A 53,842-nucleotide genomic window follows, 5' to 3' on the forward strand; every position below is an offset into this window, starting at 1 on the left:
CGTCAGATCGCGCAACTCGCTCAGGTGCCCCTGCAGTCGCTCGTGAACCACGACGTCTCGAAGACCGACTGGCAACGGATCGCGATGGTCCGGCGCGGCATCCAAGACACGCCGCTGCACGTGTCCACATCCGATGAAGTGTCGACGATCACGCAGGTGCGCGCGTTCGCCCGATCGGTGGCGCGCCGGGCGCCGAAGGGTCAGCGCCTCGCCGGGGTAGTCGTCGACTACCTGCAGCTCATGACCTCGGGGGAGCGGGTCGAGTCCCGTCAGGTCGAGGTCGCCGGGTTCTCACGGTCGCTGAAGCTGCTCGCTCAGTCACTCGGCGTCCCGGTCATTGCGCTGTCCCAGCTGAACCGAGGAGCGACGGCGCGCCGCTCACCTCGACCGACGCTCGCCGACCTGCGCGAGTCCGGAGCAATCGAGCAAGACGCCGACGCGGTGCTCCTGCTGCACCGGGACGAGAAGAACGCACCGAACCGGCTGGAGATCGACATCGCGAAGAACCGGCAGGGGACGAACGGTCGAATCACGCTCACGTGGGAGGGGACGTTCGCGCGCGTGATTCAGCGGGCGTGGACGCCGACGAGCCTGCTCGACGGAGACAGCACGACCAACAACGGAGGGATGAACTGATGGCAGTCAAGACGGTAGTGGGGCGGCTCGGAGCGGTTCCGGAGCTGCAGGCGGCGGGGCAGAAGCACGTCGCAAAGTTCTCGGTCGCGGAGACGAAGCGGAAGTTCGACCGGGATCGGAACGAGTGGGTCGACGAGTTCACGATCTGGCACGACGTCGAGGCGTGGACGGCGCCGGAGCAGATCGCGCAACTCGCGAAGGGCACGTGGGTGATCGTCGAGGGCGAGGAGCGGGACGCGTCGTACCAGTCCCGCGACACCGGGCAGACGGTGCGTCGCATGGTGATCCGGGCTCGCACGGTCGGCACGGTGATCCGCGACGCCCCGCAGCAGCGGCAACAGCCCGGCGCAGGCTGGGCATCGGCCTCGACGCAGGGCACGGATGAGGTGTTCTGATGGCCAGGTCTGAGTCAGCAGAGGAACGCCTCCTGCGAGCGATCTTCGGCGAACGTACCCGCGACCTCACCCCGTGCGTGCGCGGGTGCACGCGGCCCGTCGACGGTGAGGAGCAGCCCCGGCCGGCTCGATACGGGATGCTCTGCGGCTCCTGCTACTGGCGCATTCTGTACCGACTTGCCGAGGCACCGAAGATCCTCGTCGCGCTGCGGTCGGCAATGATCCCGCTCGGAGCCGGTGCGCTCGAGGGGCGCGTCGACGGGACGAAGGAACCGCCGCTCCCGTTCCGGGACGACGCGATGGACACCGCCGACGAGTTCTGGAACGCGATCATCCGGTGGGCGGCTGAGCAGGCCGCAGCGCTCACGATCGCGGGGTACACGCTCCTCGACATTCCGGTGCCGGTATCGCGTCTCGCGGGGAAGTGGTGGGAGACGGGCGAGGAGGGTGAGCCCGTGCGGATGACTCCGCCGCGCTCGCTCGACGCCGCGGCCGCGCAGATCGCTGAGGTGTGCCTGTGGTTGCGGACGCATGGCGAGGAGGTCGCGCACCTCGACACGGTCGCCGACTACCACGACAGTATCGTCCGGACGATCGGGCGATACCGGTCCCGCGCGGGGCTCGTGCCGCCCCGTGGGCGCGCGAAGTCGCACCCGTGCCCGGTGTGCGGCGCAACGTCGGTCGACGTCTCCTCGCCTGACGTCGGCCCGCTCGTCGTGCGATGCAGGAAGTGTCACCAGGTGTTCCCGGATGCGTCCGGAGTGCTCATCGAAATGGAGGTAGCAGCATGACGTTCCTGGCGAAGTACTCCGGCGTCTGTCCGGGCGCTGGGTGTGACGAACCGATAGACATCGGTGACATCGTCGAGTGGATCGAGGGGCAGGTGGTGCACGAGGGATGCCTGCCTCCGGCGGGGGTGAAGCCGCGCCCGGTGTGCGGGGAGTGCTTCATGGAGATCGCGCTGAACGGCGCGTGCGGGTGCGGGGTGCTGACATGATCCGCCGCCGGCCCTCGCTGAAGTGGGCGATCGCCTGGATGCTGTGGCTTGCGGCGTTCTTCGCGATCGAGATCCCGGGCCTTCGTACCGAGGGCGCGCACGGAACGCTCTCCTACCAGATCGCGGCGCTCTACCAGACGCGGACTCGGCGTGGGAAGTTCGTGTTCGCGACAACGGCCGCAGCCGGGTTCGGTGCGCTGATCGCGCACATCCTCACCGACATGAGCGTGGTCGCAGCGGCCGCGACAGACGACGCGACGGGAGACACGAAATGAGCGAGCCGAAGCGTATCCAGATGAGCCGTCAGCGTCCTTGGCGGGCGGAGAATCCGGACGCGGTGATCGTGTCGCGGCCGTCGAGGTACGGCAACCCGTTCAGTCTCACAGCCGAGGAGTGCGAAGAGGGCGAGAACGGAAACTGCTACGTGGTCCGGCGCGAAGGTCGCCGGGTATCGGTCGGTCACCTTGCCACCGTGGAGGAAGCGCGAGCTGCGGCCGCGCGCGAGTACCGCGAGCACCTGACATCGGTCGGTGATCTCGGGTACACGGTCGACGATGTGCGCCGGGAACTCGGTGGCCGTGACCTGGCCTGCTGGTGCCCGCTCGATCAGCCATGCCACGCCGATGTGCTGCTCGAGCTCGCGAACGCGGCCGGACAGCAGGCGAAGAAGGGACAGGAGTGATGGCCGAGGACGGAACCCGCCCGGCTGACGACGATCCGACGGTGCAGGTCGATCACGACGCGCTGCTCCTGTCGGCCGTGAGTCGAGAGCACGTCTGGACACCGACCGGCGCCTGCTACTACTGCGGCGGGTTCCGTACCGCGGTGAAGTCGAAGTACTGCGCCGACGTCGAAGGGGGCGATGGATGAGACCTGGTACACGTTGAGGCAAGCCGCCCGGCGGGTGGAGCGATCACATCGCACCATCCAGAAGTGGGTGGCTAACGGGATGCCCACCCGCCTCCGAGATGGGCCCTATGGCCGGTACCACGAGGTTCGCGAAGACGTGCTGTACGCGTGGATGCGGGAACGCCTCATGGCCTGGCCGACACAGCGATACCGAGTGCGGAAAGCACGGCGCGAACTCGGTCTAGACGAAGGCCCGCGCGACACGCTGACACCTAGTGATAGCTGCTAAGTGGCAAAGCAGTACGTTCGTACCCCAATATCTAGATTACGGACTTCTGTCCACGAGGCCCCGCCCCGGTCACTGATCGGGAGACGGGGCCTCAGGCATGTTCGAGCCCCCTTGTGCCGGGGGTTCGCGTGCTCATCGGCCTAGAAGCGGCCGATTACGGGCCGGGTGCGCTGAGGATCGCACCCGGCCCGCCTTCATGCTCCCGGCGCAGCGGCTACGTGTCGCACGGTCGGTCGAGGAAAGACCGCGACACCGGCAGTCGCGGTGACCGGAGGGGCGGCGCTCTCCTGGACGACCTCGCCGCCCCTCCGGTCGTCCCCGTCGGAAGGGTGGCCGTGAAGATCCGCATCGCCCTCACGCTCACCTTCGAGCGCACGAAGCCCGACACCCCCGAAGCGCCCGTCGTGATCGAGTCACAGGGCTCGCTCATCGAAACCGCACCCCAGCCGAGATACATCGGCTTCACTCCCGAGGAGTGACATGGACATCGAGCACCTCGTCGCCTTCCAGGCAGACCCGAAGCCGTTCGAGTGCCTGCGCTGTGGACGCGACCACACGACCTTGCTCGACGCCGAGCTCTGCTGTCACCCGAGCGTGCAACCCGGGATTGATTGACGTGAAGGTGTGCGCCGAACCCGGATGCCCGACTCTCGTCCGCGCCGGCCGATGCACCGTGCACGCTCGAGCGGTCGAGCAGCGCCGAGGATCACGGCAGGCCCGAGGGTACGACGCCGACCACGACCGGCGCCGAGCCGAGTGGGCACCACGCGTCGCGACCGGCACGGTGAAGTGCTGGCGCTGCGGACGCCTGATCCCCGCAGGAAGCCCCTGGGACCTCGGACACGACGACAAGGACCGTCGACGCTACCGAGGCCCTGAGCACGTCACGTGCAACCGCTCAGCAGGCGGTAAGGCCGCGCACACGTAAGCACATTGCGACGGCGAGCCCCTGTCGGCTGGGCATCAGTGAGTCATCCCCACGGGCGGGAATCAGGGCCGCTGAGCAATGTGCGCAGAATCACCCGAAACCCCGGGCCCAACCGCGTCCGGGAAAGAACCAGAGAAGGGCCACATCCTCATGGCACGCATCCAGGTCGTTCCTCTCCCGACACAGCGCATCGGCGATGTCGAGGAGACCCCGTTCATCCTGATCCTCGACCAGGTCGACGCCCTGATGTCGTTCACTGCCGAGGAGTGCGTGCAGATCGAGCAGACCACGGGCGCACGCGCAGTGTGGTGCACGACCTCAGTCCTCGACGCAGCGCAGGCCGTGACCCTCACCGATGAGCAGCGTGAGCAACTCCTCGCACGAGTCACCCCCGCTGACGCCTGACCGCGTCCGGGAGAACAAGAAGGGATCACCCCCTCATGCAACTCGACGCACAGTCCCACGCTCTCGCACTCACCACCCTGCACACAGCAGGCATCGAAGGCAGTGACGCAGACACCACACTCCACACGCTGTGTGCGCTCGCCACAGAGGACAGCCTGCACGCCTGGTACACACGACACCACGACGACACCGCAACCGCCCTGTTCGACGCGTACGGTCACGACGCAGGGCGCGCAGCAGTGACTCTCGCACGGCACCTCCCGAACCCAGGTGTCAGTGTCCCCGACCCCCGGGGGGATACCCCCTAAGCCCCCAACCCCTCCGTACCGCCGGGGAGGTGGCTGACCAACTTTCCGGAATCAAAGAGTTGCCCTGAGGGGGTGTGCGATGCGTGCTCAGCGGACGTTCCTGCCGGGGCTCGCGGCGGATGCTGTGCGAGTCGGGGATCGCGTCGCGTATTCGTTCGGGCGCTGTGACTTCGAGGTCGGCGACCCGTATCACGTGCATCGGATCGAGTGCCTGTTCGTGTGGCACGACTGCGATGAGGTGCTCGGTGAGGGGACGGTCGCGCCGGGTTGCCGGTGGGGCTGGCGTCCGACCGGTGTCGGTGCGCACACGCTCGTGAGCCTCCTGCCGCTGACGTTGACGGCGTCGCTGTTCTGGCCGGACTGCTGTGGCCTGCACGGCTTCATCACGAACGGGGTGTGGACGGATGCCTAGGGGTGGTGCTCGCACGGGGGCCGGCCGTCCGCCGGACCCGACGTCGCTCGCGGAGGCGTTGCGGATCGAGTCCGGCGCGATCCGGACTCTGCCGAAGTCTCGGACCGGGGCCGCTCCGGCCTGGCCGCTGTCTAAGGCGACGGCGCGCGAGATGGTCGTCTGGCGGCAGATGTGGAAGCGCCCGCAGGCGATCGTCTGGGAGGAGCAGATGTCGCACCGGCAGGTCGCGATGCATGTGCGCACGTCTGTCGAGGCAGAGGAGCACGGCGCGACGGCCGCGATTCGAGGGCTCCTGCTACGGCAGGAGAACGACCTGCTGCTCACGCACGCCTCGCTGCTGAAGGCGGGCTACCGGATCTCGGTGAACCCGACGCCGCAGCCGACGGTCGCGGCATCTACGCCGGCGGCGGCGAAGCGGAATGTGCCGTCGGCTCGAGGAAGGCTGAGGGCGTTGCCGAATGTCGGAGCAGACACTCCCTGAGTTTGATATCGCCTGGCCGACGCTCGGCTACCTGCAAGCGGACTGGATGGCGTGGCATCTGCCGATCCCGGACGGCTTCCGGAAGGGGCAGCCGTTCGTGCTGTCCGATTGGCAACTGTGGTGCACGGCGAATCACGGGCGGGTGCGGCCGAATACGCCGTGGCGCCCTGAGGACCCGATCAAGAATCAGGCGTTCGAGTACCGGCGCTCGCTAGTCGTCGGCCCGCAGAAGTACGGCAAGTCGCCGTGGGGTGCCGGGATGACGTCGCTCATGGCGCTCGGCCCGGACTTGTTCGCAGGGTGGGCGGAGGAGCCCGGCGAGGTGTACGACTGCGCCCGGTACGGGTGCTCGTGCGGGTTCGTCTACGAGTACGAGGTCGGCGAGCCAATGGGCATGCCGTGGCCCACGCCGCTGATCCAGCTGATGGCGACTTCCGAGGATCAGGTGAACAACACCTGGCGACCGCTTCAGCGGATGATCCTCCGGGGTCCGCTGTCGGAGCGGGTGCGGGTTGGTGAGAAGTTCATGCGCATCGGCGACGAGGGCGTGATCGAAAAGGTCACGTCGGCCGAGTCGTCGCGACTCGGTAACCCGACCACCGGCTTCCTGCAGGACGAGACCGGCGTCTACACGAAGACGAACGGCCTGATCGCCACAGCGCAGACGATGCGTCGAGGCACCTCGGGCATGGGTGGCCGCGGGGTCGAGCTCACGAACACGTGGGACCCGGCCGAGGAGTCGACGGCCCGCGCGACGTACGAGTCACGCGCGAAGGACATCTTCCGGTTCTACCGCGAGCCGCCGAAGAACCTGTCGTACCGGAACAAGCGCGACCGCCGGAAGATCCACGCGTACGTGTACTTCGGTGCCGCGCACGTCGACCTCGACTCGATCGAGGCTGAGGCTTTCGAGTTGCTCGAGCAGGACCCGGCGCAGGCCGAGCGGTTCTACGGGAACAAGCTGGTGCGCGGCATGGGCACCTGGCTCCCGGACGGGCTGTGGGAGGGCGCGTATGCAAAGCCTGCGGCCCTGGTTGCCTAACCCTCCGGACGGCACCGCGATCTGCCTCGGCTTCGACGGCTCAGTGAACAACGACTGGACCGCGATCCGTGCGCAGACGATGACGGGGTTCTCGTTCACGCCCCGGTGGGGTCCTGACCGTGAGACGCCGACGTTCTGGAACCCGCGTGAGCACGAGCCCGCGCGCATCCCTCACAGCGAGGTCGATGCGGCGGTCGACGAGTTGTTCGACCGGTTCCTCGTCGTCCGCATGTACGCCGACCCGGAGGACTGGGGCACGGACCTCGACAACTGGGCGCTCCGGCACGGCGAGGAGCACGTGATCGAGTGGCCGACGAACTCGGTGTCTCGGATGTACGAGGAGATTCGCCGGTTCGAGGCTGACCTCCGCGAGGGCCGGATCACGCACGACGGGTGCCCGTACACCGAGGCGCACATGGGCAACGCGAAGAAGGTCGCGAAGCCCGGTCAGAAGTACATCCTCGGCAAGCCGAACGAGACCCAGAAGATCGACCTCTCGATGTGCTCGATCCTCGCGAACGCTGCGGTGCGCGACGCTCTCGCCGCCGGGTGGTCACCCCCGAAACCGCGAACGAAGGTGCGCGTATGGCGCAACAGTTAGGAGGCCGGCCGTGACCGAACTCGACGAGGCGCTCCGGCTGTCGCGGGCGATCGCCCGACAGAAGCGTCAGCTGGAGAAGAACGACGCCTACTTCGAGGGCGAGCAGCCGCTGAAGTTCGTCGCCCCCATCCTCGAGCAGGAGATGGGCTACCGGGTGTCGCCGGTCGTGCTGAACCTGTGCCTGTTCGCAGTCGACGTGTATGAGCACCGGCTCGACGTCGAGGGCTTCCGGCTCGGGCGCGGCGCCGAGGCCGATGACGACCTCTGGGACGTGTGGCAGGAGAACGAGGGGCCGTTCATCTCGCAGCAGTCGCACCGCGAGACGCTCGCCCTCGGTCGCACGTACGCGACGGTCGGTCCCGGCGAGGACGAGGGCGACGCGCCGGCGATCACGATCGAGTCGGCGTTCGACGCGATCCACGAGGACGACCCGCGCACGAAGCGGGTGCGTCACGGCGTCAAGAAGTGGACCGATCCCGACAAGACGAAGTGGATGACCTATCACCACCAGGACGGCTGGGTGACCTGGAGGTACGCCGAACGCGAGTGGGTCGAGGACGACCGCGACGATCACGACTTCAAGCTCTGCGCGATCGTGCCGCTCATGAACGACCCGCGGGTGCTCGGCCGCAACCGGCCCGGCAAGTTCGATCAGCGCCTCGGCCGCTCGGTGTTCCACTCGATCCTGTCGCCGCTCGACGCCCTCAACAAGATGGCCTCGGACATGATGGTGTCCGGCGAGTTCCATGCCCTCCCGCGCCGCTGGGCGACCGGCCTCAACGAGGACGACTTTGTCGACGAGGTTACGGGGAAGGCGCTGAACACCTTCTCGATGATCGCCGGCCGCATGTGGGGCACGGAGTCGGAGAAGGCGAAGTTCGGTCAGTTCTCGGAGGCCGACCTCGCGAACTTCCACAACACAATCAAGCTGCTCATGCAGATCGTCGCGATGGAACTCGGCCTCCCGTCGCACTACTTGCTGTTCCAGGGCGACAACCCGCCGTCAGCGGACGCGATCCGCTCGGCTGAGGCCCAGCTGGTGAAGCGCGCCGAGCGGAAGCAGCAGGTGCTCTCGACGCGGTGGGAGCAGGTGCAGCGGCTCGTGCTGCTGAACCTCGGCCGCGAGGAGGACGCCCGCCCGAAGATGATCGAGACCATCTGGCGCGACCCGTCGACCCCGACGATCGCGCAGAAGGCCGACGCGATCGTGAAGCTGGTGCAGGCGAAGGACTCGAGCGGACGTTCGGTCCTGCCCGTCGAGCAGGCACGTGCCGACCTCGGGTACACCACCATCGAGCAGGGCCGCATGCGCGACTGGGACGACGCCGCGCGCAGATCCCCGCAGCTCACGGACGCGATGAGGGCACTCGATGACGCTTCCGCTGTCGGCTCGTGAGCAGTACAGGCTTCAGCAGGGCATCTCGTCGACGACGACCGCAGCGGTCGCGCAGGCGTGGCGGGGGATGGGTGACGAGTTCGACGCCTCATGGGAGCGCGTCGGCCCGACGCTGGTCAACGTCGTCGAGCTCGGCCGGCGCGCGGCCGTCGCGAACGCCGTCGGCTACACGTCGAAGGTGCTCGCCGAGACGGGCCAGATCGACGACGCGGTCGGGGCGCTGAACCCGGCGGTGTTCCTGTCGACTGCTCCTGACGGTCGCCCGGTGGATACGCTCCTCGGCGAGGCCGTCGTCGGCGCGAAGGTGTCCGTGGGTCGCGGGCTGAGCGCAGAGGACGCTCTCGCGCAGTCGGGCCGCTGGCTGGAGATGACGACGCTCACTCTCCTCGCCGACACCCGGCGGGAGGTGTACGGCGCCGACATCATCCAGCGTCCCGCCCTCGCGGGCTACGCGCGGATGCTGAACCCGCCCTCGTGCAGCCGCTGCATTGTCCTCGCCGGTAAGTGGTTCCGGTGGAACGCGGGGTTCGAGCGACACCCGCGGTGCGACTGCCAGCACGTGCCGGCGTCGGAGGCGATCGCCGGGGACATGACGGTCGACCCGTACGCGATGTTCCGGTCGATGACACCCGAGGCGCAGGAGAAGGCATTCGGCCGCATCGAGGCTCGAGCGATCCGGGACGGCGCGGACATCTACCGCGTCGTGAACATCAATCAGCGCGGACTCGCGACCGCCCGGGGCGCGCGCCTCTACGGCACGCCGAGCCGCCTGACGGTCGATGACATCTACCGGCAGGCCGGGACCCGCACGAACGCGATCCGCATGATGCGTGAGAACGGGTACATCACGGGCGAGCAGGTCGCCGGCGGGAACATCCGCGGGAACGGACCTGCCGCAGCGGGCTTCGGTCAGTTGGGACGCGGCGGTACCCGCCGGGCGGCATCGAACGCTGTGCTCGACGCGGCCTCGACGGGCGAGCGGAACCCGCTCAACCGGTACACGATGACCGCGGCGGAGCGCCGCCTGTACGACGCGAACTACCGCCTGCAGTACGCGCGCCGCACCGGCCGCGTGCCGCGCTCGATCGGTGCGAGCAGCGCCGACACGAGCGCGAACCCGATCATCGCGACCCCGGCTCGCCTCGCCGAGCTCGAACGGGCCCTCGCGCGACAGATCGCGATCCTGAACCGGCCGGGCACCCCGGACTCGGTTCGGCGCGTTGCTCGCGCTCTCGGCCTCCTCTGATGGGCGGCGTCCGCCGGCATCTTTCCCCGGCCTACGGGCGCCGCCCCCTCACACTCCCCACCGATCCCGGTGGCAGCGCTACGCGAGCGACATCGCGGGATAGCCGACGGGCTGTAAACGGTCACGGCCGACGGGCCTAAAGCGGAAAGGAAACACACCGATGAAGCGCAACGCATTCGGGCAGCTCATCCCGACGAGCCCTTACCTCCGTTTCTTCGTCCCGCAGGACGATGCGAACGGCGGCGGTGGGTCCGGCGGTGGTGACGGCAAGGAGTTCAAGGCTCCGGCGTCGCAGGAGGAACTCGATCGCATCGTCACCGAGCGTGTCAGCCGTGCAGAGCGGAAGGCGCGCGAGGAGGAGCGGACGAAGTTCGCCGACTACGACTCGCTGAAGAGCGACGCGGAGAAGTTCCGCGCCGCCAACAGCGGGAAGCCGTCGGGCGATGGCGGGGACGACGGCAAGCGCTCGGGCGTGTCCGAGCAGGACGTCGACAAGCGGATCAACGATGCGCTGGCGGCGGAGCGACTCGAACTCGCACTCGAACGCGTGAACGACCGACTCGACAAGGCGCTCGAGGGCCGCACCTATGCGGCCTCGACGCTGTTCGCTCTCGACCGGAAGCAGTTCGTGAAGGACGACGGGAAGTCCGTCGACGCCGACGCGATCAAGACCTGGGTCGAGGCGAACTCGAAGGCGGTCGAGCAGGCCGACACGAAGCGGCGCCGCATCCCCGGGCAGGGGGACCGGGACGCGAACGCGACGGGCGGCAGCGTGCAGTCGGGGCGTGACCTCTACGACGAAACCCACAAGAAGAAGTCTGGAAAGGACTGATCATGCCCAAGCTCCGACAGGAGACTTTCGGCAGTGGCGACATGTCCTGGCTCGGATCGAGCCATGGCATCCGCAACGCGCGGACCGGGATCATCGACATCTCGGCGTTCACTGCCAACACGCACTACCCCGACGGGTACATCCCCTCGGGCACCCCGGTCGCCCTCGTCGGCGGACTCTACGTCCCCTACGACAAGACCGAGGGAACGACCACGAACGCCGGCGTCCTCGCCGGGTTCATCCTGACCGACCAGCCGGTCGTCGGCACGGCGGACTTCGGTGCGCCGATCCTCGACCACGGTCGCATCAACGTCGCGAAGGTGCCCTACTCGGGCGGTTTTGCGGCGCCCGTCGCAGCCGCCAAGCGCGCGAACATCACGTGCGTGTTCGTCTGAGAGGAGAGGTAACAGATCATGGCCCTTTGGACTGATGTGATCGACCCGGCAACACTGACCGGGTACGCACGAGCCTCCCTCGAGGAGTACGAGCAGCGCCGAGGCACCCTCGCGCGCTGGCTCCCGAACCGACAGGTCGCCGACATCGTCGTGCGATTCGTCGCCGGACAGGCCGGACTCGTCGACGAGGCGCGCTACCGCGCCTACGACGCCGAGATCGAGCTCGCGAAGGGTGAGCCCAAGAAGCGCACCGTTCTCGAACTCCCTCCGGTGGGTCAGGACATCCCCGTCACCGAGTACGAGCAGCTCCGAAACCGCAACGCGCCCGAGGACGCGGTCGAGAAGTCGATTCTCGCCACCACGCGCCGGGTCGTCGCGGCCGTCGCTGACCGTGTCGAGCGTCTGCGCGGCATCGTCATCGGCACGGGCGTAGCGACGATCCCGGAGATCGGCGCGGCTGACTCGTTCGGCCGCTCGGTGTCGCACGACGTCACGGCGGGCACGCTGTGGGCGGCGAGCAACGTCGACCGCCTGGCGTACCTGGAGACGCTGCGGCAGCAGTACATCACCACGAACGGCGAGGAGCCGGGCGTGATCCTGCTGTCCTCGAAGGTGTTCACGGCACTCGCCGCCGGCGACCAGTTCCGTACCCAGCTGGTCAACGGCGCTTCGCGTCCCGCGACCGAGGCGGACGTGCGGGGCATCGTCGAGGGCGCGGGCCTGCCGCCGATCGTGAAGTACGACCGCCGCACGAAGTCGGGCAAGGTGCTCGACGACACGAAGCTCTTCCTCCTTCCTGCGCCGGTCGAGACCGACGCGTGGGAGGACACGGAGCTCGGCGCGACGTTCTGGGGTCAGACCCTCACGTCGACCGACGAGCGGTACGACATCGAGGAGTCGGAGCAGCCCGGCATCGTCGCGGGCGTGTACCGCGGCGAGAAGCCTCCGCTTATCGCCGAGGTGATCGCCGACGCGATCGCGATGCCCGTCCTCGCCAACGCCGACCTGAGCCTCGCGGCGAAGGTCCTGGCTTGATCCATCGAGCACCGAGAGGGCTCAGCGGCTTAGTCGCTGGGCCCTCTCCTGCTCCCGTGAAACGGAGAACATCATGGCGAAGATCCGCAAGGACCTGTTCGGGTCCGTGCTCGTCGACAACCCCACGGGCGGCGACCCGCTGGTCCTGGTGGCCGGCGACGAGGTGCCCGAAGGTGTCGCGCTCGGCGACCACGTGCTCGCGAAGGAGAAGTCGGGCGACTCCGACGACGACTCCGGCAAGGCGGCGAAGGCTGCAGCCAAGGCCGAGAAGAAGGCCGCGAAGTCGGCGAGCCCCGCGGCACCGTCCACGGGCTCGGAGACCGGCGATGTGGTCGTGCCCCCGCAGACGGGCCGAGGCTCGGGCGACGCCGCGTGGCGTGACTACGCGAAGGCCGCAACCGCGAAGGCCGGCCTGAGCATCGAGCTCGCCGACGACGCGAAGAAGGCCGACATCATCGAGGCCCTGAAGGCCGCAGACATCCCGGTGGTGTGACGATGGCGTGGCCGACTGTTGTCCCGTCCGATGTCGCGAACCTCTGGCGTCCGCTGACGACGGCCGAGGTGACGGTCGCGACCGCGCGCATCGCTCTCGTAGAGGCGGAACTCCGATCCGAGCTCCGCCTCTACGGGATCACCGGCACCCTGCTCGCCTCCGACTTCGTCCGCCTCGGGTTCACGTCGGAGGAGGCCGAGGCGGCGGCAGCCGAGTGGCCGACCCTGTACAAGGGGATCGTCGCCGACGTCGTCCGGCAGTCGCTGATCAACCCGGAGGGGTGGCTCGAGGAGCGGGAGTCGATCGACGACTTCGAGCGCACTCGGCGCCGGGATCAGGCGACGTCGACGGGCCTCGCGTTCCTCGACGCGGATGATGTCGCGAAACTCATCCCGCGCCGCAGACGCAAGCGTGGGGCGTTCTCGATCCACCTGGGGCAGACATGACTGGGATGGCAGACGACGTGCTCAGCGCGGGCCGTGCACTCGCTCAGGCCCTCATGGAGGCGACTGTCCGCATCCGCCGGGTGACGGGCACGCAGCGCAACCAGGAGACGGGTCAGGTCGACGACGTCTGGACGACCGTGTACGAGGGGCCGGCGCGCGTCCGGTTCCCAGGGGGTCAGCCTCGCGACGTCGACGCCGGGGGACAGCGTTTTGCGGAGTCCTCGCCGACGGTGAGCCTGCCGGTCGACGCCGATGAGCGGATCACGGTCGGCTCGTCGGCGGATGTCAAGTTCGACGACGAGGGGGAAGTCCTCACGAACCCGCACGACCCGGCGCGGGTCGGCAACACGTTCCGCGTCGCGGGACCTCACGATCAGACGCACTCGACGGCGCGTCGACTTCCGGTGGAGGTGTTCACGCATGGCTGACGTCGATGCATCCGAGCTCAATCGCCTAGCCGCCGACATGCGGCAGGTGCCTCGCTCGTCGGCGCCGTACCTGCACGCCGCGGCTGAGACGACCGCGCGAGGTGTGCGCGACACGGCCCGGACGAACGCGATGGGAATGGCGCACGCGCCTGCGTTCCCGTTCTCGATTACGTACGACCAGGTCGGGAGCAACCACGGCGGCGGTGCGGTCGGCGCATTCGTCGGAGGGTCCGGCGAGTACGACATCGCGTTCGAGGTCGGTCCTGACAAGGATCGCCCGCAGGGTGCGCTCGGCAACCTGATCGAGTTCGGGTCGGTGAACAACCCGCCGCAGGGCATCATGCACGGTGCTCTGCAGGCGAACCAGGCCGACTTCGAGCGCGGCATCGACAAGGCCGTCGAGGACGGGCTGAGAGCGGCGGGGCTGTGAACGAGGCGGCGTACCGCGACCTCATCGAACGGCACGTCGAGGCGGTGCTCGCCCTGATCCGCGGAGACGCGCAGATTGCGAACGTCGTCTTCGAGGGCGACGTCACGGGCGACCCCGGGATGTACGTCAACGTCTGGCACGACACGGGCTTCTACAGCGCGCACGACGCCTCAGACACACCGGTGGACGTCGAGGTCACATTCACGGTCCACAGCGTCGGACGTGACCGCTGGCAGGCCGTCTGGGCCTCGGGCCGGGTGACCGCCCGGGTGCTCGGGGTCGTGCCTCAGATCGAGGGGCGTCGCTGCTGGCGTATCGCTCCCGCCGGCAGCGTCCCTGTCGCGAGGGACGACGATGCTTCCCCGCTGCGGTTCATCGCCCGCGATCGCTTCACTCTCCGTTCCACACCGAAACCCACCACATAAGGAGGCCGAGATGGCTCTGCGATACACGCGCGTGAAGGACAAGGCCACCGGCCACGAGTACGACGTCCTCGCGCACAAGTTCAACCCCGAGAAACACACCCGAGTCGACCGCAAGCACTACCCGGATGTGTCCCGCCCGCGACCGGCGAAGCCGAACGTCAAGGGCAAGCGCAGCGCGGCGGCGAATGCCGACGACACCGGCGGTGCATCCGCCTCAACCGGCGGCGACCCGTCGTAACCCATCCGTCCGCCCGTGTGACAAAGAACTAGGAGAACATCCATGCTCACCCTCCCCGCAGCCGTGCCCTCGATGGGCACCCGCCGCGTCGTGTTCCTCCCGACGGTCGCCAACATCGAGGCGATCACGCTCACGGAGATCACGGCCGGCGAGAACATCTCCTGCTATCTGACCCGTGCGGGCGGATGGCAGCCGACGAACGATCAGGCATCCGTGCAGGACGGCCGCTACTGCTCCGCGCAGGACTTCGAGCAGCCGGGCACCGAGTCGCGGTCGCTGACGATCCAGTACACGTTCAACCTCGGTACCCCGACGGCCGATGAGGCTCGCCTCGCGCTCGAGAAGGGCACGACGGGCATCCTCGTGCACTTCCTCCAGATCGATCAGGACGAGGACACGTTCGCGGTCGGCGACTGGTACGAGGCCGTCCCCGTGACGATGGGCATCCAGTCCGTCATGGGCGTCGAGGACAACGCGGTCGACCGCATCCAGCAGAAGGCGTTCGTGACCGGACCCTGGACCGAGTTCAAGCAGCTCGTCGCCGGCGGCTGATCGTCGTCATCAAACCCCTGGGGTGCCCCGATACACGGGCGGGGCACCCCAGGTTTTCCCGTGTAAATCCCCGTGTACCCGTGAAAGGACACCCGTGATGTCAAACCTCAGCAGCCGCCTTCAGCAGCGCAAGATGCCGACGAAGGATGTGCGGATCTGCCTCGACCTCGATCTGCTCGCGCAGCGCGACGAGGCGATGCGCGGCCTCGCCGCCGCGAAGAGCCGACAGAACGACGACGGCCGGATGGTCGGCTCACCGTCGGTGAACAACGCTCTCGCCCGTGTCACCGAGGTCGAGGACCGCATCCGCGATGCGTCGATCGTGATCCGGATCACCGGAGTCGACCGCACCAAGTACAACTCGTTCTTCCTCGCCTGCCCGCCCCGCAAGGCACGGCAGGAGGCGTTCGACACCTCGAAGTTCTACATGCATGTGGCTCGCGAGACGGGGAAGTACGTCGACGAGCACGGCGAAACGCACGACATCACGTCCGAGGAGTGGGCGGATATCGACAAGGTCATCACCGACGGCGAGCACGATCGGATCGCCGAGGCCGTGCTGTACGTGAACCGCGAGGTCGGCGGGCAGGGCATCGATTTTTTAGGCGACGCCTCCGAGACGACCCGCGACTCGTTCGGGATCTCCGCATCGCGCGGAAACTCGGCATCGCCCCGCGCCGGCTCTGGGGCTGGGAGCCGCAAGAAGTCCACACCGAGGACGTCGACGACGCCGGCCGGACAGTAGTCCGGGTCTCACGCGAATCAGAGTTCGACGAGGAGCAGTACGACCTGCTCGCCGCGCTCGAAGAGTACGAAGCCGGTCTGGGTCATCACGGCCTCCCGCTGGAGGAGACGACCTCACGCGACGCCGACCCCGACAACCCGGACGGGAAGTACTGGTACCGCACGCGAGTGCTGCGGGACTGGTACGACGACGCGATCGAGGCCGAGCAGAAGCGCCCTGAGTGGTCCGGTGAGAACCACTCGCGCGCGCGCATCTTCATCGCCGAGCGGGTCGAGCGGTGAACGTCACGGCCGGATGATCCCGGCCACACACCACGAATGCCTCTGCTGAACGCAGGGGCATTCGGCGTTCTAGGGGGTGAGGACAATCGCTGATCGCACCGTAAAGGTCAACCTCATCCTCGCGGCTCAGGGCTACATGTCCGGCATGGAGCAGGCTGCGCAGAAGACCGCGCAGACCGGCACCGAGCTCGAGAAGCTGAACCAGAAGCGGCAGGCGTTCACCCAGCTGGGTGCGTCAGCGGTGGGCTTCGGCGCCGCAGTCGCCCTCGGCGTCGGCATGGCCGTGTCGAAGTTCGCGGACTTCGACCAGCAGATGTCGTACGTGCAGGCCGCGACGCACGAGACCGCCGCGAACATGGGCCTCCTTCGGGAAGCCGCACTGGATGCCGGTGCTCGCACCGTGTACTCCGCGACGGAAGCGGCTGGTGCGATCGAGGAGCTCGCGCGCGCTGGCGTCAAGACGAAGGACATCCTCGCGGGTGGTCTCGACGCTGCGCTCGATCTCGCCGCCGCAGGTGGGCTCGAGGTTGCCGACGCGGCCGCGATTGCCGCGACGACGCTGAACCAGTTCCGGCTGAGGGGCGAGCAGGCGTCGCACGTCGCGGACCTGCTCGCCGCCGGAGCCGGTAAGGCGCAGGGCGATGTGAGCGACATGTCGGCCGCGCTCGCGCAGTCCGGCCTCGTCGCGAACCAGTTCAAGTTGTCCGTCGACGAAACGGTCGGCACGCTGTCGGCGTTCGCGTCGGCAGGCCTGCTCGGCTCCGACGCGGGTACCTCGTTCCGCACGATGCTCCTCCGGCTCGCGAACCCGACCGGAGAAGCGGCCGACAAGATGAAGGAACTCGGCATCAACGCGTACGACGCGCAGGGCCAGTTCATCGGCATGTCGGGCCTCGCGGGTCAGTTGCAGAAGGGCCTCCGAGGGCTCACGCAGGAACAGCAGAACGCCGCTCTCGCGATCATCTTCGGACAGGATGCGATCCGCGGCGCGAACGTGCTCCTCGAAGCCGGTGCCTCCGGCATCGACGAGTGGACCGACAAGGTCAACGACCAGGGTTACGCGGCCGAGACGGCCGCGATGCGGCTCGACAACTTGAAGGGCGACGTCGAGCAGCTCGGGGGAGCGTTCGACACCGCGCTCATCCAGTCCGGTGAGGGCGCGAACGACGCGCTGCGGGCCCTGGTGCAGACAGCCACGGGCGCAGTCGGCATGTTCGCCGACCTGCCTGCCCCGATCCAGGCGACCGCCCTGTACCTCGGTATGGCCGCAGCCGCAGTCGGTCTCGTCGGCGGGGCGGCGCTCATCGCGACCCCCCGCATTGCCGAATTCCGCGCGATCGTGTCGGCCGCGGGTCTCTCGATGAAGGGACTGAGTCTGCTCGCGGGCGGCGTGACGCTCGGGCTGACAGCGGTCATCGCGATCATCGCGGCCGTCGGCTCCGCGCAGGCTGAAGCGAGGGCGAAGGCCAAGGCCTACGCAGACACTCTCGAGGAGGGCACCCAGCGAATCACTGCCTCGACGCGCGACATGGCGAAGGAGGCCCTCGCGGCGAAGAACTCGTTCCTCTGGATCGAGCAGGACTCCGCGTACGATGCCGCGCGCAAGCTGGGCATCAGCCTCGATCTGGTAACGGATGCCGCGACTGGCAACGCCGCGGCGCTGGAGGAACTGCAGAAGCAGATCGACGCCGGCGCGGACGGCTCGCTCGCCTACGCGAACTCGGCGGTCGACATCGAGAACGCCGTGCGCGGCGAGGCCGCTTCCCTCGCGGAGGCCATCGAGATGGCCCGGCAGAAGGAGGAGGCGGACCGCGAGTCGGCCCGGTCTTCGCAGACGGCCGCGGACGCATACCTCGAGGCGGCGAGCGGCGCTGAGGAGCTGCAGACGACCCTCAGCGAACTGATCGCGACGATTAACGAGGCGAACGGCGTCGGGCAGGACGCGGTCACGACGAACGCGGCCTGGCAGGAGGCCCTCGCTGGGATCAGCGCGGAGGTGGAGGCGCAGAAGGCGGCGTACGAGTCGGCGAACGGCACCCTCGACGGGTTCGTGCTGTCGCTCGATCAGTCGACGGTGTCGGGCTCCGCGAACGCGGCGATGCTCGCCGACGTCGCCGGGCGGGCGCAGGCTGCGGCGGAATCGCAGTACGCGGTCGATCAGTCGACGATGTCAGCGAAGGACTCGGCCGAGAAGTACGCGGCGACCCTCGCTGCGCAGCGTGAGGCATTCGTGAATTCCGCGATCGCCGCAGGCTACAACGCCGACGAGGTGAACGCTCTCGCCGACGAGGTGTTCCGTCTGCCGAGCAAGAAGGAAGTCGAGGTTCTCGCGAACACCGCTCCGGCGCTCGCGACGATCCAGGACTTCAAGAACCGCTTCGGCGTGATCCAGGGCGTGATCAACTACCGAGCGGTCATCAGTGCCGAGACGGGTGTGGAACGACCCGGGCGTGCGTTCGGTGGTCCGATCTACGGCCCGGGAGGGCCGACCGATGACAAGGCGGGGCTGTATCGCCTGTCGAACGGTGAGCACGTCTGGACGGCGGCGGAGGTTGCGGGCGCGGGCGGTCACGGTGCTGTCGCGCAGATGCGCGCGGCGGCGAAGTCGGGATCGCGTACTCCGGACTTCTCCTACGGTCAGCCGGCCGCACGGTACGCGCCGTCACCGACCTACCTCGCGGTGGCCGGTGGGCGCCAGGGGTCGCAACTGACGGTCGATCAGCGCGGGGCGCAGTTCTTTGCGTACGACCCGCACGAGGTCGCTCGAGAGCAGCGCGAGCAGATGACTCGCCTTCTCGACGCGTCCGGAATCTAGGAGGAGGCCCGATGCCGATCGTCTTCGCTGCTCCGCTCACGGGTCCGGCAGGTGGCCTCGGTGCGAACCCCAGGTTCATGTCCTGGACGGGGTTCGACGGCACCGTGTGGCCCCTGTCGGACCCGATGGGGCGACCTGCGATGCAGCGCGGCGTGAAGGGCCTGCACATGCCGCGGTTCAACGTGTACGAGTCGTCGACGCCGCTTGTGCCGGGTGTCGAACTCACCGGGTACGACCTGCCTGCACGGACTGTGTACTGGCCGCTGATGTTCCAGGCGAACTCGATCACGCAGTGGGAGGCGCTGCACGCCGGGTTCTTCAACTCGATCCATCCGATCGATCCGGGCGTGTGGACCGTGGGGGAGGGGACCGCTCAGCGCACCCTTCCCCTCACGGGGGTGTTCGACGGCTCGTACTCGTTCGACACGGACCCGTTCATTCGCGGGCACGCGCTGATCGGTGTGGAGTTGCTCGCACCGCGGCCGCTGTGGCGCGGGCGTCCGATCACGAAGACGTTCAGGGCGCAGGAGGGTGTCCCGTTCATCCCGGTCGACCTCGCGCCGTCGTTCAATATCTCGCCGGCGGCGTCGTTCACCACGGCGAACATCTCGAACCCGGGCGATGAGCCGTCGTATCTGGTGTGGACGATCAACGGTCCGATGCCTGAGGTCGAGCTCGGCGTGTCCGGCGCGATCATCGAGGTTCCGTTCGCTCTCGACGAGGGCGACACGCTCGTTATCGACACCGACCCGGCTGGGCAGTACGCGACCCTCAACGGCGTCGACTGCACCCGCGAGCTCGGGTTCCAGGCGTTCGCTCCGGTGCCGCCGCGGGGGACGTCGCCTCTCGCGATCGCCGCTACGGGCGACGGCTCGGTGTCGGTGTCGCTGACGCCGCTGTACTGGAGGGCGTACTGATGCGCCGGGAGTACCTGCTCGCCGAGGTGATGGATGGGGATCGCGAGTTCGTGCGGCAGGTGAAGGCCGTCGAGTCGCGGGCTTCGCTCCGCTGGAACGCCGCCTCGACGGCGCATCTGACGGTGAAGGACATCGACCCGGTCATCCCCGATTTGCTCGCCGATGGGGCGCGTGCGGCCGTGTGGATGATCACCGAGGACGGCGGCAGCGTCTCTCAGGAGCGGCTCCTCGAGGGCGGCATCGGAGACGTGTCGGGTGAGGGCCCGAAGGGAACGGTGACGTTCCCGGTCGTCGATGACTTCGACATGCTGAACGAGATCCTCGGATGGCAGGCGCCGACCGCGCCGATCACGGGTCAGTCAGCGGCGGAGTACGCCCGCTATACCGGGTCGAGCGAGACGCGCGCGAAGGCCGCGATCCAGGCGAACGTGACGCGCCTCGGGCTTCCCTGGACCGTCGCGGCATCCCTCGATCGAGGGTCCGACGGCCGCACCGAGTTCCGCATGCACAAGCTGCTCGACCGCGTGATCGACCCGCTCATCGCGGACCGTCTCCAGTTGACGGTCGAGCGTGACGCGGACACCGATACGTGGCTGGTCGATGTCTCTGCGGGCGAGGTGTTCCCGCGTCCGCTGACCCCGCAGTCCGGTGTGCTCGGGAAGTGGAAGTGGGTTACCCGGCGCGAGACGGCGACACGCGTTGTCGTAGGCGGTGCCGGGCAGGCGGAGGCGCGCGAGTTCGCTCTCGTGATCGACGCGGCTCGGGAGGCGGCGACGAACCGCATCCGTGAGGTGTTCGTCGATGCCCGCATGGCCGAGGCGGGTGCGGATCTCACTCCGGACGGGTTGCAGGCGCTCGCGGAGGGTTCCGCGAAGGCGGGCATCACGGCCGACCTGCGGGAGACGTCCTGGTTCCGGTTCCCGTCGGCGTACCGGCTCGGCGACCGCGTCCTGATCAAGATCGGGTCGCTCGAGGTCGAGGACGTGATCACGCAGATCGACATCACTCACAACACCCGGGACGGGTTCCGCACCGTCCCGAAGGTGGGCATCGCGACCGCTGATCCGCAGGAGCGGCTCGTGCGATCGGTGCAATCGCTCGCGGCATCCGTCCGGAATCTGGAGAAGAGGTAACCCACATGGCGATCACATCGCGCGGCTATGAGGGCACGATCGATTACGAGGACTGGGCGATCGTCACGTCCCACTTCGGGTCGCAGTACAGCGTGTTCGGGGCTGATGCGTTCAGTGCCGCGGCGGGGGCGAGTGACCGTGAGGTCGTGCTGCAGCCGGGCCGGGCGGCAGGGCACGGCATCCTCGACGACTCGGACGCGACGATCTCGGTCGTCGGCGGCACGGTCGCGACCGGGAGCCGGTGGGATCTGATCGCGTTGCGGCGGAACTGGGCGACGGGTGCGACGACGCCCGTGATCATCGCAGGCTCGGCGGCGAAGGCGATCCCGGCGCGTGAGAACGATCCGGGGGAGGAAAAGGACGACCAGCCGCTGTGGCTTGCTCGGTTCTCGGCCGGGCAGACGGCGGTGCAGGAGCTCGTCGACCTGCGGTGCTGGTTCGGCGACGGTGGCATGGTCGCGAAGGACCTGCTCGCACGCGACTACCTCACGAGGATCGGCACGCGGATCCGCATCCAGGGCATCTCCTGGATGCTCGCGTTCGACGGTGCAACCCCTGCCTGGGTGCCTGACTCGGTGTACGTCGGCGCGACCGCTCCGCCGTACTTCCCGAACCTTGGCTGGCTGAAGGTGCCGTAATGGCTACCGCGGAAGGGCAACTGAACGGCGCCCGCGACTACCGCGTGCGCCTCGACATCTGGTACTCCGGCGTCCAGGACTGGAACGCGAACACATCCCGGTTCGACTGGAACGTGTGGCTCATCGACGCGGCCGGTTACGGGTCGTGGACGAACTCCACATGCTCTTGGTCGGCGTCGATCGGCGGTGTCGGCTACGGCGGGAACTTCACGATTCCGTCGAACACCGCAGGCCAGTCGCGGATCGTTGGCTCCGGGTCGACATGGCATGGTCACGACGCCAACGGGTACCGGCCGGGCTTCCCGAGCAGCGCGTTCATCAGTGTGCCGCATTCGAACATCGGTTCCGGCGGCTCGGGTGACGCATGGGTCGACGCCCCTCGCATCCCGGTCCGACCGTCCGCGCCGGGTCAGCCGACGTTCTCCGAGCTGGGGCCGACATCGGTGCGGGTGTCGTGGCCCGCCTCGGCTGACAACGGCGGGCAGGCGATCAACGGGTACCTGCTGCGTCGGCGCTCGTCTGCGCCTGCCGACGGGCCCGGGTACATCGACGTCAGCGCGGAGGCGAACACCTCGCGTCTGGTCACCGGGCTCACTCCCGGGCAGATCCAGTTCTTCACGGTCTACGCGTACAACGGCCGCGGCTACTCGCCGAAGTCGCTCGACTCGTCGATCACAACTCTCTCAGGCGGACGTGTCGGCAAGGACGGCGCGTATCCAAGCGCCCAACTGTTCGTCGGTAAGGACGGGGCGTACCCGACTGCTGAGTCTCGCGTCGGCAAGGACGGCGCATTCGTCAATCCGGTCTGACCGGGAAGGGGCACCATCATGCGTTATGCCAACGGGTCGCAGACACGACCCCGAGTCTCGTCTCCGTTCGGCCCGCGCAAGGCGTCGGGCGGAGCGTCCTCGTTCCACCGGGGTGCCGATCAGACGGGCATCGGCGCGGTTCGCGCGAGCGCCGCCGGTCGAGTCGTCGTCACAGGCACCCCCTCGGGATGGTCGGCCGGCGGTCGTCAGGTCTGGATTCAGCACGACGGGTGCTTCTCGAAGTCGCTGCACCTCGCCTCCTGGGCCGTATCGAGCGGACAGTGGGTCAACGAGGGCGACATTATCGGCGCCGAAGACACGACCGGGACCGCATCGGGGAAACACCTGCACCAGGAGATCACTCCTGGTGCGTTGCACTACCGCAACGAGGGTCAGGTCGACCCGATGGCGTACATCGCCGCCCGCCTGACCACCGGCTCGACCGCAGGAGGTGCGAACGGCTGGTACGCCTCGAACGGAGGCGCGGCGTACATCACCCGCATCCAGGAGCTGCTGAAGGCGGTCGGCTACTCGATCACGGTCGACGGCAAGGACGGCCCGCAGACGCAGGGCGCGGTTCGAGACTTCCAGTCGAAGAACGCGCTGACCGTCGACGGCATCGCCGGCCCGTTCACGAAGGCGGTGCTCGAGCAGAAGGCGGCGCACGATGTCGGGCGCAACGCGATCCCGGAGAAGCGGTCGGCCGCCGACATCCAGCGGCTCGTCGGCGCAAATCCTGACGGCATCTACGGACCCGACACGACGGCGAAGGTTAAGGCGTGGCAGTCGGCGAACGGGCTGACCGCGGACGGCATCTGGGGCGACCTCTCGGACGCGAAGGGCTTCCCGCCCCCGGCGGCGAAGCTGGAGGTCGACGGCAACCTCGGCGAACTCACCATCAAGGAGTTGCAGCGGTCGCTCGGCTTCACGGGCGAGGACGTTGACGGCCAGATCGGCCCGAAGACGACGGCCGCGATGAACGCCGCGCTCGGTGTGACGGGGAACTGGGACGCGACGATCCGCGCGATGCAGCAGTTCCTCGGTGTGCACATCGACGGCGACTGGGGACAGGAGACGACCCGAGCGCTGCAGACGCTCCTCAACAACGGGAAGAAGCTGGGCGCGGTCGTCGACCCGGGTCCGCCAGCGCCGCCTGCGGGCACCGGGCGCAACGCGACGTCGCGGCCGAACTCGGCGATCCAGGAACTCCTGAAGCGGGAGGGACTGTACGCCGGAGACATCGACGGGCAGTACGGCCCGGCGACCACGGCCGCGGTCGTCGCGTACCAGTCGAAGCACTTCCTCGAGCCGGACGGCATCTGGGGGACGGCGTCGGACGGGATCGGGTTTCCGCCCGCCGGGTCGATCTTCGGCATCGACTACTCGTTCGCACGACCCGATCCCGTGATGCTCGCACAGCGGGGAGTGAAGCTGGCGGGTCGTTACCTGTGGCCGGCGCGGCACGCCTCGAAGGGGATCACGCGGGGCGAGTACGACGCGCTGGCCGCGGCGGGGATCGCGACGTTCTTTATCTACGAGGAGGACGGGAAGGAGCTGCTCGGAGGCCGCGAAGCTGGTGTGCGGGTCGCAGGGCTCGCAGAGGTCGAGCTCGCTGCGCTCGGCCTCGCCGGCCATCCGATCTACTTCAACGTCGACTACGACGCACCCGCGACCGACATGCCGAAGATCCTCGACGCGCTCGATGGAATCGCATCGGTGATCGGGAAGGACCGCGTCGGCCTGTACGCCGGCTACGGCCCGCTGAAGGCAGCGTTCGATGCGGGGAAGATCGCCTGGGGTTTCCAGACGTACGCGTGGTCCGGCGGCAAGTGGGACCCGCGTGCGCAGTTGCAGCAGTGGGCGAACGGACAGTGGGGTGGCTCGGTCGACTTCACCCGGGCGATGGTCGCTGAGTTCGGACAGAACCCCGTGACTCCCGATCCGGAACCCGAGCCAGACATGACGTCGATCCCGACGCCGCTCGCGAAGCAACTGTGGGAGTGGCTGAAGGGCGTATTCGGAGGCGGATCGTGACTCGGCGGCAGAACTATCAGCACGCGCAGACGGGTCGGGTTTGTGGCGGGGTGGGCGTTCCGCTCGTGCTCATGGTTCCGTTCCTCGCGGTGCTCGCGTTCGTCGTCGGGATGGCGGTCCCTCATGGGTAAGCGGCCGACGCCGACCTGGGTCGCGAAAGTGAATGAGCCCGTCATCACCGACCGGTCGGTCGATCTCGTGTTCGTCGCGTACTGGCTGTGCTTCACGTGGTGGGGTGTCGCGTCCCTGATCGCCGGGGTTCCGACGATTCAGAACTCGACGACGGCGGTGTATGAGCTCTGGTGGGGTGGGTCGATCACCGGCCTATCGTTCATCGCCGCTCTCGCCGCCGCGTCGACTTTCATCTCGACAACAGACGTGAAGAAGCGGGCTCGGCGAAAGACGATCGAGATGAGCGCGGTGCTCATGCTGACCGGCTTTCTGTTCGTGTACCCGATGCTCCTGATCGTCGCGGCGGCGCAGGGGGATCAGGGTCGGGTCGCGATCGTCGCGCTCGGGTTCCAGTACCTCCTATTTCCGGCGTGGCGTGCGCGCCACCTGTTCAAGCGCATCAGGGCGTTGCGCGAGTTGCACGTGCCGACCGAGGAGGGGGCGACGTGATCGCAGTGATCCTGGCTGCGGCGTCGGCGAGCACCAACCCTCTCGGTACGTGGGCGATCGTCGGCGGCATCCTGTCACCGTTTCTCGCGATCGGCGCCGCCGTGCTCGCGTCGGTGTTCTCACGCCGGACGGGCCGGGAGCAGAACCAGACGTCGGAGCGCGCCGTGCAGGTAGACGAGAAGGAAGCGCACACCGCCGAGATCGCCATGATCATCGACGGGTTCTCCGCGTCGCTCAAACAGGCACAGGCCGACCTGGGCGGCGCCCGCACCGAGCTGCGGGAAGCGCGCGACGAACTCGCACACGCCCTGCAGGACAACGCCGCGTTGCGTCGCCGGGTGGTCGGGTACGGCAAGCAACTGCGCGAAATGCTCTTCCACATCCTGGCCCTCGAACTGCTGGTGCCGAATCCGCCGGGACCGCCTTCGCGTCCCGACTGGGACCCATGGCCCGACGACTTCGAGGACACCGAAAACCCCAACGACCCGAGGAGGTCAACATGAAGAAGTTCGTCGATTGGTTCACCGCGGAACGCCGACAGGCGATCCAGGTGGCCCTCGGGTCCCTCGCCCCGTTGTCCATCCTTCTCGGCTTCGGCACAGAGGGTGCCTGGGAGCAGTGGCTCATCATCATCGGCGCTGCGATGCAGGCCGTGTCCTCGTTCGTGAGCCTGGTGAACGTCCGTGACGCGAACACCGCGTGGGCGATCGTGCGCGGTGCCATCTACCTGCTCGCTTCGACCGTCTCCCCGGCTTTGGTGGCGCTCGGCTACCTCGACCAGGCGACATCCGCGACCGTGCTGGTGGCTGTGTCGCTCGGCCTCGGCGCGCTGTCGAATCTGCTAGCCATCCTCATCGGCAAGCAGCAGCAGTACGAGCTCGCCGCCTAACCGAACCCTGACGACCTGAGAGGAGAGCCCGATGGCGGTTCAGGATCGATTCGACACCCCGATTGCGTACAACCCCGACGGGAACGGTGGGGAGGGGGAACTCGTCCCGAATGCGGTGTTCGAGGTGTACGCCGTTGACGACGTCTCATTCACGACGCCGCTCGCAGTGTTCGAGCCTGCATCTGGCGCCGCGATTCCGACGCTCAGGTCGTCGAGCATCGGCGTTCTTCCTCAGTTCGCGGTCGCCGGTTCACCGAGCGAGGTGGTGCTGAAGTCCGGATCGTTTGCGACCCGGCTGCAGTCCCGCTTCGGCGTGCTCACCGAGGCGGGCTTCGATCCTGAGGCGGTCGCGGTTGCGGTCGCTGCGGCCCCGACAGCGGTGGCTGCACGCGACGCGGCTCTCGCAGCGCAGGCCGCGGCGGAGGCCGTGCCTGTCTCGAACGACGGCATCGTCAAAGCACTCGTGGAGGACACGGACTCCGAGACTGCGGCCGCACTCTCGGCCAAGATTGCGGGAGCGATCGAGGTGGAGCTGCCAGAGGCTGGTGCGCCGCTGTTCGACCCGCTCAACGAGGCGAGGCGGCTCTTCCAGGACCGGGCGCGATTCGACCTTGAGCAGTTCGCGAAGAGGGCTACGGCGGCATGGTCGGATGGCAACTCGTGGTTCGTGCAGGGCATCACGAAGGACCGGACGCGGCTCATCGCTACCAAGACGGATGACGTCGCGGGACTCGCTATCGGCCACTCGGATGACGACGGCTTGACGTGGACTCTCGATGAGAACCTGCCGGTCGCGAACGCCAAGCGGATCGGTGACCTTGTCGTGCTCGACAACGGCGAGATCGTCGTCTGCGCGCTGAACGCCGCACCGTCAGGCCCCTATCGGTCGTACATCTACAAGTCGAGCGGGTTCGCCGCTAACCCCGCGACGGCCACGTTCTCACTGGTGTTCTCGACGCCGTTCGCGCAGCAGAACACTTCGCCGACGAGCCAGTACCGCGGCTTCGCGTACGACGGGGCAGCGCGGATCATGGGCGTTTGGTACGACAAGAAGACCGACAACTCCGGCGGCGTCCCGAACGACGCGGGCGTGCGTGCGCGGCTGTCGACCGATCGCGGGGACACGTGGACCGAGGTCTTCAACCTCCACACGTTCCTCACCGCGCTCGGCGTGAACACGCTCGCCTCCGGGTATCACGTTCACTCGTGCGCTTACGACCCGATCTGGGATGCCTGGTGGATCAGCTACGGCGACTTCACCGGTTCTGCTGGCGAGTCCGGCATCGTGTACAGCCTCGACAACGGTGCGACGTGGGAGATCGCGTACCGCGGTACCGGGCCATGGCAGTCGGTCTCGATCTACCCGATGCTCGACTACATCTTGCTGATGGGCGACGGTGGAGCATCGTCGGGCGTGAACCGGATCGCGCGAGGCGACAGCCGCGGCGAGATCGGAGCGCTGTCGAAGGGCTATGCCCCGCCGTTCATGACCGCCATCGGGCACAAGGGGCAGGACGCGCTCGCGCCTGGACACTGGGTGCTGTTGACGATGTCGCAGATCACCGGCACCGACCGGCTGTCCCGACTGATGGCGACCGCAGACGGCAAGAAGTTCTTCGAGCTGTACGTCGACTCGACGTACACGGTGTCGGGAGTCTCAGGGTTCCGATACGTCGTCGGGCCGACCGCCTCGGGGAAGCTCGTCGCGACCTCGGTGTCTGACGGCCGTTACGCGGGGACGTCGTCCCTGCTCACTGTCCAGGTGCCGTGATGAACATCTGCGACAGCACCTTGTCAGCGATCGCCTTGTGTCCTGCATCGTTCGGGTGGCCGTCGTCCGTCGCGGTGCCGGCGTAGCTCGGGTCACCGACCTGCGCCCGGTTCCGCGGCTGGTGCGTCGCCGAGATGTCGACGTACTCGCCGCCCGCCGCCTCGCACGCCTCCTTGACGGTGGAGTGGTAGCCGGGCTTCCAGCTCGCCGCGAACCACGGCGACAGGCAGATGAGGGCGCCGGTCGGTGACGACGCGCGGACCTTCGCGAGCAACGCGGGGTACGTCTGCTGGAACCCCTCGACGCCCGCCTCGGCCATCGCGTCGTTGTTGCCGAGCATCACCAATGTGAGGTCGGCGGGCGGGATGTCGAGGGTGAGGGCGTCGCTGCTGCGGCGTCCCGGCTCGGCGAGCATCGCCACCTCGACGGGGCCCGTCTCGGTAAGCTTCGCGGCGAGCACGTTCGGCCACGTTGCCTCGACCGTGGTCGCGTAGCTGCCGGCTGTGACGGAGTCGCCGATAAAGGCAACCGTGTAGGGGCGGTCGGCGGGGAACACGATCTGCGCCTTCGCGGCATTCTGCTTGTCGATCCGCTCCTGCTCGAACTGGGCGTTCTGAGCCGCGGCTTCCGTAGCGATGCGCTCCGTCTCGCGTTGCATCTCCGCGGCGCTCCGGTCGGGCTGGTTGATCTTGTTGACGACGAACACTCCGAACCCCGCGACAACGATCGCCAGGACGGCAACTCCGATCACCACGATGAGGCGCTGCGGGTCTCGATGGCGGCGGCGACGTTTTCCCATGCGATCAGGGTAGTCGAGCGCAGCAAACCGCCTGGCCATCCGCTATCGCTATCGAACGCAGTACTCACGATGCCCCCTCGGGCTCGACTCCTTCACGGAGCCGGGTTCGAGGGGGCGTTTCGTCGTGTAACCGCGTTCCTCCACACGACGGTGTCGATCGCACCACCGGGTCCGTCCCATGCGACGACGACTACGCGGTCGTTCCAGCCCCTCGCGAACGCGGGAATCCGTTCGGCGGGCCGGTCGGGCCAGGACACCCACGCCCACACCGCTGGCGCTGATCGACCTGTCGGCACCCACTCGAGCTGGTTCGGGCCGTAGGCGGCGGCCGGCAGGGTGGTGGGCCGCGCTGGTGCTTCTGCGATCCGCTTGTCGTTGAGGGCGTCGTAGTGCGCCTCATATCGACGATTCTTTGTCACGGGGGTGGCCGGGATCCTTCCTCCGGCCGAGGGTTAAAGGGTACGCGCCCACCACCGACATCACGACGGGTGTACGCTCACGTTCGCGACCCTCCCAGGCGAGACACACGACCCGGGGAGGGTCGCGCCACGTCCGCGCCGCGCGCTACGGTTCCCGCATGGGGAATCTGGGGGATTCGTTTCTGCCTGCGTTCTGGCAGGGCATCGGGATCATGTTGGGCGGGCTGTGGCAGGGGATGCTCGATAACCCGTGGCTATTCGCCTTGCTCGCGTTCATCATCGTCGGTGGGCTCTACCTGCAGTTCGCTCCTCGGCGCCGTCGACGTCGCTCCCGCTGACTCGACCTGCTCGATGTCGCCGTCCCACCCGCTGACCTCGTGCAGATAGGCAGCGAACGCCGCCCCGTACTCGCCCGGTTGGATGTGGTGCTGCTCGCAATATTCATCGAACGACGGCCGCTGTGTCATGGCGCTGGCCTACTCGGTGCGTTCGATGATGATCGAGGCGCCGTCGTCGGGATGATACGTCCAGGACGCCTCGTATCCTTCCCACTCGTCGGACTGGCGGCCGTCCAGCGCACGGGTCTGGCCGATCTTCGACGCGACCGCGGTCGGCGCATCGAGCTTCTTCAGCACGCACTGCACGTTTTCTAGTTGCACGGGGCTGTTCAGGTTCTGCCCCACCCCGGTGAGCTCGATCGCCTGTCCATCGTCGAGGATCTCCGAGTAGTCGGCCACGCCGCAGGCGAGCGCGACCCCCTTGAAGTGAAGCTTCGGATCAGTTGTCGGAGTCGGCGACGACTCCGACTCAGCAGCTGTGCCGCCCGACGCACATCCGGTGAGTGCGAGCACGGTGATCAAGAGCGCAACCCCGGTGTAACTGCTGTGCTTCCCCATGGGCGTGAGCATATCCATCAGCGGTGGAGCGCGGCAGGGTGCCGATGTCGGTGCCTCTCGGCAGGATCGTCTCTCGTGACTCCTGCCGATCTGCTCGACTTCGAGCGCACCTGGCCTCGCCACTCACACGCCAAGGAGAACGCGATCCGGGCACACGGACTCACGCCGGCCCGGTACTACCAGCTGGTGCACCGGGCCGCAGCGTCGCTCGAGGGGCAGGCGCATGATGCGCTGACTGCGCACCTCATCCTGCGACGGGCAACTCCTTCGGCGTTTCGCGGGTGATGTGGGCGAGGACGGCGAGATCCAACCCCAGCAGCATCTGTAGTCGCACGAGTAGTTCGCATGTGACGGGCTCCGACGTTGCGATCACGTCGGTCAGTCCGAGCCGTGCGGCTGCTGTGTTGATGTTGTCGATGTTCAGGACAATCTGCGGCACCTGTCTGTTTCTCTCCACCTACCCCCGCGTCCGGTCCGCCGTTCGGCCGGATCGCGTCCCCCAGGAAAGGCCTCTCCCACGAGGAGATTAGTTCACTTGAACTAGCCCGAGCGTCACACGGGTGAAACGTTGCCGCACCGATACGTTCGTGCGCGTGTCACCGGGGAACGTCACACGACTGTCGAGCGTCATTGCCGAGGCGCTCGATCGCGCCTTCGCGGAGTCGGGGATGACTCAGGGGGATGTGGGGGAGGCGTCTGGCATCTCTCAATCGCAGGTGTCGAAGTATCTGCGCGGGGTTCGCGTGCCGGACATCGACGTGCTGGACGCGCTGTGCACGGCGCTCCGTCTGGATGTCGCGGTGGTCGTGAAGGACGCGCAGGAGCGTCGGTCCCGGAAGTAGGTGTTCACGCACCATTCATGCTGATGACCGCCGGGCTGGTCGTCGTGATCTGGGCCATGGCCGGTCCCGCACTCGCCGAGCTGTTCGAGCAGGCCATCAGCCGCGTCTCCGGGCTCTGACGCCGTGCGCACGGCCGTGGCCGGGGCGATGCGGGCGGTGCGTTCGCGGGTCGCCGCCGACGTGTGCGACGACGCCGGTGCGAGTCCGGTCGAGTTCGTCCTCGTGGGCACGCTCCTCACGGTTCTGACGCTCGGCGTACTGCAGTTCGGACTCGCCGTGTACGTGCGCAACGTGGTGCACGATGCGGCCGTCGAGGGCGCCTACCACGCCGCGCTCGCCGACACGACGCTGGAAGAGGGCGCACGGCGCACACGCGAGATCGTGAGCCGCACGATCGGCGGCGAGTACTCCGCCGATGTCGCCGTGGGAGAGACGTCAGCGCTCGGCCAGGAGACGGTCGAGATCCGGGTCACGGCGACGCTGCCGCTGATCGGCCTGCTCGGCGCCCCGCGTTCACTGGAGGTGACGGCGCATGCGCCCGTCGAATCGTTCGACTGAGGCGCACGGCGCCGGGTGCCCCCGCCGCGGCGGCGGCGCCCGCGGTCCGAGTGCCGGTGCGAGATCGAGCCGCGACAAGCAGTGCACGCGGACGGCGCCCGACGACGCCGAAGCCGGCTCGGCGGCGCTCGAGTTCATCCTGGTCGGGCTGCTGCTCCTGGTGCCCTTGGTGTACCTGGTGGTGTCCCTCGGACTCATCCAGGGTCAGAGCCTCGGCGCCGAGGCCGCGGCTCGCCACGTCGCGCGTGCCGTCGCCACGGCGGTCGACGCAGAGGATGCGCGCGCCCGCGCGGATGCCGTGATCGCCGCCGTCTCCGACGAGTACGGGCTCGACGACGTCGACCTCACGATCGAGTGCACGCCCGCGGGAGCGACGTGCCCGCGTGCGGGCGCCACGCTGCACGTGACCGTCCGGACGGTGGTGGCGCTGCCCCTCGTTCCGCCGGTACTCGACCTCGACCGCATCGCCGCGATACCGATCGAGGCGGCGGGCGCGCACAAGGTCTCCCGGTTCTGGAGCGAGCGATGAGGGCGTGGCTACGGACCTGCGCACGCGATCGCAACGTGCTGGTCGACGACGACGAGGGCAGCGTGCTGATCCTGACACTCGGCTATGCGGTCCTCGCGATCGCGGTGATCCTCGTCTGCACCGCCGCGACCAGCCTCTATCTCGCCCAGAAGCAGCTGGCCGCGGTGGCGGATGCCGCAGCCCTTGCCGCAGCCGACGGCTTCGAGCTCTCCATCGTCGGCGGTGAGCCGCTCGCAACGCTGACCGATGGCGGGGTGCACCAGACGGCCGCGGCGATGGTGGGGGAGATCGGAGACGATGCGCGCCTCATCTCGGCGACCACTCCCGACGGCGTCTCGGCCCGCGTGACGGTCGCCGGGCAGTGGCATCCGCCGATCGTGACCGTGTTCGTGCCCGACGGCGTGGCGCTCGAAGCGACCGCGACGAGTCGCACGGCGCTGCGCTAGCACCCGGCGTGACTGCGGGCCGCCATCCGCGACGCCGCCACGACCGCGGAGCCCTCGCCCCGTCGGCCTCGCCAGCCGCTGCCCTTGCGGCCTCGACCAGCCGGGCGAGCGAGAAGACGCCCGAAATCGTGATGGATGCCGATCCCGCGCTCCGCTACAGTGAGGCGAGTCGGTGCCGCGGCACCCCGATCGGAAGGAGGAACACGATGGCTGTCTTCGTCACGCCCTGTGTCCTGATCCCTTCCCTCGAGGTCGCCCGCACCCACTGATATCGGCGGCCTCCGATCCTGGAGTGTCCAACCGATGTCATCCGTACGCCTCGACGCGTCCGCATCCGTTCTTCCGCCGGAGCTCGAGCCCGGCCCCGATCAACGCTGGTCCACGTGGCAGGCTTCTTCTCCCACTCAGCGCGGCCCCCTGCCGCACCCGGACTGGCTCGTGACCGCGTCGGGTGCTTTCGACACCGAGCTCGGCATCGTCAAGACGGGCAAGGAAGCCGACGTGCACCTCATCGAGCGTGCCGTCCCCGGCACTGCCGGAGTGCTCCTCGCCGCCAAGCGATACCGCAGCTCCCGGCACAGCGACTTCCATCGCTCGGGGAGCTACGAGGAGGGGCGCACGATGCGCAACACCCGCGACGCCCGCGCGGTGGGCCGCAAGTCCGCGTACGGCCGTACCGTGGCAGCCGGCCACTGGGCGGTCAGCGAGTTCGACGCGCTGTGCCGGGCGTGGCGGGCCGGTGTTCCGGTGCCGTACCCGGTGCAGATCAGCGACACCGAAGTGCTCATGGAGTTCGTCGGCGACGGCCGGGCCGCCGCGCCGCGACTCGCACAGAGCCGGCTTCACGGAGAGGAGCTGAGGGATGCGTTCGACCAGGTCGTCGCCGTTCTCGAGGCCTTCGCGCGCGCCGGCTTCGCACACGGCGACCTGTCGCCCTACAACCTGCTCGACCACGAGGGACGCGTGGTGGTGATCGATCTGCCGCAGATCGTCGACGTCGCCGCCAACCCGCAGGGGCTCGACTTCCTCTACCGCGACGTCGTGAACGTGTCGACGTGGTTCGCGCGGCGCGGTCTCGACAACGATCCTGAGAACCTGTTCGCACACCTCGTCAGTGTGATGTGGTGAGCTTCGGCAGACGCACGAGAGGCCCGATCACGGGGTGACCGGGCCTCTCGTGGGTGACCTACGTCAGCGCACGCCCTTGGCGGGAGTCGCCTGGAAGGCCTTCTCGATCTCCTGCGAGAACGTGTTGCCCGCGGCATCCTTCGCCGTCACGCGCAGGTCGACCCAGCCGCCCTTGTCCGACACCGGGATCTGAGCGGCATAACCGCTGACCCAGGCACGCGACTTCACGAAGATGTCGCCGTCGCCCTCGACCGCGCCGGCCGGGGCATCCGTGGCCGCGGGCTTCAGTGCGACCGGCTTCCACTCGCCGCCCGCGGTACGGGCTTCGAGTGTCGCGTCGGTGATGGCACCGGCGGGGACGGTGCCGGCGACGTGGCCGAGTTCGAGACCGAGCGGGATGCTCGATCCCTTCCGGCGGCCCTCGCCGACGAGGTTCTCGACGTTGACATCGACGTCGTAGTACGCCTGGATCATCGGCAGGAGCCGCTGCGTCCAGTCGCCCAGCTTGCCCTCGGAGCGGAAGGTCCACTCGCTGACGGTCTTCGTGGATCCCTCGAGGTGGGAGCCGTCGTGGGTCGCGGTGCTCACCACGCGCCAGTCCTGCTCACCGTCGGGGAGGTCGTAGACGTTCACGCCCTGGCTCGCAGCCTGCTTGACCAACTGCCCGTCGATGTAGATGTCGGCCGACTGGTGCACCGTTGACGGCTCCATCCAGGTGTCGAAAGCGCCCGTGTGCTCGGGGTCCCCGCCGTCCGCCCAGCTCGGGATGTTCACCTGCGCGTAGTCCGAGACGCGGTACGGCACCCAGTAGCCGGTCGCGACATACGGGCGCACGATGCCGCCGAAGTACTCGACCTCGAGCTGCTGACCCGGCTCGTAGGCGCGCAGCTTGTCGCGCATCTCCCAGCGGACGGACTCGACGCCGACGCCCTGGTTCCAGCGCAGACCGTCGGTGTTCACCCACTCCTCGCGCACCGTGCCGCGCTCGGCGCGCATGAAGTAGCCCGAGCCGTACTCGGCGCCCGGCACGAAGTCATAGCGGAATTCGCCCATGAGCTCCTTCTGGCCGTGGTACGTCGTATCGATGCGGGCCAGGTTCTTCGGCGCGTACGCGAGGTCGGTCGGGATCTCGCCGTCGCTGTAGCGGGCGATGTCGTAGACCACATCCGGGTACGAGTCGCCGACGGCCTTCACCGTGACCTTCTTCTTCGCCATGTCGGCGAGGAGCTGGCGCCCTTCGACGCCGCTGATCGCGGCGACCGCGATCGGCGCATCCGTCTCGAAGTCGTCCGAGCCCACCCACGTGCTCAGCTCACCGTCGGCGTTGTTGACGAGGATCAGCAGCTTCGCACCGGCCGCAGCCGCGTTGGCCGCCGCCTGCCCGGGTGAGACCTGGCCCGAGACCGTCGCGACCGCGACCTTGCCCTGTACGTCGATCGCAGCGAACTCGTCGGGGGTGCCGTTGCCGGCGTTCACCGCCGAGGCCTTGATCTCGCCGTCGAGGAAGGTCGATCCGACCTGCAGGATCACATCGAGCGGCTTCTTGCCCGCCGTCACCGAGAGCATCGGCTCCCACAGTCGCCAGCGCGTGGTGAAGTCGAACTCGGCGTCGTCGACCTTCATGGGTTGTGCCCACATCTCGTCGATGAGTACCGGCATGATGGCGCTCGCCGAGAAGTCGTCCGCGTGGAAGTCCATGCGGCCGAATGCCTGTTCGAGGTCGTCGCGGCCGACGTCGACCGTGATTTCCTTCGCCGTGCGGGCGTCGAGGGCGGCCGTCGCGTTCTGCGTGAGGGTCAGCTTGGGATCGCCGGTGAGCACGCTCGCGACGGTGTCGGGCGTGCGGTTGATGTCCATGTAGGACATCACCGTGTAGTCGCCCTTCATGAGGCGCAGCGTCGTCTCGCCTTCGACGAGAACGGGCTCGGCCCACTGTGCGGCGGCGTCCCACAGCAGCGCGTACACGCTGACGGGCTCCCCGTCGAAGCCGGTGGCCGTGATCGTGAGGTCGTAGCGCTCGGCCTCGGCGATCGTACCGAGCGCGGTCCGCGTGACGGCCGCGCCGTCGACGGAGCCGGTCAGCGTGCCCGACAGCTGGGTGCCCGCGGGCACCTTGGCAGGGTCCACCGTCATCGTGACCGATGCGGTGCCGCCGGCGGGGATCGTGAGCGACTCGGCGTCGATCGCGAGCGCGTCGAACGCGATTCCGGCCGACAACGGGCCGGGACCCTCATCGCCGCCACCGGGCGTCGTGTCGGTCAGCGTCGCCTCGAGAGCGACGGTGATCTCGGCATCCGTGCGGTTGGTGTACTCGACGGTGCGCTCGACGGGGGTCGGCTCCTCGCCCCACATGAGCATGCCGAAGTCGCCTGAACCGGAGGCGACGACGGGCGCATTCAGTGCGGCGTCGACGTTGATGACGCCCGTGCCGCCCTGGTACGACGTGTAGCCGAGGTCGGTCGCGGTGCTCGCGAGCGCCGCCTTGAGCTGCGCAGTCGTGAGCTCGGGGTGCGCGCCGAGCAGGATCGCCGCGGCGCCCGCGACATGCGGGGTGGCCATCGAGGTGCCGCTCATGGTGATGTACGAGCCCTCGCCGCCGCTGTCGGCGGAACGCGCCGCCGTGACCTGGCTGCCGGGGCCGGTGACGTTCGGCTTCAACGCACCCGAGCGGGAGAGGGGACCCTGGCTCGTGAAGTAGGAGAGGTCGCCGGACGGGTCGTCCACCGATCCGACGGTGAACGCCTGCTCGGCGGAACCGGGGGCGCCGATCGACTCGGGGGAGCCGGCGTTGCCGGCGGCGACGACGAACAGCGCCCCGGTCTCCTCGGCGATCTGGTTGAGCGACTCGGCCATCAGGTCCTTGCCGTCGGACGCTGACTGGGAGCCCAGGCTCATCGAGACGATCGGGGCGTTCTGACCGGCCCACTCCATCGCCTCGATGATCCACGAGTCCTGGCCGTAGCCGTCCGCGCCGAGCACCTTGCCGATGAGCAGGTCGGCGCCGTCGGCGACACCGCGGTGGGTGCCGTCCGACGCGGCGCCGGTGCCCGCGATCGTCGAGGCGACGTGCGTGCCGTGACCGTTGGGGTCCCAGGCGACCTCTTCGCCGGGCACGAAGCTCTTCGAGCCGTCGAGGATGTGGCCCTGCAGGTCGGGGTGGGTGTCGTCGATGCCGGTGTCGAGCACCGCGACGGTGACACCCTCACCCGTGTAGCCCTGGGCCCACGCGGCGGGGGCGTCGATGTAGGGCACGCTCGAGTCGAGCGTGGAGCGCACCTTGCCGTCGAGGTGGATGGCTTCGATGCCGTCCGCCAAGGTCGGCGTGGCCGAGAACGTGCGCGCCGAGGCCGCGGTGAGCGACTGCCACGCGGCCGCGGCGTCATCGTGACCGAGCGTCGCAGCGGCGCCGCCGATGCTCTCGAGCGGCGCGACGACCTCCAGGCCGGGAACAGGCGCGGAGAAGGTGCGGGCCTCCCCACCGTTCTGCTCGACGATGACAGGAGTGGCATCGACCGAGGCGTCGTCGTAGCCGTACTCGATCAGCAGCGACACGTTGAACAGGTCCTCGTCGAGGGCACCTGAGGCGAGATAGGGCATCGCGCCCTGGGGCACGACGTGCAGGTCGTCGCCCACTTCGTACGTCTGCACGCCGGCGCCGTCGACAGCCGTGTCCACGTCGACGGTGTGGGTTCCGTCCGACATGTCCGTGACAGTGACGCGGTCACCGGTGATGAGGGTGACGGTGTGTGCCTGGCCGGCCGTGGCTTCGGCAGTGGGGGCGGCAGGCGGGGTGGGGGTGGCCGCCGCCGGCAGGGTCGCGAGGCCGATGCCCGCGATACCGATCGCCAGTCCGCTGGTGGCGGCGACGATCGGGCGCAGGCGGCGACCGATGGGCTGGGTTCGTGACATGCGCGAGCCTCTCGGGTGTGGGGATCCGTGTATCCCCACCTTCGTCGCCCGCTCGCCTAAAGTGGATGGCGGAGAAACGCCATGGCCTGCATCCGCCACGCTCGGCGGGTGACGATGAGCGCATGGGGGAGAACACCGTGCTCGACGCGCTCGGCCTCGACGAGGCCCACACCGCCGTCTATCGGTGCGTGCTGCAGCAGCCGTCGGCGTCGATGAGCGAGATCGCCGCGGCGCTCAGCATGTCGCTCCCTCGCGTGCGCCCGATGGTCGTCGAGCTGGAGCGCCTCGGGCTGCTCGCGCGCCAGGCCTCGAGCAGTGACCGGTTCGTGGCGTCGCCGCCCTCGATCTCGCTGCGTCCGCTGCTGCTCGAGCGCGAGCGCGGGCTCACCCGCGCGCACGAGGCGCTGGTCGAGCTGAGCGATCTGTACCGTCGCTCGGTCGAGCAGCGCAGCGTGGCCGACGTGGTGGATGTCGTCATCGGCGACGACGCCGTACGGCAGCGGGTGGCTCAGCTGCAGGCTGCCTCCATCGACCAGGTCCGCGTGCTGGTGCTGCACGAGATCGCGCTGGTGAGCGGGGAGGACAACATCGAGGAGGACCGGGCGCTGGCGCGAGGCGTCCGCTACCGCGTCATCGTCGAGAGCGCGGTGCTGGAGCGGCCGGGCTTTCTCACCGCGGCACGCGAGATGGCGCAGATCGGCGAGGAGATCCGAGTGCTGCCCACCCTGCCGACGCGGATGTTCATCGCGGACGACCAGATGGCCCTGGTGCCGATGCATTCGCAGGGCGAGGACGAGGGGTTCGGTGCCCTGCTCATCCACCCGAGCGGCCTGCTGGACCTGGTGACCTCGATCTTCGAGGAGTACTGGCGGGCGGCCACCGAGTTCCTGCCCATCGCCGCCGCCCCGACGACAGAGGAGGTGGATCGCGACCTTCTGCGACTGCTCCTCCTGGGAGTGACGGATGCCGCCGCCGCTTCTCAGCTCGGCATCTCGCTGCGTACGGTGCAGCGCCGGGTCGCCGACCTCATGGACGCCGCGGGTGTCACCACCCGCATGCAGCTGGGCGCGGAGGCCGTGCGCAGATCCTGGGTCTGACGCGGCGCCGCCCCGCCGTCGCTACCAGCCCTGGGTGTTGAACCACTCTTGACGGCGGCTGATCTCAGCATCCGTCTCGCTGTCGTCCGAGGTGTCGTGCGGGACGAGTCGGCCGTCGCCGTCCAGCTCGACGAACCGATGACACACCGGGCACAGCGCGCGGCCGTCGGGGAATCCGTCGGCGAGGGCGGCCGCGGGCGTGCCGCGCTCGCCGGAGCCCGGGCAGCGGGCGGGGTCGGCTGCGGCATCCGTCCACATGATGGTGCGGTGCCGGTGCAGCCCCGCATGGCCGAGCGGACGCGTGCAGCGCCGGCCCGCGCTGCGGCTGCGGCAGAACCGCACGACGTCGGTCACGGCCGCGTCCGGGGCACGTACCGCGGCACCCAGCGCACGAAGGCGAGTGCGCCGACCAGTCCGATCACTCCCATGGCTCCGGTCGCGACGGCCAGCGACGCCGCCGCCGCGATCGCCGACACGAGCAGCGGCGCGACCGCCCCGCCGGCGTCGGTGAGCGTGCGCCACGAGCCGAGGAACGCCGCCGGATCGGACCGCGGAGCGACATCGGCGCCGAGGGTGAGCAGGATCCCGCTCGACAGCCCGTTGCCGACGCCGAGGACCGCGGCGAACATGGCGAACCACATCGGCGCCTGCGGGAGGTCGTGGGTGAAGGCGAGGGCGATGAATCCAGCGCCCATCAGGATCATCGCCGGCAGCGCGGCCCACAGGCGCCCGAAGCGGTCCATCACCTGGCCGCTGGCGTAGAACAGCGCGAAGTCGATGGCGCCCGATATGCCGACCACGAGGGCGATGGTCTGCGCGTCGAGTCCGAGCGAGACTCCCCAGAGCGGAAGCACCACCTGCCGCGCCGAGCGGACGGCGGAGAGGGATGCCGCGGCCAGGCCGAGTGTCGACAGCACGCGGCGGTGGCGCCACATGGTCCGCAGCACGCCGGTGCCGGGATCCGTCGCGCTGCTCGGTGTCGTCGGCGACCGCGACCCCTTGGCGCGGCGGAGGGGGATCGAGCCGGTGACGGGCTCGCCGGTGTCTTCCGCGGCGACGGCGTCGTCCTCGGCCGTCGAGGTGTCGAGGAACTGCTTCTCAGGGTCAGGACCGAAGACCACCAGCAGCACCGTGGCGACCAGGCACGCGCCGAAGAACCAGATCGCGGCGTGCTCGTCGCCGAAGACCGCGAGGAGTCCGGCGGCGATGAACGGGCCGACGAACATGCCCAGTCGGAACGTGCCGCCGAGCAGCGACAGCGCGCGGGCGCGGAACGACAGCGGCACCCGCGTCGTCATGAACGAGTGGCGCGCCAGGCCGAATGCCGCCGCGCAGAATCCGATGAGGAACACGGCGATCGCGAAGATGCCGAGCGACGGGGCGAGCGCCATGCCCACGATTCCGGCGAGCGAGACGAGTCCCGCGATCGCCATGGTGAGGCGCTCGCCGATGCGCGCCACCGCCCAGCCGGCGGGGATGTTGCCGCACAGCTGGCCGACGACGAGCGCCGAGGCCACGAGGGCGGCCGTCGCGACATCCGCCCCGAGCTGCGCGGCGATGACCGGGATGAGCGGGATGACGGCGCCCTCGCCGAGCGCGAAGAGCACGGTCGGGCCGTAGACCATGGGGCCGAACCGCCACAGCACGTCCCTTGCGGTGGGGGAGTCGGCGCGATCGCTCATCGCTTCCACGTTAGTCTGGAGTGTCATGCTCGACTTCGATCCCTCCGCCGATATCCAGGCCCTGCGCTCCACGTTCGCCGACATCAAGGCCGTGGTCGACGTCGAGGCACTCACGAAAGACATCGCGCGACTCAGCGAGGAGGCCGGCGCCCCCAATCTGTGGGACGACGTCGAGAAGGCGCAGAAGGTCACCAGCGCGCTCAGCCACCGTCAGTCCGAGCTCAAGCGCGTCAACGATGTCGAGCAGCGTCTCGACGACCTCGACGTCCTCGTCGAGCTCGCCAACGAGATGGACGACGAGGACGCCGCCGAAGAGGCGCGTCGCGAGATCGCCGAGCTCGAAGACATCGTCAGCCAGCTCGAGGTGCAGACGCTCCTGGACGGAGAGTACGACGAGCGCTCGGCGGTCGTCACGATCCGCTCCGGCGCGGGCGGCGACGACGCCACCGACTTCGCGGAGATGCTGCTGCGCATGTACCTGCGCTGGGCCGAGCGTCACAAGTATCCGGTCAAGGTCATGGACACCTCGTACGCCGAGGGCGCCGGCATCAAGTCGGCGACGTTCGAGATCGACGCCCCCTACGCCTACGGCACGCTGTCCGTCGAGGCCGGCACCCATCGCCTCGCGCGCATCAGCCCGTTCGGCTCGGCCGACAAGCGCCAGACGAGCTTCGCCGCCGTCGAGGTCATCCCGGTGATGGAAGAGGCCGTCGAGGTCGACATCCCCGAGGGTGACCTGCGGGTCGACGTGTTCCGCTCCTCAGGCCCCGGTGGGCAGTCCGTCAACACCACCGACTCGGCCGTGCGCCTCACGCACATCCCGTCGGGCATCGTGGTGTCGATGCAGAACGAGAAGTCGCAGATCCAGAACCGCGCAGCGGCCATGCGCGTGCTGCAGACCCGTCTGCTCCTCCTGGAGCGCGAGAAGGAAGCGGCGAAGAAGAAGGAGCTCGCCGGCACGATCACCGCGAGCTGGGGCGACCAGATGCGCTCGTACTTCCTCTACGGCCAGCAGCTCGTCAAGGATCTCCGCACCGGCTACGAGGTGGGCAACCCCGCCATCGTCTTCGACGGCGACCTCGACGGCTTCATCTCGGCAGGCATCCGCTGGCGCAAGCGCAAGGACGACGACGACTGACCCGGAGTGCGCGACGCTTCGCCTCGCATCGCTCGCGACGCCGGGAAGACGGATGCCGCGACCGCGAGTGTCGCTGGACACGGTGACGGGGCAGCCGCATAGGCTCGTTAGGCCATGATCCGGTTCGAGAACGTCACGAAGCGCTTTCGCGGCACTTCCAAACCCGCCCTGAGCGATGTCGATTTCGAGGTGCTTCGCGGGGAGTTCGTCTTCCTCGTCGGCGCCTCCGGATCCGGCAAGTCCTCCTGCCTGCGTCTGATCCTCCGCGAGGAGACGCCGTCCGAGGGCCGCGTGGTCGTGCTCGGCCGCGACCTGCGCACGCTGTCGAACCGCAAGGTGCCGTACTTCCGCCGGCACATCGGCGCCGTCTTCCAGGACTTCCGGCTACTGCCGACCAAGACCGTCTTCCAGAACGTGGCCTTCACGCTGCAGGTCATCGGCTCGTCTCGCGCCTTCATCCAACAGGCGGTTCCCGAAGTGCTCGCCCTCGTCGGCCTCGCCGGCAAGGAGAAGAGGTTCCCTCACGAGCTCTCGGGCGGTGAGCAGCAGCGCGTCGCGATCGCCCGCGCGCTCGTGAACCGGCCGCAGATCCTGCTCGCCGACGAGCCGACCGGAAACCTGGACCCTGCGACGTCGATCGACATCATGCAGCTGCTCGCCCGCATCAACGCCGGCGGCACCACGGTCGTCATGGCCACGCACGAGGCCGGGTTCGTCGACCAGATGCAGCGCCGCGTGATCGAGCTGCGTCACGGCGAGATCGTCCGCGACGAACGTCACGGCGGGTACGGCGACCGGTCGGGGCTCCCGAGCCTGGCGCCGGAGCCGGAGCGCGGCGCCGCCGCGGTCGCCGCCCTCACCGCGGTGCTCGAGGTGCAGCGCGAGGCCGCGATCGCCGCCGCCGCAGGCCTCGATCCCACCGCCGTGCCGATGGACGACGACGAGGTCGTGACGCCGGAGTCGGATGCCGTGTCGCCGGGCGTCGCCGCCGCGGCAGCCGCGGCAGCGGAGGCCGCCACCGCCGCCGCACTCGCGGCCGACGAGCTGAGGAAGGCCGAGGCGCTCGAGCAGTCGGTCGAAGGCCCCGACGAGCCGATAGAGCCGGAGGCGGCGGCATCGCCCGCGCCGGCGCCCGCGCACACGCAGTCGATTCCGGTCATCGACCTCGAGCAGATCGAGGTCGCGGAACTGGGCCTCGCCGATCGGCTGGGCCTGGGCGAGACCGACCCCGATGACGAAGTGGGGCCCACCTCATGAGGTTCGGACTCATCATGTCGGAGGCCTTCACGGGCCTGCGACGCAACCTCTCGATGGTCGTCTCGGTGGTGCTCGTTACATTCGTGTCGCTGACCTTCGTCGGCGCGGCGATCCTGATGCAGATGCAGATCGGCACGATGCGCGACTTCTGGGTCGAGCGGGCGCAGGTCGCGGTGTACATGTGCACCACCATCTCGACTCCGGCCACGTGCGCGAACGGCGAGGCGACGCCGGAGCAGGTCGAGGAGGTGCGGGCGAAGCTGGAGGGCAGCGCGCTGGCGCCGCTCATCCGCGAGCTGACGTTCCTCGACCACCAGCAGGCCTACGACGAGCTGCTGCAGATCGCCGGCGAGGAGAACGCCAGCGTCATCACCGCCGACCAGGTCAACGAGACGTTCCGCATCACGCTGGTCGACCCCGAGCAGTCGGACGTCATCATCGAGGCGTTCAGCGGGATGCAGGGGGTGGAGCTGGTCAACGACCAGATGCAGTACCTCGACCCGCTGTTCTCCGCGCTGACGATCGCGACCTACATCGCCGTCGGCATCGCGGTGCTCATGCTCATCGCGGCGGTGCTGCTCATCGCCACGACGATCCGGCTGTCCGCGTATGCCCGAAGGCGTGAGCTCGGCATCATGCGGCTGGTCGGGGCATCCAACCGGTTCATCCAGACGCCGTTCATCCTCGAGGGCGTGTTCGCGGCATTGCTGGGATCGATCCTCGCGAGCGCGGCGGTCATCGCCGGGGTGCATTTCGGTGTCGACCAGTACCTGCGCAACCGCGTCGATTTCGTGACGACGTGGGTCGACATCGGAGATGCCTGGCTCGTGGTACCGGTCCTGATCCTCGTCGGCGTGCTGCTCGCGGCGCTGTCAGCCGGCTTCGCCATCCGGAGATGGCTGCGCGCGTGATCGCGCGCCTCCTCGCGGGGGTAGACTGACAGGCTGCCGTGCGCCCTTGGACACGACGGCGGTACGGCATCAACGAGGAGACATCATGCCCAGGGAACGCGGGGAGAAGGTCGTGGCGACCAATCGTCGCGCGCGCCACGAGTACGCGATCGAGAAGACGTACGAGGCCGGACTCGTGCTGACCGGCACCGAGGTCAAGTCGCTCCGCGAAGGGCGCGCGAACCTCTCGGACGGCTACGCGTACATCGACAACGGCGAGGCGTACCTCGACGCCGTGCACATTCCGGAGTACTCGCAGGGGCACTGGACGAACCACTCGTCCAAGCGCACGCGCAAGCTGCTCCTCCACAAGGAGGAGATCGTCAAGCTCTCGCACGCCATCTCGGCGGGCGGATACACGCTGATCCCGTTGAAGCTCTACTTCTCGGACGGTCGCGCGAAGGTCGAGATCGCGGTCGCGAAGGGCAAGCGCGAGTTCGAGAAGCGCCAGACGATCCGTGAGCGCGAAGACAAGCGCGAAGCAGAGCGGGCGATGCGCTCCCGCAACCGCCTCGGCGACTGAGCCGGAGCGGTGCCTATCGCACCACGGGTGCCGCGGCATCCGTCGCGTCGTGCGAGGCACGGTCGCTGAACGCCGTCTTCGGCACGAAGCACAGCAGCACGGCGGCGGCGAGCGCCGTCACGCCGCACACCACCCAGACGGTGAAGTAGCCCGAGAGCGACCCGGCCGTCCCCTCGGTGACGGCACCCGTGGCCCCCTGCAGGAGCGCGATGCCGAACACGCATGAGGCGATCGCCCCGCCGACGGTCTTGACCGAGTTGGTGAGGCCCGTCGCGACGCCGGTCTGCGTCGGCGGAGCAGCGGATGCCGCGGCCGCCGGCAGCGCCGCGACCAGAGCCCCCGAGCCGAGGCCGACGATGAGCATGTTGACGATGACCTGCGTGTACGTGGCGTGGAACGGCAGGAACATGAGGAACCCGATGCCGACGAGCATCGCGGCACCGATGAGCGTGAGGCGCGGGGCGGTCAGCCGTGAGATGAGCGGGTACAGCAGGGCGCCCGTGATCATCGCGATGAGGTAGACGCCGATGATGAGCGAGGTCTGGAAGCCCGTCGTACCCAGCCCGTAGCCGTAGACGTCGGGATCCGTGCGCGCGAAGGTGGACAGCGGCGCCTGCGCCCCGAGCACGCTCACGCCGAAGAGGCCCGCAGTGAGGAACACCGGGCCGAGTGCGGGGGAGCGGAACATCCGCACGTCGATGAGGGGGTCAGCCTGACGCAGCTCCCAGAGAGCGAAGGGTACGACGAGCAGCACGCCCAGCGCGGTCACCAGCCACGCCACCAGGTCGGCAGGCCCGTTCAGGCGCAACAGGCTGAGGCCTCCCGTGAAGGCGACGAGCGCGAGCGAGATGAGCACCAGGCCTACGTTGTCGAGGCGGCCGCCGGTCGGTTCGGGTGACTCCTTCACCCCGAACAGGATCACGAAGAAGCAAGCCACCACGAGCGCCGCCGGCACCAGGAGCACGATCCAGAGAGGGAGGCTGTCGATGAGCATGCCGCCGACGAGGGCGCCGATGATGGCGCCGGTCTCGAGCGCGGCGACGAGGAACCCGGCGGCGCGGGCGGTGATTGTCGCGCGGCCCTGCATGCGCCGGGAGCGCGACCAGATGAGGGCGATCTCGAGCGGGAGCCAGACGACGTAGAAGCCCTGGATCGCCCACGCTGCGAGGAAGATCGCGAACGAGTCGGTGAACGGCAGCACGAGGGATGCCGCGGCGGTGATGGCCGTCGACACGACGAGCATGCGCTTGTGGCCGACCATGTCACCGAGCTTCGCGAACGCCGGCACGACGAGCGCCGACAGCATGAGCTGCGTGCCTTCGAGCCAGTTCACGTCCGCGTCGTGCACGCCGAGGTGGCGGGCGATGTCGGTGAGCATGGGCGTGTAATAGCCCTGGATCACACCGCTCGTGAACTCGACGAACGCGAGGAAGCCGACGACGCTCGCCAGCGTGCCGATCGTGACGCGTGAGGACATCGCGCTGCGCGTCATCCGTGCTCCTTGCCTCTGGGCCCCAGACCCGTCCGAGCTCGCCGCCGCGATCCTTTAACCGGTCGAGGGGCGGCTGCGATCACTCTAAGCGCTGCAGGAGGGTGCGATGGAACAGTTCGCCGCGCTCGAGCGCCGCGATCTCGACGCGCTCGTCGACGCCGTGGATGGACGCACGCTGCGCCCTGCTCATCGCGAGCGGCGCGAAGCGGTAGACGGCGGGCGAGAACCGGTGGAAGTGCCGCGAATCGGTCGCTGCCATCATCACGTACGGAACCGTCGCGGCATCCGGATGCGACACCTTCACCGCGTCGGCGATCAGGGCGAACTGCGCGTTCTCAGTCGATGACTCCGGCGACGGCCCGTCGCCTTCCAGCACCTCGATCTCGACGTGACGGTCGGCGATACGCCGGCGTACGCGCTTCACGGTGCTCGGCACGGAATCGCCGAGCGCGATCCGCAGGTTGAGCGTGGCCGACGCCTGCGAGGGCAGCACGTTGGCCGCGGTCCCGCCCGACTGCATGGTCGCCGCGATCGTGGTCCGCACGAGCGCGGCCGGCTCACCGCCCATCGCGGTGAACACGCGCGAGGTCAGCCACGGCGTCGCCGCCAGCAGACGGTAGAGGCGACGAGGGATGCCCTCGGCCCGCGTCGCGAAGAGCTCGAGCATCCGGGTGACCGCTGCAGGGGTGCGCGCTCGGAACGTACCGGGCGAGAGGCGCTCGACCGCTCGGGCAATGCGCCGCACCGCGGTGCGCGCCGGGGGAGCGGATGCGTGGCCGCCTTCGCCGCGGGCGGTGAGCCGGAGAGTCAGTACCCCTTTCTCGCCCACGCCGACCATCGCCGCCCGTCCGCGCACGAACGGCAGGGGCGCGTTGACGACCGCACCGCCCTCGTCGAGCACCAGCCAGGGCTCGACGCCGCGGTCCCGGAGCGTCTCGGCGATGACGCGGGCCGCGCCGCCGAAGGTCTCCTCGTCGCCCCCGAACGACAGGTACACGTCGCGCGCGGGCGTGAATCCGGCCGCGAGAAGGTTCTCGACGGCATCCATCACCACGACCAGCGGCCCCTTGTCGTCGAGCGCGCCGCGACCGAACACCCAGCCGTCCTCGATGCGCCCGGCGAACGGCGGGTGCGTCCACGCGTCGCTCTCGTCCACGGGTACGACGTCGAAGTGCGCCATGAGCACGGTCGGCTGTTCGGGCACACGCCCACGCCAGCGGTACAGGATGCCGAGATCGCCGATGCGCTCTCGCTCAAGGTGATCGTGCGCGAGCGGGTAGAGCTCGACGAGCAGGTCGGCGAAGGCATCGAACGGCGCCTGCCCGCGGTCGGCCCGCTCAGCAGACACCGTGGGCAGCTGGATCATCCGTGACAGCCGCTGGGCGATCCCGGCCCGAACGACCTCGGGCGGCTCAGCCCCAGTCGGCGCGCCCATGGAACGCACCTCGCTCATCGGGCGGAGAAGCGGGCCTCGACGGCCGCCGAGATCACGATGTCCTCCGGCTGCAGCTGCACGGCGGGTGCGCCACCGGCGGAGTCGCCGGCGAACGATGCCTTGGCCATCAGCATGCGCGGTCCGGGCGCCGCCGCCTCGGGCCGGTCCTGGCGGCTGAGCAGACCGAGATCTGCGATCTCGAGCGCCGTGACGTCCGACAGGCCGAGCGCTCCGGCGTAGGCGGTCGCACGCGCCACGGCGACGCCGACGGCCTCGGTGGCGACATCCCGTTCGGTCTGCGCCCGCGTCTCGGGCGTGAGCTTCCATTCGATCCAGCCGAGCTGCACACCCTCACGCTCGGCCACCTCGCCGGCCCACCACGAGAGCACGGCGAAGTCGGTGAAGGTGACGGAGAAGTCCACGGTGGCGTAGTGGACCGGGGCGAGTCGCCTGCCCTCGTTGTTCCAGGGGCGTTCGGACCACACCGACACGCGCTGGCTCGTCCACTCCGTGACGGTGCCCGCCGTCTTGCGGGCGGCGAGATCGTCGCGCACCGGCTCGGTGAGTGCCGCCATGCGCTCCACGACGGCGCCGCGCTCCGGACCCTCGGCGCGGATGGTGAGGTGCGCGATCGCGCGTTCGGGGGCGATGCGGGTCTCGTGCTCTCCGCGGACCGTGATGACGACGTCGCTCATGACGCCGACTCTACGTGACCGCATCGGCCGTGCGGAGGCGTCCGTTCTCCCCGCTCAGCGCGACGCGAGGACCCGTTCTGCCACAGGCCGGGCCGCAACGCAACCCGCTCCAGCGCGCCGGACGCGCGGTCTAGCGTCGAACGCATCGATAGAGCCGAGATCGAGGGGGAGTCCATGTCTCGCAACGTGAGGGTGCTGCACTGCACACCCGAAGACGTGTTCGAGGTGCTGAGCGACGGGTGGCTGTACCCGTCCTGGGTCGTCGGGGCGTCGCGCATGCGCGAGGTCGACGAGACCTGGCCGATGGCGGGCGCCGAGCTGCACCACTCGTTCGGCGTCTGGCCGGCACTCATCGACGACAAGACCGTCGTCGAGCAGTTCATCCCGTCGCGGATGATGGTGATGCGGGCGAGAGGCTGGCCGATCGGCGAGGCGCGCGTGACCATCGACGTCAAACCGCGCGGCCACGAGTGCGTCGTCCGCATCCAGGAAGAAGCGATCGCCGGTCCTGGACGGTTCGTCCCGCAGCAGCTGCTCGATGTCCCGCTGCACTGGCGGAACAACGAGACACTGCACCGGCTGGCCTATCTTGCAGAAGGCCGAGCCGCCGACCGTCTCGGAGCGACGACGGCCGAGAAGGAGATGGCGGGCACCGGCGAGCAGGGCGATTCGGATGCCGAAGCCGGGCGCGGTGGCGCGGACTCGGCGAGCACCGACCCCGCCGATGCTGGCAAACTGCAGGGAGACCAACTCGCCGACGCCGCGAGGGGCGGGGGCGGAACGGAGAACGCGATGTCGAAGGGCAGCCCGGCGTCCGAGACCGCTCCGGTCACCAGTACGGACGGGGTCGAGCAGGCCGACGCCTCAGGGCAGCCGGTCAGCCTCGAGGACTCGTGGAACCCCCTCGCCGGGGCCGGCGAATCCGAGCCGGTGACCTCGCCGACCGACGGCGCGGGGGAGCCCGGCACCGCGGGCACGCAGGCCGGCGACGCGGACCTCGACGACGCCGTCACCTCGGTCCGCGCGGTCGAGTCCGAGGGTGGCGTCTCGCCCGCCGAGAACGCGGGCGAGAGCGAGGATGCAGCGCAGGGCGTCGACACCTCCAGCTCCGCGACGGGCGCCGAACGTGGCAGCACTGCTGCGGAGCCGGCATCCGCTGTGCCGAAGCCGCCGCGCAATCCCGCCACGTCCGCCGGAAGCGGGGCCCCCTTAACGTGAACACCCGCCGCAGGGGCGGCAGCAGCGACCTCGACGCCGTCGTCGTCGGGTCGGGCCCCAACGGTCTCGCCGCCGCCGTGACGCTCGCCCGCGCCGGGCTTCGGGTGCGGGTGTACGAGCGCGCCGACAGGCCGGGCGGTGGCGCCGCCACGCGCGAGCTGACCTTGCCCGGTTTCCATCATGACGTCTGCTCGGCCGTGCACCCGATGGCGTTCGAGTCGCGGTTCTTCCGCGAGTTCGGTCTGCGCGAGCGGGTGGAGTTCGTCACGCCGGACGTGTCGTTCGCGCATCCGCTCGACGAACGCCATGCCGGTGTCGCCTACCTCGACCTCGGGCGAACGGCCGAGGCGCTCGGCCCGGACGCTCTGGCGTACGCGCAGCTGCTGCGCCCGCTGGTGGAGAGGTCGACGAGGGTCGCCGAGTTCACGGGATCGCCCCTCGTGCGGGTGCCCACCGACATCCCCACCGCGCTCTCGTTCGGCCTGCGTGCGCTCGAGCAGGGAAGCCCTGCCTGGAACCTGCGCTTCCGCGGAGACGTCGCCCCCGCAATGCTCACCGGCGTCGCCGCTCACACGATCCTGTCGCAGCCGAGCGTCGCCGCCGCGGGCGCGGGACTGGCGCTCACCGCCTACGCACACGCGCGCGGCTGGCCGATCCCGATCGGCGGCAGCCAGGCCATCATCGACGCGATGGTCGACGACCTGCGGGCCCATGGCGGCGAGCTGGTCGTCGACCACGAGGTGACCGCCCTCGAAGCCCTGCCCGCCGCCACGGTCACGCTTCTGGACGTGACCCCCAAGGCGCTGATCCGTCTGGCGGGCGACGCGATGCCCGCCGGCTACCGCCGCGCGCTCCAGCGCTTCCGGTACGGCGACGGGGTCGCGAAGGTCGACTTCGCTCTCAGCGAGCCGGTGCCGTGGACGCATCCCGAGCTCCGCCGCGCCGGCACGGTGCACGTCGGCGGCACGCGGGCGGAGGTGGCGGATGCCGAGAACCAGGTCAACCGCGGGCGCCTGCCCGATCGTCCCTACGTGCTCGTGTCGCAGCCGTCGCTGTTCGACCCCACCCGCGCGCCCGCCGGCAAGCACACGCTGTGGACGTACACCCACGTGCCGGCCGGGAGCGCGGTCGACCGTCGGGAAGCGGTCACCGCGCAGATCGAGCGCTTCGCGCCCGGGTTCCGCGACACGATCCTCGCGACCAGCTCGCGCTCCGCGCGTGAGGTCGAGCGGCACAACCCGAACTACCCGGGCGGCGACATCGCGGCCGGAGCGCCGAACTTCTGGCAGCTCGTCGATCGCCCGGTGCTGAGTCCCGACCCGTGGCGCACGCCGATCCCCGGCGTCTATCTCGCGTCGGCGTCCGCGGCACCCGGTCCCGGCGTCACCGGTCTGCCCGGGTGGTTCGCGGCGCTGAGCGCGCTGCGCCACGACTTCGGAACCCGAGCGCTGCCCGACCTCTCGTCGAGGGGCTGACCGCGCACGTCGGCATCCTGCTGTCAAGGGGGGACGGATGCCGCAGCCCCGGCCTCTAGCGTCGGCGCATGGACGCCGCGAACCACACGTCGACAGACCGCCGGGCGACCGGGGCCGAGGTTATCGTGATCACCGGCGCCTCGAGCGGGATCGGGCGCGCGACGGCGCGAGCGTACGCGCGGCGGGGAGCGCAGGTCGTGCTCGCCTCGCGCAGCGAGCCGGCGCTGCAGACCGTGGCCGAGGAGTGCCGTGAGCTGGGCGGGCAGGCGCTCGTGGTCCGCACCGATGTCACGCACGAAGGTGAGGTGCGTGCGCTCGCGGCGGCGGCCGTGCTCGAGTACGGCCGCATCGATGTCTGGGTCGGCAACGCCGGGGTCTTCGCCTACGGGGCGTTCGAGCAGCTGCCGGCCCGGGTGTTCCGCCAGGTCGTCGAGACGAACCTCATGGGGCAGGTGCACGGCGCCCGTGCGGTCCTGCCGTACTTCCGGCGTCAGGGGTCGGGCACTCTCGTGATGGTCGGCTCGCTCTACTCGCGCGTGGGCTCGCCGGTCCTCTCGCCCTACGTCATGAGCAAGTTCGGATTGCTCGGGTTCGCCGAATGCCTGCGTCAGGAACTCCGGGGCAGCGGCATCCGTGTGCGTGTCGTCCTTCCGGCATCGATCGACACGCCGATCTATCAGCACGCTGCCAACGTGACCACGCGTCACATCCGACCGCTGCCGCCGGCCGGATCTCCGGCCCGTGTGGCCAGGGCGATCGTGCGTGCGCCCCGCCGCCGGCGGTTCGCGACCTTCGTCGGGCGCATCCAGAAGCAGACACTGCCGGTGCACCGCCTCGCGCCGGCCGCGTACGACGCGGCGGCGTCGTGGATGGTCGAACGGGTGGAGCTGCACGGTCGGGATGCGGAGGTCACCGTCGGCACGGTGTTCGACCCGCCCGAGTCGGCGAGCCCGACCACGGGCGGCTGGCGATCGTCCGGGGGTCGCCTACTGGTCGGCGCGTTCGCGACCGCTGTGCTCTCGGTGCTGCTGGCGCGCCCGCGTGTCTCGACCGCCCGCGCGTGAACAGCGATCGGTATCAACGGAACCCCTCCTGCTGCGTACGCTCGTCTGCCACGCGCACACCGTAGCGATAGGCGAGCTTGCCGCCGAGCCATCCCGACACACCGAGGGCGGCGAGCCCGACGATGCTGAGGATGAATCCGACGATGCTCACCTCGTCGTGATCGTCGGCCGACAGTCGCACCAGCAGGTTGATGATGAACAGCACCGTCACACCGAGGTTCAGCGACATGTGGATCGTCGCCGTCCGCCGGGCGTCGGTGCCCTTGCCGAGCTGCAGGTAGTCGAGGAAACCCCAGATCGCCGCGAGCACGGCGCCGATGAGGCCGATGACGATGAGGATCCACGCGCCGCGGACGTACGGCGCCGGGTCGTCGGAGGCCAGTCCGATGACGTCGAAGATGAGGCTGGCGACCCAGGCGCCGATGGGGATGGTCACCAGGATGGGATGGAACGGGTGACCGTACGGTCCGGCGAGAGCCGACCGGGGCTGCTTGGCGCGCTGCTGTGGGGTGTTCTGCGACATGTCGATCTCACTCCTTGGGTAGGTCGCCTCAGCCGACCATCCCTCGCCCGGTCCCGCACGGGCCTTGACATCACGAACCGGATGCCGCAGCTCGCGCCTGGTCGCGCAGCTTCGAGCCGCCCTGGAGGCCCATCGCCGCCGCTCTCGAGCTCAGCGAGGCGTGCCCCGGGCGCCGGGAATGGCGGGGGAGCGGCATCCGTTGTATTCTGATGTGCTCGGATGCTTCGGCACCCGAGGATTGGAAACTCAACAGTGTGACAGCGGCCCTTCGCGAGAAGGAAACCACGGGGATGATCGGTTTCGACATCGCCTGCGAATCTGCGTGAAGCGGGCCGAGGATGCAGGGTTATCTCGTAAACGCTCCTTGCAAACCAATAACTGCCGAAAAGAAGCAGTCCGCGTTCGCCCTCGCTGCCTGAGCAGCGAGCCCGACGCCGTCAATCCGTGACTGATCCCGTCACGGGTATTGGCGTCATCTAGGGATCTTGCTGCGTGACGTCGCCTGAGCGTCACGCGGGACTCTTATCAGGATGGGCTCGTCGACTTAGGTGTCTGTGACAAAGGTCGGAGCCGAGTAGAACGCCTTCACAGACTGCGCCCGGAGAAACCGCAGTTACTCAGCGATGGACGGGGGTTCGATTCCCCCCATCTCCACGTACCGCTGTCACGGAACAAGGCCCTGAGAGCCGCGTAATCACGCGGTTGTTGGGGCCTTCGTTCGTTGTTGGTGCGATCCCTCGCAACCCAATCGCCCACAAATCGCCCACAAACGTTTGGTGCATATAGGTCGAAATGCGTGTCCGAAAGCCGCTAGTCGTCGATTTCGGGCCGGCGCGCGCGTGCTAGCGCGAGTCGGCCGTTGAGCGAGCGAAGCGAGACGAAACGCGATCAGCTCGCCCAGAGGCGCCCGACATCCGCGTTCAACCCGCCTTGATTCATCCGCTCGGCGACATCGGCGAGGTCGTCGTCAAACAGATCGGCGTAAGTGTCAAGAGTCATGGCAGCCGACTTGTGGCCGAGCATCCGCTGGACGGCCTTGACATTCGCGCCTGACGAGATGGCGAGGCTCGCGGCAGTGTGACGCAGGTCGTGCGGCGTAAGACGCTCGATGTCGGCGAGATCGAGCGCCGTCGTGAACCAGGAGTTCACGCCGTACTGGGTCTTGGCCCGGCGCAGGTGCTTCCCCTCGAGGTCGGTGAAGACGAGGTCCTCGGCCCGCTTGCCGCGGCAGAGCTGCTTAAGCGGTCCTTCGAGGAAGGCAGGGAATGGGACGAGCCGGCGTTCCCAGTTCTTCGGAGTGCCGAGGACAATCTTGCCCTCGACTTCGACGGCGGCACGCTGCACCTGGATACGATGTCTCGGGAAGATGATGTCGCTGACGTGCATCCCGATCGCTTCGCTCCACCGAAGTCCGCAGTATGACAGCAAGAGGATGAGCGTCTTGTGCGTGTCGTTGTTGGTTGCCTCAGCCAGCCGGACGACCTCGGTGTGTGTCAGGTAGCGCCGAGGCTTTTGCGACTGCTTCGGCGGTAGGTTCTGCGCTCCGCGGGCGACGTTGCGGGGGATGCGCCCGTCGCGTACGGCGGTGTCCAGAATTCCCGCGAGCACGCCCAGCGCGCGGTACACCACACTTGCCGAGCGCGGGTTGGCGCCGGCCTTTTCACTCTTGGTGCGCTTGGTCGTGGCCGTTCCCTCGGAGAGCTCGCGGATCCACTGCTCGACGTGCGAGGCCCGGATGTCGCCGATGCGGACGTCGCCCCAGCGGGGGAGGACATAGACCCGCCACGATGTCTTCAAGGAGCTGTACGACGACGGCTTGAGGGCGTGCTCCTTGTTGCGGAGCCACTCCACGCCA

At 68.7% G+C, this 53,842-nt stretch carries 65 protein-coding genes and 1 other RNA gene (2 of these 66 running past the window's edge); 52 read left to right on the forward strand and 14 right to left on the reverse strand.

Annotated features, from left to right (window positions below; translation table 11 throughout):
- The 37 genes from Q9R08_RS05085 to Q9R08_RS05265 all read left to right on the forward strand — a co-directional run.
- Positions 1-636, forward strand: partial view of a replicative DNA helicase gene (locus Q9R08_RS05085; protein ID WP_308866781.1) — the 3' end only. Its footprint begins 708 nt before the window's first position; only the last 636 of its 1,344 coding nucleotides appear in the window; the start codon falls outside the window, past its left edge; it ends in the stop codon at positions 634-636.
- Complete coding sequence (locus tag Q9R08_RS05090) at positions 636-1,031, forward strand: single-stranded DNA-binding protein (protein ID WP_308866783.1); 396 nt, start codon at positions 636-638, stop codon at positions 1,029-1,031. The genes Q9R08_RS05085 and Q9R08_RS05090 overlap by 1 nt, the downstream gene beginning before the upstream one ends.
- Entirely contained in the window at positions 1,031-1,822 is a 792-nt protein-coding gene (locus Q9R08_RS05095) for a hypothetical protein (protein ID WP_308866784.1), read from the forward strand. Before Q9R08_RS05090 ends, Q9R08_RS05095 begins: the two co-directional genes overlap by 1 nt.
- Positions 1,819-2,028, forward strand: a complete 210-nt coding sequence (locus Q9R08_RS05100; RefSeq protein ID WP_308866786.1) for a hypothetical protein — start codon at positions 1,819-1,821, stop codon at positions 2,026-2,028. Before Q9R08_RS05095 ends, Q9R08_RS05100 begins: the two co-directional genes overlap by 4 nt.
- Positions 2,025-2,303, forward strand: a complete 279-nt coding sequence (locus tag Q9R08_RS05105; RefSeq protein ID WP_308866787.1) for a hypothetical protein — start codon at positions 2,025-2,027, stop codon at positions 2,301-2,303. Before Q9R08_RS05100 ends, Q9R08_RS05105 begins: the two co-directional genes overlap by 4 nt.
- Before the next feature lie 20 nt (positions 2,304-2,323).
- Positions 2,324-2,710: a DUF4326 domain-containing protein gene (locus Q9R08_RS05110; RefSeq protein WP_308866788.1), complete on the forward strand. Its 387-nt coding sequence runs from the start codon at positions 2,324-2,326 to the stop codon at positions 2,708-2,710.
- A complete protein-coding gene (locus tag Q9R08_RS05115) occupies positions 2,710-2,898 on the forward strand; it encodes a hypothetical protein (RefSeq protein WP_308866789.1) in 189 nt (62 codons plus the stop codon). Before Q9R08_RS05110 ends, Q9R08_RS05115 begins: the two co-directional genes overlap by 1 nt.
- Positions 2,899-3,501: 603 nt before the next feature.
- Positions 3,502-3,645 (forward strand): hypothetical protein, encoded by a 144-nt coding sequence (locus Q9R08_RS05120; protein WP_308866790.1) that lies wholly within the window; start codon positions 3,502-3,504, stop codon positions 3,643-3,645.
- Position 3,646: 1 nt separating this feature from the next.
- Complete coding sequence (locus tag Q9R08_RS05125; protein WP_308866791.1) at positions 3,647-3,781, forward strand: hypothetical protein; 135 nt, start codon at positions 3,647-3,649, stop codon at positions 3,779-3,781.
- Positions 3,782-4,244: 463 nt separating this feature from the next.
- A complete protein-coding gene (locus Q9R08_RS05130; protein ID WP_308866792.1) occupies positions 4,245-4,499 on the forward strand; it encodes a hypothetical protein in 255 nt (84 codons plus the stop codon).
- Between the two features lie 387 nt (positions 4,500-4,886).
- A complete protein-coding gene (locus tag Q9R08_RS05135; RefSeq protein ID WP_308866793.1) occupies positions 4,887-5,219 on the forward strand; it encodes a hypothetical protein in 333 nt (110 codons plus the stop codon).
- A gap of 151 nt (positions 5,220-5,370) precedes the next feature.
- Entirely contained in the window at positions 5,371-5,700 is a 330-nt protein-coding gene (locus tag Q9R08_RS05140) for a hypothetical protein (RefSeq protein ID WP_308866794.1), read from the forward strand.
- Positions 5,678-6,742 (forward strand): terminase, encoded by a 1,065-nt coding sequence (locus Q9R08_RS05145; RefSeq protein ID WP_308866795.1) that lies wholly within the window; start codon positions 5,678-5,680, stop codon positions 6,740-6,742. The genes Q9R08_RS05140 and Q9R08_RS05145 overlap by 23 nt, the downstream gene beginning before the upstream one ends.
- Positions 6,735-7,343, forward strand: coding sequence for a terminase (locus Q9R08_RS05150; RefSeq protein WP_308866797.1), 609 nt, complete (start codon positions 6,735-6,737; stop codon positions 7,341-7,343). Before Q9R08_RS05145 ends, Q9R08_RS05150 begins: the two co-directional genes overlap by 8 nt.
- 10 nt (positions 7,344-7,353) lie before the next feature.
- Positions 7,354-8,739, forward strand: a complete 1,386-nt coding sequence (locus tag Q9R08_RS05155; RefSeq protein ID WP_308866798.1) for a phage portal protein — start codon at positions 7,354-7,356, stop codon at positions 8,737-8,739.
- The gene (locus tag Q9R08_RS05160; RefSeq protein ID WP_308866799.1) at positions 8,714-9,985 is read left to right on the forward strand and encodes a hypothetical protein; all 1,272 of its coding nucleotides are present in this window, start codon (positions 8,714-8,716) and stop codon (positions 9,983-9,985) included. Before Q9R08_RS05155 ends, Q9R08_RS05160 begins: the two co-directional genes overlap by 26 nt.
- Before the next feature lie 160 nt (positions 9,986-10,145).
- On the forward strand, positions 10,146-10,817 hold the full coding sequence (locus Q9R08_RS05165; protein ID WP_308866800.1) for a hypothetical protein: 672 nt from the start codon (positions 10,146-10,148) through the stop codon (positions 10,815-10,817).
- Between the two features lie 2 nt (positions 10,818-10,819).
- Positions 10,820-11,212, forward strand: coding sequence for a head decoration protein (locus Q9R08_RS05170; protein ID WP_308866801.1), 393 nt, complete (start codon positions 10,820-10,822; stop codon positions 11,210-11,212).
- Between the two features lie 18 nt (positions 11,213-11,230).
- Complete coding sequence (locus tag Q9R08_RS05175; RefSeq protein WP_308866802.1) at positions 11,231-12,247, forward strand: major capsid protein; 1,017 nt, start codon at positions 11,231-11,233, stop codon at positions 12,245-12,247.
- A gap of 73 nt (positions 12,248-12,320) precedes the next feature.
- Positions 12,321-12,740 carry a hypothetical protein gene (locus Q9R08_RS05180; protein ID WP_308866804.1) on the forward strand — a complete coding sequence of 140 codons (420 nt, stop codon included), beginning with the start codon at positions 12,321-12,323 and terminating at the stop codon, positions 12,738-12,740.
- A gap of 2 nt (positions 12,741-12,742) precedes the next feature.
- Complete coding sequence (locus tag Q9R08_RS05185) at positions 12,743-13,186, forward strand: hypothetical protein (protein WP_308866805.1); 444 nt, start codon at positions 12,743-12,745, stop codon at positions 13,184-13,186.
- A 5-nt stretch (positions 13,187-13,191) separates the two neighbouring features.
- Positions 13,192-13,614: a DUF6093 family protein gene (locus Q9R08_RS05190; protein ID WP_308866806.1), complete on the forward strand. Its 423-nt coding sequence runs from the start codon at positions 13,192-13,194 to the stop codon at positions 13,612-13,614.
- Positions 13,607-14,044: a hypothetical protein gene (locus tag Q9R08_RS05195; protein WP_308866807.1), complete on the forward strand. Its 438-nt coding sequence runs from the start codon at positions 13,607-13,609 to the stop codon at positions 14,042-14,044. Before Q9R08_RS05190 ends, Q9R08_RS05195 begins: the two co-directional genes overlap by 8 nt.
- Positions 14,041-14,469, forward strand: a complete 429-nt coding sequence (locus tag Q9R08_RS05200; RefSeq protein WP_308866808.1) for a hypothetical protein — start codon at positions 14,041-14,043, stop codon at positions 14,467-14,469. The genes Q9R08_RS05195 and Q9R08_RS05200 overlap by 4 nt, the downstream gene beginning before the upstream one ends.
- A gap of 10 nt (positions 14,470-14,479) precedes the next feature.
- A complete protein-coding gene (locus Q9R08_RS05205; RefSeq protein WP_308866809.1) occupies positions 14,480-14,707 on the forward strand; it encodes a hypothetical protein in 228 nt (75 codons plus the stop codon).
- A 42-nt stretch (positions 14,708-14,749) separates the two neighbouring features.
- Entirely contained in the window at positions 14,750-15,259 is a 510-nt protein-coding gene (locus Q9R08_RS05210) for a phage tail tube protein (RefSeq protein WP_308866810.1), read from the forward strand.
- A gap of 97 nt (positions 15,260-15,356) precedes the next feature.
- Entirely contained in the window at positions 15,357-16,004 is a 648-nt protein-coding gene (locus Q9R08_RS05215) for a hypothetical protein (RefSeq protein ID WP_308866811.1), read from the forward strand.
- A 357-nt stretch (positions 16,005-16,361) separates the two neighbouring features.
- Positions 16,362-19,100, forward strand: coding sequence for a phage tail tape measure protein (locus Q9R08_RS05220; RefSeq protein WP_308866812.1), 2,739 nt, complete (start codon positions 16,362-16,364; stop codon positions 19,098-19,100).
- 11 nt (positions 19,101-19,111) lie between these two features.
- Complete coding sequence (locus Q9R08_RS05225) at positions 19,112-20,017, forward strand: phage tail family protein (RefSeq protein WP_308866813.1); 906 nt, start codon at positions 19,112-19,114, stop codon at positions 20,015-20,017.
- Positions 20,017-21,150, forward strand: a complete 1,134-nt coding sequence (locus Q9R08_RS05230; RefSeq protein WP_308866814.1) for a Gp37-like protein — start codon at positions 20,017-20,019, stop codon at positions 21,148-21,150. Before Q9R08_RS05225 ends, Q9R08_RS05230 begins: the two co-directional genes overlap by 1 nt.
- Before the next feature lie 5 nt (positions 21,151-21,155).
- Positions 21,156-21,788 carry a hypothetical protein gene (locus Q9R08_RS05235; RefSeq protein ID WP_308866815.1) on the forward strand — a complete coding sequence of 211 codons (633 nt, stop codon included), beginning with the start codon at positions 21,156-21,158 and terminating at the stop codon, positions 21,786-21,788.
- On the forward strand, positions 21,788-22,597 hold the full coding sequence (locus Q9R08_RS05240) for a fibronectin type III domain-containing protein (protein WP_308866816.1): 810 nt from the start codon (positions 21,788-21,790) through the stop codon (positions 22,595-22,597). Before Q9R08_RS05235 ends, Q9R08_RS05240 begins: the two co-directional genes overlap by 1 nt.
- Positions 22,598-22,615: 18 nt before the next feature.
- Positions 22,616-24,631: a peptidoglycan-binding protein gene (locus tag Q9R08_RS05245; protein WP_308866817.1), complete on the forward strand. Its 2,016-nt coding sequence runs from the start codon at positions 22,616-22,618 to the stop codon at positions 24,629-24,631.
- Between the two features lie 123 nt (positions 24,632-24,754).
- A complete protein-coding gene (locus Q9R08_RS05250; RefSeq protein WP_308866818.1) occupies positions 24,755-25,252 on the forward strand; it encodes a hypothetical protein in 498 nt (165 codons plus the stop codon).
- Positions 25,249-25,755: a hypothetical protein gene (locus tag Q9R08_RS05255; protein WP_308866819.1), complete on the forward strand. Its 507-nt coding sequence runs from the start codon at positions 25,249-25,251 to the stop codon at positions 25,753-25,755. The genes Q9R08_RS05250 and Q9R08_RS05255 overlap by 4 nt, the downstream gene beginning before the upstream one ends.
- Positions 25,752-26,141, forward strand: a complete 390-nt coding sequence (locus Q9R08_RS05260) for a hypothetical protein (RefSeq protein WP_308866820.1) — start codon at positions 25,752-25,754, stop codon at positions 26,139-26,141. Before Q9R08_RS05255 ends, Q9R08_RS05260 begins: the two co-directional genes overlap by 4 nt.
- A 31-nt stretch (positions 26,142-26,172) precedes the next feature.
- The gene (locus Q9R08_RS05265) at positions 26,173-27,912 is read left to right on the forward strand and encodes a hypothetical protein (RefSeq protein WP_308866822.1); all 1,740 of its coding nucleotides are present in this window, start codon (positions 26,173-26,175) and stop codon (positions 27,910-27,912) included.
- Here Q9R08_RS05265 and Q9R08_RS05270 read toward each other — a convergent pair.
- From Q9R08_RS05270 to Q9R08_RS05285, 4 genes are all read right to left on the reverse strand, one after another.
- Positions 27,893-28,711, reverse strand: coding sequence for an SGNH/GDSL hydrolase family protein (locus Q9R08_RS05270; RefSeq protein WP_308866823.1), 819 nt, complete (start codon positions 28,709-28,711; stop codon positions 27,893-27,895). The two genes, Q9R08_RS05265 and Q9R08_RS05270, sit on opposite strands and share 20 nt — an antisense overlap.
- Before the next feature lie 92 nt (positions 28,712-28,803).
- On the reverse strand, positions 28,804-29,130 hold the full coding sequence (locus Q9R08_RS05275; protein WP_308866824.1) for a hypothetical protein: 327 nt from the start codon (positions 29,128-29,130) through the stop codon (positions 28,804-28,806).
- A gap of 254 nt (positions 29,131-29,384) precedes the next feature.
- Complete coding sequence (locus Q9R08_RS05280) at positions 29,385-29,597, reverse strand: hypothetical protein (RefSeq protein ID WP_308866825.1); 213 nt, start codon at positions 29,595-29,597, stop codon at positions 29,385-29,387.
- Between the two features lie 9 nt (positions 29,598-29,606).
- A complete protein-coding gene (locus Q9R08_RS05285) occupies positions 29,607-30,026 on the reverse strand; it encodes a hypothetical protein (RefSeq protein WP_308866827.1) in 420 nt (139 codons plus the stop codon).
- 75 nt (positions 30,027-30,101) lie between these two features.
- On the opposite strand from Q9R08_RS05285, the gene Q9R08_RS05290 reads away from it, so the two are divergent.
- On the forward strand, positions 30,102-30,311 hold the full coding sequence (locus Q9R08_RS05290; RefSeq protein ID WP_308866828.1) for a DUF3263 domain-containing protein: 210 nt from the start codon (positions 30,102-30,104) through the stop codon (positions 30,309-30,311).
- On the opposite strand, the gene Q9R08_RS05295 is transcribed toward Q9R08_RS05290, so the two are convergent.
- Positions 30,271-30,465: a hypothetical protein gene (locus Q9R08_RS05295; protein WP_308867701.1), complete on the reverse strand. Its 195-nt coding sequence runs from the start codon at positions 30,463-30,465 to the stop codon at positions 30,271-30,273. The genes Q9R08_RS05290 and Q9R08_RS05295 overlap by 41 nt on opposite strands.
- A 154-nt stretch (positions 30,466-30,619) precedes the next feature.
- Here Q9R08_RS05295 and Q9R08_RS05300 point away from each other — a divergent pair, with 154 nt between their 5' ends.
- The 5 genes from Q9R08_RS05300 to Q9R08_RS05320 all read left to right on the forward strand — a co-directional run bounded on the left by Q9R08_RS05300 (position 30,620) and on the right by Q9R08_RS05320 (position 33,529).
- Complete coding sequence (locus Q9R08_RS05300; RefSeq protein ID WP_308866829.1) at positions 30,620-30,868, forward strand: helix-turn-helix domain-containing protein; 249 nt, start codon at positions 30,620-30,622, stop codon at positions 30,866-30,868.
- A 147-nt stretch (positions 30,869-31,015) separates the two neighbouring features.
- On the forward strand, positions 31,016-31,426 hold the full coding sequence (locus tag Q9R08_RS05305) for a TadE/TadG family type IV pilus assembly protein (protein WP_308867665.1): 411 nt from the start codon (positions 31,016-31,018) through the stop codon (positions 31,424-31,426).
- The gene (locus Q9R08_RS05310; protein ID WP_308866830.1) at positions 31,401-31,955 is read left to right on the forward strand and encodes a TadE family protein; all 555 of its coding nucleotides are present in this window, start codon (positions 31,401-31,403) and stop codon (positions 31,953-31,955) included. Before Q9R08_RS05305 ends, Q9R08_RS05310 begins: the two co-directional genes overlap by 26 nt.
- On the forward strand, positions 31,952-32,401 hold the full coding sequence (locus Q9R08_RS05315) for a pilus assembly protein TadG-related protein (protein WP_308866832.1): 450 nt from the start codon (positions 31,952-31,954) through the stop codon (positions 32,399-32,401). Before Q9R08_RS05310 ends, Q9R08_RS05315 begins: the two co-directional genes overlap by 4 nt.
- Positions 32,402-32,704: 303 nt before the next feature.
- Positions 32,705-33,529 (forward strand): serine protein kinase RIO, encoded by an 825-nt coding sequence (locus Q9R08_RS05320; protein ID WP_308866833.1) that lies wholly within the window; start codon positions 32,705-32,707, stop codon positions 33,527-33,529.
- A 63-nt stretch (positions 33,530-33,592) separates the two neighbouring features.
- Here the strand turns inward: Q9R08_RS05320 and Q9R08_RS05325 are convergent, their stop codons facing one another.
- Positions 33,593-37,438 carry a S8 family serine peptidase gene (locus tag Q9R08_RS05325; protein ID WP_308866834.1) on the reverse strand — a complete coding sequence of 1,282 codons (3,846 nt, stop codon included), beginning with the start codon at positions 37,436-37,438 and terminating at the stop codon, positions 33,593-33,595.
- Between the two features lie 122 nt (positions 37,439-37,560).
- Between Q9R08_RS05325 and Q9R08_RS05330 the strand changes: the two genes are divergently transcribed.
- The gene (locus Q9R08_RS05330; protein ID WP_308866835.1) at positions 37,561-38,535 is read left to right on the forward strand and encodes a MarR family transcriptional regulator; all 975 of its coding nucleotides are present in this window, start codon (positions 37,561-37,563) and stop codon (positions 38,533-38,535) included.
- Positions 38,536-38,556: 21 nt separating this feature from the next.
- Here the strand turns inward: Q9R08_RS05330 and Q9R08_RS05335 are convergent, their stop codons facing one another.
- Positions 38,557-38,889 carry a hypothetical protein gene (locus Q9R08_RS05335; protein WP_308866836.1) on the reverse strand — a complete coding sequence of 111 codons (333 nt, stop codon included), beginning with the start codon at positions 38,887-38,889 and terminating at the stop codon, positions 38,557-38,559.
- Positions 38,886-40,217 carry an MFS transporter gene (locus Q9R08_RS05340; protein WP_308867666.1) on the reverse strand — a complete coding sequence of 444 codons (1,332 nt, stop codon included), beginning with the start codon at positions 40,215-40,217 and terminating at the stop codon, positions 38,886-38,888. The genes Q9R08_RS05335 and Q9R08_RS05340 overlap by 4 nt, the downstream gene beginning before the upstream one ends.
- A gap of 25 nt (positions 40,218-40,242) precedes the next feature.
- Between Q9R08_RS05340 and prfB the strand changes: the two genes are divergently transcribed.
- The 4 genes from prfB to smpB all read left to right on the forward strand — a co-directional run bounded on the left by prfB (position 40,243) and on the right by smpB (position 44,085).
- Entirely contained in the window at positions 40,243-41,355 is a 1,113-nt protein-coding gene (gene prfB, locus Q9R08_RS05345; protein WP_308866837.1) for a peptide chain release factor 2, read from the forward strand.
- Positions 41,356-41,469: 114 nt separating this feature from the next.
- Positions 41,470-42,612, forward strand: coding sequence for a cell division ATP-binding protein FtsE (gene ftsE, locus Q9R08_RS05350; RefSeq protein WP_308866838.1), 1,143 nt, complete (start codon positions 41,470-41,472; stop codon positions 42,610-42,612).
- A complete protein-coding gene (gene ftsX, locus Q9R08_RS05355; RefSeq protein WP_308866839.1) occupies positions 42,609-43,523 on the forward strand; it encodes a permease-like cell division protein FtsX in 915 nt (304 codons plus the stop codon). Before ftsE ends, ftsX begins: the two co-directional genes overlap by 4 nt.
- An 85-nt stretch (positions 43,524-43,608) precedes the next feature.
- Positions 43,609-44,085: an SsrA-binding protein SmpB gene (gene smpB, locus Q9R08_RS05360; protein WP_163617463.1), complete on the forward strand. Its 477-nt coding sequence runs from the start codon at positions 43,609-43,611 to the stop codon at positions 44,083-44,085.
- 13 nt (positions 44,086-44,098) lie between these two features.
- On the opposite strand, the gene Q9R08_RS05365 is transcribed toward smpB, so the two are convergent.
- The 3 genes from Q9R08_RS05365 to Q9R08_RS05375 form a co-directional block, all read right to left on the reverse strand.
- The gene (locus Q9R08_RS05365) at positions 44,099-45,577 is read right to left on the reverse strand and encodes an MFS transporter (protein WP_308866840.1); all 1,479 of its coding nucleotides are present in this window, start codon (positions 45,575-45,577) and stop codon (positions 44,099-44,101) included.
- A gap of 79 nt (positions 45,578-45,656) precedes the next feature.
- Entirely contained in the window at positions 45,657-47,012 is a 1,356-nt protein-coding gene (locus tag Q9R08_RS05370; protein ID WP_308866841.1) for a M20/M25/M40 family metallo-hydrolase, read from the reverse strand.
- Positions 47,013-47,026: 14 nt separating this feature from the next.
- Entirely contained in the window at positions 47,027-47,707 is a 681-nt protein-coding gene (locus Q9R08_RS05375; protein WP_308866842.1) for an SIMPL domain-containing protein, read from the reverse strand.
- A gap of 174 nt (positions 47,708-47,881) precedes the next feature.
- Between Q9R08_RS05375 and Q9R08_RS05380 the strand changes: the two genes are divergently transcribed.
- From Q9R08_RS05380 to Q9R08_RS05390, 3 genes are all read left to right on the forward strand, one after another.
- Positions 47,882-48,925 carry an SRPBCC family protein gene (locus Q9R08_RS05380; RefSeq protein WP_308866843.1) on the forward strand — a complete coding sequence of 348 codons (1,044 nt, stop codon included), beginning with the start codon at positions 47,882-47,884 and terminating at the stop codon, positions 48,923-48,925.
- Positions 48,922-50,400 carry a phytoene desaturase family protein gene (locus Q9R08_RS05385; RefSeq protein WP_308866844.1) on the forward strand — a complete coding sequence of 493 codons (1,479 nt, stop codon included), beginning with the start codon at positions 48,922-48,924 and terminating at the stop codon, positions 50,398-50,400. Before Q9R08_RS05380 ends, Q9R08_RS05385 begins: the two co-directional genes overlap by 4 nt.
- A gap of 68 nt (positions 50,401-50,468) precedes the next feature.
- Positions 50,469-51,464: an SDR family NAD(P)-dependent oxidoreductase gene (locus tag Q9R08_RS05390; protein ID WP_308866845.1), complete on the forward strand. Its 996-nt coding sequence runs from the start codon at positions 50,469-50,471 to the stop codon at positions 51,462-51,464.
- A gap of 13 nt (positions 51,465-51,477) precedes the next feature.
- Here the strand turns inward: Q9R08_RS05390 and Q9R08_RS05395 are convergent, their stop codons facing one another.
- Positions 51,478-51,987, reverse strand: coding sequence for a DUF2231 domain-containing protein (locus Q9R08_RS05395; RefSeq protein ID WP_308866847.1), 510 nt, complete (start codon positions 51,985-51,987; stop codon positions 51,478-51,480).
- Between the two features lie 70 nt (positions 51,988-52,057).
- On the reverse strand, positions 52,058-52,183 hold the full coding sequence (locus Q9R08_RS05400; protein WP_308866848.1) for a hypothetical protein: 126 nt from the start codon (positions 52,181-52,183) through the stop codon (positions 52,058-52,060).
- Between the two features lie 90 nt (positions 52,184-52,273).
- Between Q9R08_RS05400 and ssrA the strand changes: the two genes are divergently transcribed.
- Positions 52,274-52,644, forward strand: a transfer-messenger RNA (tmRNA) gene (gene ssrA, locus Q9R08_RS05405).
- A 231-nt stretch (positions 52,645-52,875) separates the two neighbouring features.
- Here ssrA and Q9R08_RS05410 read toward each other — a convergent pair.
- Positions 52,876-53,842: the 3' portion of a tyrosine-type recombinase/integrase gene (locus tag Q9R08_RS05410; protein WP_308866849.1), read on the reverse strand. Its footprint extends 200 nt past the window's final position; the window shows 967 of its 1,167 coding nt (coding positions 201-1,167); its start codon lies beyond the right edge, outside the window; it ends in the stop codon at positions 52,876-52,878.

Source organism: Microbacterium psychrotolerans (assembly GCF_031085295.1).
GTDB classification, from domain to species: domain Bacteria; phylum Actinomycetota; class Actinomycetes; order Actinomycetales; family Microbacteriaceae; genus Microbacterium; species Microbacterium psychrotolerans.

What these genes read in the sequence shown, in the direction of transcription:
- Q9R08_RS05170 (WP_308866801.1), top strand. Translation starts at nt 10,820, where the DNA reads ATGCCCAAGCTCCGACAGGAGACTTTCGGCAGTGGCGACATGTCCTGG.
- Q9R08_RS05365 (WP_308866840.1), bottom strand. Translation starts at nt 45,577, where the DNA reads ATGACGCGCAGCGCGATGTCCTCACGCGTCACGATCGGCACGCTGGCG.
- smpB (WP_163617463.1), top strand. Translation starts at nt 43,609, where the DNA reads ATGCCCAGGGAACGCGGGGAGAAGGTCGTGGCGACCAATCGTCGCGCG.
- Q9R08_RS05250 (WP_308866818.1), top strand. Translation starts at nt 24,755, where the DNA reads ATGGGTAAGCGGCCGACGCCGACCTGGGTCGCGAAAGTGAATGAGCCC.
- Q9R08_RS05245 (WP_308866817.1), top strand. Translation starts at nt 22,616, where the DNA reads ATGCGTTATGCCAACGGGTCGCAGACACGACCCCGAGTCTCGTCTCCG.
- Q9R08_RS05090 (WP_308866783.1), top strand. Translation starts at nt 636, where the DNA reads ATGGCAGTCAAGACGGTAGTGGGGCGGCTCGGAGCGGTTCCGGAGCTG.
- ftsX (WP_308866839.1), top strand. Translation starts at nt 42,609, where the DNA reads ATGAGGTTCGGACTCATCATGTCGGAGGCCTTCACGGGCCTGCGACGC.
- Q9R08_RS05375 (WP_308866842.1), bottom strand. Translation starts at nt 47,707, where the DNA reads ATGAGCGACGTCGTCATCACGGTCCGCGGAGAGCACGAGACCCGCATC.
- Q9R08_RS05190 (WP_308866806.1), top strand. Translation starts at nt 13,192, where the DNA reads ATGGCAGACGACGTGCTCAGCGCGGGCCGTGCACTCGCTCAGGCCCTC.
- Q9R08_RS05230 (WP_308866814.1), top strand. Translation starts at nt 20,017, where the DNA reads ATGCGCCGGGAGTACCTGCTCGCCGAGGTGATGGATGGGGATCGCGAG.
- Q9R08_RS05330 (WP_308866835.1), top strand. Translation starts at nt 37,561, where the DNA reads ATGGGGGAGAACACCGTGCTCGACGCGCTCGGCCTCGACGAGGCCCAC.
- Q9R08_RS05215 (WP_308866811.1), top strand. Translation starts at nt 15,357, where the DNA reads ATGTCAAACCTCAGCAGCCGCCTTCAGCAGCGCAAGATGCCGACGAAG.
- Q9R08_RS05135 (WP_308866793.1), top strand. Translation starts at nt 4,887, where the DNA reads ATGCGTGCTCAGCGGACGTTCCTGCCGGGGCTCGCGGCGGATGCTGTG.
- Q9R08_RS05240 (WP_308866816.1), top strand. Translation starts at nt 21,788, where the DNA reads ATGGCTACCGCGGAAGGGCAACTGAACGGCGCCCGCGACTACCGCGTG.
- Q9R08_RS05260 (WP_308866820.1), top strand. Translation starts at nt 25,752, where the DNA reads ATGAAGAAGTTCGTCGATTGGTTCACCGCGGAACGCCGACAGGCGATC.
- Q9R08_RS05160 (WP_308866799.1), top strand. Translation starts at nt 8,714, where the DNA reads ATGACGCTTCCGCTGTCGGCTCGTGAGCAGTACAGGCTTCAGCAGGGC.
- Q9R08_RS05130 (WP_308866792.1), top strand. Translation starts at nt 4,245, where the DNA reads ATGGCACGCATCCAGGTCGTTCCTCTCCCGACACAGCGCATCGGCGAT.
- Q9R08_RS05320 (WP_308866833.1), top strand. Translation starts at nt 32,705, where the DNA reads ATGTCATCCGTACGCCTCGACGCGTCCGCATCCGTTCTTCCGCCGGAG.
- Q9R08_RS05105 (WP_308866787.1), top strand. Translation starts at nt 2,025, where the DNA reads ATGATCCGCCGCCGGCCCTCGCTGAAGTGGGCGATCGCCTGGATGCTG.
- Q9R08_RS05175 (WP_308866802.1), top strand. Translation starts at nt 11,231, where the DNA reads ATGGCCCTTTGGACTGATGTGATCGACCCGGCAACACTGACCGGGTAC.
- Q9R08_RS05185 (WP_308866805.1), top strand. Translation starts at nt 12,743, where the DNA reads ATGGCGTGGCCGACTGTTGTCCCGTCCGATGTCGCGAACCTCTGGCGT.
- Q9R08_RS05370 (WP_308866841.1), bottom strand. Translation starts at nt 47,012, where the DNA reads ATGGGCGCGCCGACTGGGGCTGAGCCGCCCGAGGTCGTTCGGGCCGGG.
- Q9R08_RS05210 (WP_308866810.1), top strand. Translation starts at nt 14,750, where the DNA reads ATGCTCACCCTCCCCGCAGCCGTGCCCTCGATGGGCACCCGCCGCGTC.
- Q9R08_RS05340 (WP_308867666.1), bottom strand. Translation starts at nt 40,217, where the DNA reads ATGAGCGATCGCGCCGACTCCCCCACCGCAAGGGACGTGCTGTGGCGG.
- Q9R08_RS05400 (WP_308866848.1), bottom strand. Translation starts at nt 52,183, where the DNA reads ATGCCGCTCCCCCGCCATTCCCGGCGCCCGGGGCACGCCTCGCTGAGC.
- Q9R08_RS05265 (WP_308866822.1), top strand. Translation starts at nt 26,173, where the DNA reads ATGGCGGTTCAGGATCGATTCGACACCCCGATTGCGTACAACCCCGAC.
- Q9R08_RS05225 (WP_308866813.1), top strand. Translation starts at nt 19,112, where the DNA reads ATGCCGATCGTCTTCGCTGCTCCGCTCACGGGTCCGGCAGGTGGCCTC.
- Q9R08_RS05235 (WP_308866815.1), top strand. Translation starts at nt 21,156, where the DNA reads ATGGCGATCACATCGCGCGGCTATGAGGGCACGATCGATTACGAGGAC.
- Q9R08_RS05325 (WP_308866834.1), bottom strand. Translation starts at nt 37,438, where the DNA reads ATGTCACGAACCCAGCCCATCGGTCGCCGCCTGCGCCCGATCGTCGCC.
- Q9R08_RS05310 (WP_308866830.1), top strand. Translation starts at nt 31,401, where the DNA reads ATGCGCCCGTCGAATCGTTCGACTGAGGCGCACGGCGCCGGGTGCCCC.
- Q9R08_RS05095 (WP_308866784.1), top strand. Translation starts at nt 1,031, where the DNA reads ATGGCCAGGTCTGAGTCAGCAGAGGAACGCCTCCTGCGAGCGATCTTC.
- Q9R08_RS05380 (WP_308866843.1), top strand. Translation starts at nt 47,882, where the DNA reads ATGTCTCGCAACGTGAGGGTGCTGCACTGCACACCCGAAGACGTGTTC.
- Q9R08_RS05390 (WP_308866845.1), top strand. Translation starts at nt 50,469, where the DNA reads ATGGACGCCGCGAACCACACGTCGACAGACCGCCGGGCGACCGGGGCC.
- Q9R08_RS05195 (WP_308866807.1), top strand. Translation starts at nt 13,607, where the DNA reads ATGGCTGACGTCGATGCATCCGAGCTCAATCGCCTAGCCGCCGACATG.
- Q9R08_RS05110 (WP_308866788.1), top strand. Translation starts at nt 2,324, where the DNA reads ATGAGCCGTCAGCGTCCTTGGCGGGCGGAGAATCCGGACGCGGTGATC.
- Q9R08_RS05125 (WP_308866791.1), top strand. Translation starts at nt 3,647, where the DNA reads ATGGACATCGAGCACCTCGTCGCCTTCCAGGCAGACCCGAAGCCGTTC.
- Q9R08_RS05395 (WP_308866847.1), bottom strand. Translation starts at nt 51,987, where the DNA reads ATGTCGCAGAACACCCCACAGCAGCGCGCCAAGCAGCCCCGGTCGGCT.
- Q9R08_RS05270 (WP_308866823.1), bottom strand. Translation starts at nt 28,711, where the DNA reads ATGGGAAAACGTCGCCGCCGCCATCGAGACCCGCAGCGCCTCATCGTG.
- Q9R08_RS05305 (WP_308867665.1), top strand. Translation starts at nt 31,016, where the DNA reads ATGCGGGCGGTGCGTTCGCGGGTCGCCGCCGACGTGTGCGACGACGCC.
- Q9R08_RS05180 (WP_308866804.1), top strand. Translation starts at nt 12,321, where the DNA reads ATGGCGAAGATCCGCAAGGACCTGTTCGGGTCCGTGCTCGTCGACAAC.
- Q9R08_RS05115 (WP_308866789.1), top strand. Translation starts at nt 2,710, where the DNA reads ATGGCCGAGGACGGAACCCGCCCGGCTGACGACGATCCGACGGTGCAG.
- Q9R08_RS05315 (WP_308866832.1), top strand. Translation starts at nt 31,952, where the DNA reads ATGAGGGCGTGGCTACGGACCTGCGCACGCGATCGCAACGTGCTGGTC.
- ftsE (WP_308866838.1), top strand. Translation starts at nt 41,470, where the DNA reads ATGATCCGGTTCGAGAACGTCACGAAGCGCTTTCGCGGCACTTCCAAA.
- Q9R08_RS05145 (WP_308866795.1), top strand. Translation starts at nt 5,678, where the DNA reads ATGTCGGAGCAGACACTCCCTGAGTTTGATATCGCCTGGCCGACGCTC.
- Q9R08_RS05140 (WP_308866794.1), top strand. Translation starts at nt 5,371, where the DNA reads ATGGTCGTCTGGCGGCAGATGTGGAAGCGCCCGCAGGCGATCGTCTGG.
- prfB (WP_308866837.1), top strand. Translation starts at nt 40,243, where the DNA reads ATGCTCGACTTCGATCCCTCCGCCGATATCCAGGCCCTGCGCTCCACG.
- Q9R08_RS05100 (WP_308866786.1), top strand. Translation starts at nt 1,819, where the DNA reads ATGACGTTCCTGGCGAAGTACTCCGGCGTCTGTCCGGGCGCTGGGTGT.
- Q9R08_RS05280 (WP_308866825.1), bottom strand. Translation starts at nt 29,597, where the DNA reads ATGACACAGCGGCCGTCGTTCGATGAATATTGCGAGCAGCACCACATC.
- Q9R08_RS05205 (WP_308866809.1), top strand. Translation starts at nt 14,480, where the DNA reads ATGGCTCTGCGATACACGCGCGTGAAGGACAAGGCCACCGGCCACGAG.
- Q9R08_RS05285 (WP_308866827.1), bottom strand. Translation starts at nt 30,026, where the DNA reads ATGGGGAAGCACAGCAGTTACACCGGGGTTGCGCTCTTGATCACCGTG.
- Q9R08_RS05165 (WP_308866800.1), top strand. Translation starts at nt 10,146, where the DNA reads ATGAAGCGCAACGCATTCGGGCAGCTCATCCCGACGAGCCCTTACCTC.